The sequence below is a fragment of the Nocardia callitridis genome (assembly GCF_039543305.1).
Lineage (GTDB): Bacteria > Actinomycetota > Actinomycetes > Mycobacteriales > Mycobacteriaceae > Nocardia > Nocardia callitridis.
In genome coordinates, this window is the sequence record NZ_BAABJM010000002.1 from 1645975 (window position 1) to 1703645 (window position 57671).

The window sequence follows — 57671 nt, forward strand, 5'->3', positions numbered from 1 at the left end:
CCGACCGCGTCCATCTCCTGCGCGATATCGAGCGCCGAACGTGTCGGCGTCGCCTTGAACAGCAGATGCTCGAGAAAGTGCGCGGCACCGGCCACCGAGCGCCCCTCGTCGCGGGAACCGACCCCGACCCACACGCCGACCGACGCCGATCTGACTCCCGGCACGTATTCGGTGACCACGCGCAGGCCGCCGGGCAGGACCGTGCGCCGCACCCCGAGGTCGGCGCTGTCGCGCAGTTCACCCGCGCCGCGTTGATCGGCGGGTTCGGCACGCAGTTCGAGTGACGAACCCCTCTGCTCGCGGAGCAGAGGGGTTCGCGTCTTCTTTGTCGTCACAGAGACAAGTACTACTCGCTCACCGTGGCTGCCGCATCCACGGCGGCCTCGGTGGCGGCCGCCTCGGCGATCGGGTCCTCGGCGGGATCGGTCGCGTCCGCGGCCTCTTCCACCGGCACCAGCGAGATCTTGCCGCGGTTGTCGATGTCGGCGATCTCCACGCGCAGCTTGTCGCCGACGTTCACCACGTCCTCGACCTTCGCGACGCGCTTGCCGTTACCCAGCTTGGAGATGTGCACCAGGCCGTCGCGGCCGGGCAGCAGCGAGACGAACGCGCCGAAGGCGGTGGTCTTGACGACCGTGCCGAGGAAGCGCTCGCCGACCTTCGGCAGCTGCGGGTTGGCAATAGCGTTGATCAGGTCGATCGCCGCCTGCGCCGCAGGGCCGTTGGTCGCACCGACGTACACGGTGCCGTCATCCTCGATGGAGATGTTGGCGCCGGTGTCCTCGGTGATCTGGTTGATCATCTTGCCCTTGGGCCCGATGACCTCACCGATCTTGTCCACCGGGATCTTGATCGCGGTGACGCGCGGCGCGTACGGGCTCATCTCGTCCGGGCTGGTGATGGCCTCGGCCATCACGTCGAGGATCGTGGTGCGCGCGTCGTGCGCCTGGCTCAGCGCGCCGGCGAGCACCTGCGAGGGGATACCGTCGAGCTTGGTGTCCAACTGCAGCGCGGTGACGAACTGGTGGGTGCCGGCAACCTTGAAGTCCATGTCGCCGAAGGCATCCTCGGCGCCGAGGATGTCGGTGAGCGCGACGTAGCGGACCTCGTCCTCGCCCTTGTCGTTCTTCACGGTGTCCGAGACCAAGCCCATCGCGATACCCGCGACCGGCGCCTTCAGCGGCACACCGGCGTTGAGCAGCGACAGGGTGGACGCGCAGACCGAACCCATCGAGGTGGAACCGTTGGAGCTCAGCGCCTCCGAGACCTGACGGATGGCGTACGGGAACTCTTCCTGGCTCGGCAGCACGGGCAGCAGGGCCCGCTCGGCCAACGCGCCGTGGCCGATCTCGCGGCGCTTCGGCGAACCGACGCGGCCGGTCTCACCGGTCGAGTACGGCGGGAAGTTGTAGTGGTGCATGTAGCGCTTGCTGGTCTCGGGACCGAGCGAGTCGACCTGCTGGGCCATCTTTACCATGTCGAGGGTGGTGACGCCCATGATCTGGGTCTCGCCACGCTCGAACAGTGCCGAACCGTGCGCCCTCGGCACCACGGCCACCTCGGCCGACAGTGCGCGAATATCGGCGAGACCGCGGCCGTCGATACGGAAGCTGTCGGTCAGGATACGTTGGCGCACAAGCTTTTTGGTGACGGAGCGGAACGCGGCGCCCAGCTCCTTCTCGCGGCCGGTGAAGGTCTCACCGAGGCGCTCGAGCACGGCGGCCTTGACCTCGTCGATCTTCGACTCGCGCTCCTGCTTGTCGGCGATCGACAGTGCCTCGCCCAGCTCCGAGCTCGCGGTGCCCTCGACGGCCTCGTACACATCGGCCTCGTACGGCGGGAACAGCGGGAATTCGCCGGTCGGCTTGGCCGACAGCTCGGCGAGATCCTGCTGCGCCTTACACAGGCGCGCGATGAACGGCTTCGCGGCTTCCAGGCCCTCGGCGACGACGGCCTCGGTCGGCGCCTGCGCGCCACCCTCGACCAGCGCGACGACCTTCTCGGTGGCCTCGGCCTCGACCATCATGATGGCCACATCGCCGGACTCGACGACGCGACCCGCGACGACCATGTCGAACACGGCGTCCTCGATCTGCTCGACGGTCGGGAACGCGATCCACTGACCGTCGACCAACACCACGCGCACGCCGCCGACCGGGCCGGAGAACGGCAGACCGGCGATCTGGGTGGAGGCGGAGGCGGCGTTGATGGCCACCACGTCGTAGAGATCCTTGGGATCCAGGCTCAGCACGGTGACCACGACCTGGATCTCGTTGCGCAGGCCGTCGACGAACGACGGGCGCAGCGGACGGTCGATCAGGCGGCAGGTCAGGATCGCGTCGGTGGAGGGGCGGCCCTCACGACGGAAGAACGAACCGGGGATCCGGCCCGCCGCGTACATGCGCTCCTCGACGTCGACCGTGAGCGGGAAGAAGTCGAACTGGTCCTTGGGGTGCTTACCGGCGGATGTCGCCGACAGCAGCATGGTCTCGTCGTCGAGGTACGCGACGACAGCGCCGGCGGCCTGGCGGGCCAGCCGCCCGGTCTCGAAGCGGACGGTACGGGTGCCGTAGCTGCCGTTGTCGATCAGCGCGACGGATTCGAACACACCGGGCTCGACCTCGACGGCCGAGGACTTGCGTTCTGTGGTTTCTGTCATTCTCTGTTTTCAACCTCTCGTCTTCGTCGGATCCAGCGCCCGTTGGCGCGATCCGACTTGTCGTCGGCAAGACCGGATGAAGACGCGCGGCAGCCCTCGTGGCTGCGACACGCGCACCCGGCCGAACCCCCTTGGATTCGGCGACGCGGAGGCGGTCATCGATCGAAGCCCGCCGGTCGAACCGAAAGGCCACTACCGAAGACCGACGCCACGCGACGGGTACATACGGCCGTGCTAGTTGTCGGCGGTAACGCCGGGCGAATTCCGCCCCGTGCGCATCGTGCGCTTCAATAGCCGACGGCGCCGATTGTACGGGCACCCACCGACCGCCTCGCCCACCGGCTCACCGGCGTCGTGCCTCGTGTCGAATACGCGAGCCCGATCCACGCGGCGAGTCGGTGCCCACGGACAAACGAAACGCACACCTGCGGCGATCGCGTCGTGCGAGCCGAACAGATGTGCGTTTTGTTTCGTCGCGGGTGGTCGCCCGAGAATCAGCGACGCAGGCCGAGGCGCTCGATCAGCGAGCGGTAACGGTGGATGTCCTTGGCCGCCAGGTACTTCGACAGCCGACGACGGCGACCGATCAGCGCGAGCAGGCCGTGGCGGGTGTGGTGATCATGCTTGTGGACCTTGAGGTGCTCGGTCAGGTCCGAGATACGCTTGGTCAGCAGCGCGATCTGGGCCTCCGGGGAACCGGTGTCCTTCTCGTGCAGGCCGTACTCGGCGAGAATCGTCGACTTCTGCTCGGTGGTCAACGCCATGGGGCATCCACTCCTATTTCTCAGTCCCGCGCTCGAATGTCCGGATACCCGGATCGGGTGCCACCGCGGACCGCAGCAAACCCGAGGAGCCACCATACCGGACCAGGCGAATCGGACGCGAATCAGGCGGCAGCCGTGGCGCACGGCGCACCGTATTCGCTTACCTCGCGGGTAATTTACTCGCCTACCCGAACGTGCGAATCTTCCTCCCGTAGCAACGAATACGAGGGAGAACGAGATGCCGCACTTCGAAACCACCGATGGCACCGCACTGGCCTACGAGGATTACGGAACGGGCGCACCGGTCGTTTTCGTCGCGGGCTGGTCGCTGCATTCGGACATGTGGGAATACCAGGTTCCGTACTTTCTGGATCACGGATACCGCTGCGTGCTGCTGGACCGACGCGGGCACGGCAGGTCCGACCGCCCCACCACCGGATACGACGTGGACACCCGCGCCGACGACCTCGCGGCCTTGCTCGAGAAACTCGACCTGACCGAGGCCACCCTGGTCGGCCATTCGGGCGGCGGCGGCGAGATCGTCCGATATCTGGCCAGGCACGGTAGCGACCGGGTCGCCGGGGTCGCGCTCTTGGCGGCGGCACTGCCGATGCTGCGGCGCACCGATGACAACCCCGAAGGCATCCCCGCCGAATTCTGCGCGGCCACCCTGGCTCAACTCCGCATCGATCGCCCGAAATGGTTCGCCGACCGCGCGCAGGGCTACTTCGCCACCCACCTCGGTAATGCCGTATCGCAGGCGATCATCGACCACGAGATCCGCCGCTGCCTGGTGACCGCCCCGCACGCCGCACTCGCGGTACAGCAGGAGCTCTTCCACACCGATCACCGCGCCGACGTCGCCGCACTGCCCGTACCGGCGCTCATCGTGCACGGCACCGCCGACCAGTCCATTCCGCTCGAGACGACCAGCAGGCATACCGCGCGCCTGGCGCCCGAGAACACCTTCAAGGAGTACCCGACCGCGGGTCACGGGCTCTACATCACCCACGCCACGCAACTGAACGCGGATCTGCGCGAGTTCATCGAGCGATGACCGACACGGTCACGACTCGGCGGTGAGCACCTCGCGTACCTTCGCCACGTCACGATCCATCGTCTCGATCAACGCGTCCACCGAGTCGAAAGCCAGTTGGCCGCGCAGGTTTTCGACGAAATCGACCGCGACGTGCTGACCGTAGAGGTCGGCCTCGCCGTCGAGCACATACGCTTCGACGGTGCGGGCCCGGCCGGAGAAGGTGGGGTTGGTGCCGACCGAGATCGCGGCCATCGCACGGTCGCCGGGTGTCACGGTGCCGATGGTCGGGCCGGGGCCGAGCACGGTGAACCATCCCGCGTACACGCCGTCGGCGGGGATCGCGGCGAACATGGGCGGTGCGACGTTGGCGGTCGGAAATCCGAGTTCGCGCCCGCGCCCGTCGCCGTGCACGACCACGCCCTCCACCCGATGCGGCCGACCCAGCGCTTCGGCGGCCGCGGCCATATCGCCCGCGTCGACACAGGCGCGAATGTAGGTGGAGGAGAACGTGACCGCGTGCTCGCTGAGCAGCTTCACGCCGTCGACCTCGAAGCCGAAGCGGCGGCCGAGCTCGCGCATGGTGTCGATGGAACCCGCGGCCTTCTTGCCGAAGGTGAAGTTGTCGCCCACCACCACCTCGCGCACGTGGAGCCGTTCGACCAGCAGGTCGTGCACGTAGCGGCCGGGGGTGAGCTTCATGAACTCCTGGGTGAACGGCATCACGCAGAACACGTCGACGCCGAGTTCTTCGGCCAGTTCGGCCCGTCGAGTCAGGGTGGTGAGCTGTGCGGGGTGCGCGCCGGGTCGCACCACTTCCATGGGGTGCGGGTCGAAGGTCATCAGCACGGAGGGAACGCCGCGTGCCGCCGCCGCTTTCACCGCCCTGCTGATCAGCTGCGCATGGCCGCGGTGCACACCGTCGAATACACCGATCGTGACCACGCAGCGACCCCAGTCGGCCGGCACGTCTTCGAGGCTCCGCCATCTCTGCACATCGGAAAGCCTACGCAAATCGAGTGCCGAACAATATTCGGGCGGGCCGATCTCACACCGGTCCAGCACCACCCGGCACGCTGTCGACAATTCCGGCACACCCGTCCCGCGCGGCCCGAGCCCGCCGCCGAATCCGGGTGTCGACAGCAGCGGACCCGGGCACGGGAAGACTCGGTGCCGGAAGTGCCCAGGACACCCGAGCGAAAATCAGGCGGGTCCGACCACGGCCCGGTGTAGCACCGTCGAGCCGTTCGCCCCTGCACGGCTTCGGCCGGGAAGGCGCGAGGCGAGGCGAGCGCAATTCGGACCACGTGACTCGGGCGAGTCGTCACAGTCCGATATGGACCGTCTTCTCCTCGGTGTCGCCCTCGATGCCACTGCGGCCGAGCTCGCGCCCGATCCCGCTGGCGGCGCGTCCACCCCACGGCAGGCTCGGATCGGGGACGCCCCAACCATTCACCCACACGGTGCCGACCCGCAGGCGCTCGGTCACCGACACCGCCCGCGACAGGTCGCTGGTGTAAACCATCGCGTTGAGACCATATTTCGTGGCGTTGGCCAGCTGGACGGCCTCGTCGGTGGTCTTGAAGCTGATCACACTCGCGACCGGGCCGAAGATCTCTTCCTTCGCGATGGTGTGGTCGTTGGTGGTGCGGAAGACGGTGGGCTCGATGAAGTAGCCGGGACGGTCGAGCCGGCGGCCTCCGGCCAGTAACGTGGCGCCCTCGCCGCGGCCGATCTCGATGTAGCGCAGGATCTGTTCGGTCTGGCGCGCGTTCACGATGGCACCCATCGTGCTCATCGGCAGGAAGGGGTCGCCGATCGTGGCCTGTCGCGCGGCCTCGATGAGTCCTTCGGTGACCTGATCCACCACCGACTCGTGGGCGAGCACGCGGGTTCCCGCGGCGCAGACCTGTCCCTGGTGGTAGAAGTTTCCCATCGCGATCCACGGCATCGCCAGCTCGAGATCGGCGTCGTCGAACACCAATTGCGGTGCCTTACCACCCAATTCGAGGGTGACCTTGCGAAAGCTGTCCCCCGCCAGACTCTGGATCCCGCGCCCGACCCGGTAACTACCGGTGAAGGAGATCTTGTCGATACCGGGGTGTGCGGCCAGTGCCGCCCCCGCGACCGGCCCCAGACCGGGTACGACATTGAGCACACCGTCGGGCAGTCCGGCCTCGGCGAGCAATTCGGCCAGGCGCAACGTCGACAGTGCCGCGTCTTCGGCGGGTTTCACGACCGCCGAGCATCCGGCGGCCAGGGCGGGCGCGAGTTTCCACGCGGCGATGAGCACCGGGTTGTTCCACGGCAGGATCGCGCCGAGCACGCCGAGCGGTTGGCGGATGGTGTAGCCGAACCGACGTTGCGGTCCGAAATCCGGGAGCAGCGCGGTGGTTCCGGTGACCTTGTCGGCCCATCCGGCGAAGTGCCGGAAGGCCGCGGCGGCCGCGGGGATGTCGCCCTCGACCGAGTCGTGGAACAGCTTGCCCATCTCGACGGCTTCCAGCGCGGCGAGCGTCTGCGCATCGGCTTCGATGAGGTCGGCGGCGCGGGTGAGGATGCGTCCGCGTTCGGCTCCGCTCACGCGCGACCACGCACCGCCGTCCACCTGGCGGCGCGCGGCGCTCACCGCCTCGTCGACGTCTGCGGGTCCCGCGGCGGCGATGACCGAAACCCGTTGCTCGGTAGCGGGGTTGATCGATTCATAGGTGGCACCTTCGTGGGCGCGGCGATATTTTCCCCCGATTCGCAAGGTGGGATCGGGCAGCTGATAACGAAGGTCGGGGGTGGGCTCACTCATGGTCTCTCCGGTGGGGATCAGGCTCGGCGAATCGGCGACGCAACCCCGCCCAGGACGCGTCGTAATTCGGTTGACGGTGTGCGGCCGCGTACGCGAAGTCCGAAACCACCAGCGGCCAGCGGGTTTCGAACATCAGCGCCAGCGAATCGTTGATGCGCCGCGGCGCGAGCTCGGCGGCGCTCGCGGCCTCGAAGGTGTCGTTGTCCGGACCGTGCGCGGCCCACATGTTGTGCAGGCTCACCCCGCCGGGCAGGAACCCTTCGGCCTTCGAATCGTGCACGCCGCGCACGAGCCCCATCAGCTCGGTCATCACATTGCGGTGGAAATGCGGCGGACGGAAGGTGTGTTCGGCGACATTCCAGCGCGGCGGGAACACACAGAAGTCGACGTTCGCCTGGCCGGGGGTGTCCGAAGCGGAGGTGAGCACGGTGAAGATCGATGGGTCGGGATGGTCGAAGCGCACGGTGCCCATGGCGTTGAAGTGCGCGACGTCGAACTTGTATGCCGCGTGCGAGCCGTGCCAGGCCACCACGTCCAGGGGCGAGTGGTCGTACTCCGCCCACCAGAGCCCACCACCGAATTTCTGCACGACCTCGACCGGCCGCTGGAGATCCTCGTAGGCGGCGACGGGGTATCGGAAATGCCGTGCGGCGGCCAGGCCGTTGGCACCGATCGGACCGAGCTCGGGCAGCTCGAACGGGGTGCCGTAGTTCTCGCACAGGTAACCCGCCGCCACTTTGTCCAGCAGTTCCACCCGAAATCGCACCGCACGACCGATCACCGCGAATTCGCCGGGACCGACGAGCAGCTTGCCGAATTCGGTGTGCAGCAGGATTTGTCCGCGCTGCGGCACCAGCAGAAGCTCGCCGTCGGCGTCGGCGAAGTATCTGGTGTGCATCGAGCGCGTCGCGCGGTAGAGGTGGATCGCGACGCCTTGGCGTTGCAGTACGGACCCGTTGGCGGCGACCGTGTAGACGCTGTCGAGGAAGTCCCCTTCGGGCCAGTTGTCGGGAAGGGGATCCCACCGCAGTCGATTCGGGTCGGGCGCACCGTCCAGCGGCGCACTGCGAAAGGTGTTGTGCCGCAGCGGCACCAATGCGGGATGCTGCGCGGAAGGACGAATGCGGTACACCCAGCTGCGCCGGTTGGCGGCGCGCGGCTCGGTGAACGCGGTCGCCGACATCTGTTCGGCATACAGGCCGTTCGGCGCGCGTTGCGGCGAATTCTGGTCCGGCGGAAGCGCTCCCGCCACCGCCTCGGTGTGGTGTTCGTTGCCGAATCCAGTGAGATACTCCAGATCCGGTGCGGTATAGGTCATTTCAGTGCCACCAGTTCGTGCAGGGTGCTCCCGGTGCGACGGTCACTGCCCGCGTCGGTGTGCACCGTCAGCTCGAAGTCCGAACGGAATCGGAAGTAACCGGGGTGGCCGACGAATCGGTGCATCAGCGGTTTGATCAGCCGAGTGCGGACGAGGGGAATGTCGTCGAGCAGGTCGCGGGCGTCGATCACCGATTCGACGGTCAGGCGCAGGTCCAGCTGATCGGGAACGCACAGGTCGATGTGACTCGGATAGCAACGGCCCGCCGTCGCGTTGTAGACCGCGGGTCCTTCGGTGAGAACCGTTGTGCCGGTGGACAACAGGATCTCCTCGCCACGGGCCAGCATCACCGGCGCGATCCGCGCCGACCCGCACCCGCGCTGGGTGAGCACCACCGCGTACAACAACGAATAGTCCTCGACGTAGAGCCTGCCCCAGTGCCAGCGATCGATGATCTTGCGCATATCGCCCACACCCCAGTTGTGGTCGGCGTAGCCGCGCCCGGTGACCGTGATGACCTCGCCGTCGAGTTCGAGTCGCCCGGTGACCTTCGCGCGCGGCGCCCCGACGACCCAGCCGAAGGAATTCTTCGCGCCGAAGCGGGTCTCCCCCTGCCCCGGCATCCAACTGGGCGTCTCGTTCTCGAACCGCAGGTCGAAGCCGATACCGTCCTCGGCCAGGCGCAGGTGATGGACGGGAAGACCGTTGTCGGGGAACTCGGCGCGCGCGGTGTTGTCGCCGATCCGTACCGCACACGTTCGCGTCGAGAATTCGGTGTCGGATTCGGCGTAGCGGCGCGACACCTGACGACGGGTGCCGTCGGGCGCGTAGACGGTCAATTCCACCCACGGCTTGGCCGAGGGCAGGTCCTCCGGTCGCCGTTTGGTCAGGAACCCGACGACGATGTGACCGCTGTCGAGGTGGGCGTCGAAATACCAGTGCTCGAAGGCCAGTTTGCTGCTGGCGGCGTGTAATCCGTTGTGGTGCGGTCGCACAACGGTCAGTTCGCCGTCCTGGCGGCCGGGGCCGTTCCAGACCTCGGCGACGTCGAGGGTCTTCATGGTTGCTCCGATTCGATCGTGGTCGTTGCCGTGGCGGTGTTCACCAACAGCGGCGTTCAGCGACGCAGCGCGCCACTGGCGTCGAATTCCGCTTCCCTGCCACGCATTTGGGCGCGATACCAGTTCTCCCGATGCCGGAGCATCACCTTCTCGTGTACGCGTGCGAACGGCGGGAACAGTCGACGCGCGACCTCCGTGGCGGTGATCAACGGGAATCGGGCGAGCGGGAGCAAGATCCACGGAAAGGCGGGCGGCATCGTGTAGTGCCGCCTGGTGCCCGGCGCCATGTACATCGCGGAGTACACGGAGTTGATGCGGTAGTTGTAGATCTCGCGTATTCGAGTGAGTCCGCGGTGGCCGTCGCGAGGGGCGAACGCGGCGGGGTAGGACTCGATCAGTTCCTTGCCGTGGTCGCCCGCGTCGTAGGAGCGGGCGAGGATGGTCATGGCGAGCACGCGGAGCGCGTCCACCACCGTCTCCGGGTACCAGCGGGGACGAACGCCGAGCAGATGTCCCATGTACTTCTGAAAGTGCAGGAGCGCACGGATTTCTGAGGGGGTGGTCTGATAACCCAAGGCCCACAAGCCCAGTCCTGGCGTGACGCTGCCGCCGAGCAGGGTGAGCAATTGGTAGGTCTGGCTGATCGGCAGGCCCCACCGCTCGGTGTCCCATTCCGGATGTTCGCTCACGCGCGCACGCACCGACACGTGCATGACGCGCACCTTGAGCGCGGTCGCGCGCCCCGCCGATCCCGGTGTGAGCAACGCTCCGGGTTGGGACACGTCGATCCAGAATCTGGTGGTCTCCAGGAACCGACGCAGCGCGCTCGCGCCCGCGTAGCCCCCCGCCAGCGACAGCGGCGTCGCCACCGCGGCCTCGGTGTACATCTCCAGGGTTTCGGCACCGGCGAAGCTGAAAAGCATGGTGCCCCAGCGCCGCCAGATCGCCGCGCCTTGTTCCACGAGCTCCGGGCGCACCCAGTCGGGCACCGACTCGAATTCGGCGAACAGTGCGCGCATCGCTTCCGGCGCGTCCTGGACGGCCTCGATTCCGTCGGTCACCGCGATCTCGAGCAGTCGACGTCCCTCGGCGGCACCGGTCGGGCCGTGCATGACCTCGGCGACGAATCGTTCGGCCACGGGATCACCGGCGAACAAGTCTTCGCACAGCACGCGTGCCTGTTCGTCGGTCGGCAGCAGTTCCCCGCCGGTGATTCGCCGCACCCATCGCCGCGCGCGGGCCGCCGCGGGGGTTCGCCGTGCCTCCCAGTAGTGAAAGGCGGTGGGACACCGCGGCGGTCCCGTCGTCTCCTCCGATTTCGCTGTATTCACCGACACTGCCTCTCCTTGTGCGTGTTGGGTCCGTGCGGCCCGTCCGGCGGTCATCCGGTGAGCCCACGCTCATCGAGCCAGCCCAGCAGGCGGCGCACGAGGTCGGTCAGACCCTCGGGTTGGTCGACCAGGTAGTGGTTGAGATGAGCGAATTCGATGAGGGTGGCGTCGGGATCGCCACTGGCGGCGTGCATCTCGCGCGATTCGCTGACGAAGGCAGCTTGGTCGCCGCGCAGACACCCCACCAGGGTCGGCGCTGCGACGTTCGGGAGATCCGTGAGCGCGTCGGCATGCGTGGTACGCGTGCTCCACGTGCTCAACCAGTTTCGTGCGGTGACGAATCGAGCCAGGCCACCGGCGGCCGTGTTGGCCCTGGCCGGATCGCCGTACATGCTGCCGGGTTCCCGGTCGCTCGGATCTAGGGTGATGTCGATGAAGCGCGGGTCGGCGACGGTGCGGTGCACCACGAACGCCCGGTCGTCGCCGTCGCCGCGGGCGAGTTGTTCGCGCGCGAAACGGTCGATACGTTCGGTCCTGCGGCGTTGTGCGCGCCGGTATTCGGTGACCCACGCCGGGTCCAAGGGGACCCGGCGGTCCTTGTCGTAGAGATCGAGCAGGGAATCGGTGCCGTAGGGGTCGTTCTCTTCGAGGACGGAAGGGTCGATCCAGTGCTCGAGCACCCTGGCACGGCCGGGATGCGCGCCGACGAGCAGGAGTCCGTCTGCGGGCGTGAGCCCGTCGAGTTCGACCGGGTCGCCGGTGGGAGTCGTTGTCACCGAATGGTTTTCGGCCTGCGCCTGGTAAAATGACGCCAAGGGTCCTCCGCCACTGAAGCCGAGGAGTACCACGCGCTCGAAGTCGTGGTGCGCACGCAGCCAGCGCACGCCCGCCCCGAGGTCTTGTGCCGCCCGCTCCATCAGCAACGCGGCCTCGTTTCCGGTGTATCGGGTGTTCATCCCCATGATCGCGATGCCCTGTTCGGCGAACGCGCGCAGCAGGAAGTGCGAGAGGAAGTTGGAGGCGGGATGCGCCATGAGCAGCGCGACCCGCTTCGAGTGGTTCGACGGCAGCACCAGATTGGCGTGCAGCGTCGGGTAGTGACGACTCAGACCCGAGTGCATCTCCACCTTGCCGTCGGTGGCGGGGCGGTACGGGATTCGTTGGAAGTGTTCTTCGGCGGCGAATTTCGCGGCTGACAACAGCGGCCTCCTCTGCGCGACCATCGGTGCGATCGGGGGTCGCAACGCATGTCCATACTTTATAGTACGTAAATACGGTACTTAAAAGTATGGAATTGAGGACAGGTATGGCCGACGACCGCGAGGACGCCCCGTCCGCACCCACGGCACCCGACCACACAGGACCCCGCACCCGATCCACACGCACGCTGCGCACCGCGGCCGCCGGAGTGCTTGTCCTGGCCCTGCTGGCGACGGCAAGCACGCTGTGGTTCGGGCATCGCGAGGCCGAACACGGCCGCGCCGACCGCGCCGCCTTCCTCGACGCCGCACGCAAGACCGTGCTCGACCTGACCACGATCTCCACCGAGCACGTCGACGACGATGCCGCCCGCATCATGGACGGCGCGACCGGCCCATTCGCCGAGGACTTCAAGACCAGAACCTCGACATTCACCTCCGTGGTCCGACAGGCGCACGTCTCGACGGTCGGCACGATCACCGAGGCGGGGATCGAATCGCTCGGCGCCGACGAGGCGAAGGTGCTCGTCGCCGCCAGCTCAAAGGTCACCAATGACGCGGGCGCCCAACAACAGCCGCGCATCTGGCGCCTACGCCTGACCATGCAACGCGTCGAGGGCCGCATCCTCGCCTCGAACGTGGACTTCGTGCCATGAGCGCGGGTGATGACGCGGTGCCGGACGCGCGGCCCGCCACCGACCTCACGCAGCCTGGAAACCGGTGGCGCCTGCTCGCGGTAGGTGTCGTGGTCCTCGCGTTGATCGCCACGACGGCGACGCTGGCGGTGTTCCGTCACACCGACACCCAGACAGCGCACGCCTATGCCGACGCCGCGTCCGCCGCGCGCGACGCCACAGCCGCGATCCTGTCCTACCGGCCCGACACGGTGGCCGACGATCTTGCCGAGGCGCGCACCCACCTCACCGGTGAATTCGCCACCTACTTCGACCGATTGGGCACCGAGGTGGTGCTACCCGCGGCACGGCAACGCCACATGAGCACCACCGCCACCGTGAGCGCCACCTCCGTGGTCTCCGCCACCGACGACCACGCCGTCGCCCTCGTCTTCGCCAACCAATCCACCACAGCCGACGACCTCCCCCAGCCGAAGACGTTGTCGAGCAGCTTGCGTGTGGAACTGCGCAAGGTCGACGGCACCTGGCTGGTCAGCAAGTTCGACCCGGTCTGATCCGGGAACCCGCTCGCCGGACACGGGCCGCGGGCAGCTAACGATATTCCGGCACAACCGGAACGAGACGGCGGCATGCACGGTCTCGTCCCTGTCGGCCGCACACCTGACGAGCCGCCGGAACGTGGATCACGGCGCAGGCGCGAGCAGGTTCGCCAATGTCGGTGTCTCGGTAGCGTCGGCACCCGCCAATTCTCCTACGGCGTAGCGATTTCCATCTCTGCCGACGTAGGTCCCGCCGATGGTGTCGTAGGTGGCGATACCGGCTGCCGGGTGCGTGTCGGCCGGGTCGCTCGCTGCCGGGTGCGTCGAGGCCGGAGGGGTTTCGGGGGGCGGCGACGGCTCGTCGGCGCCGGAAGGGTTGCGGCACAGCTGTACGGTCGGTGCGCGGCGACCGGGGAATTCGAGGCACGGGAGGTTGCGTGCGCCGCGCAGGGAGCGCGGATCATCCGGTGACACTTTGCAATAGAGGTCATTCGGCGTCTCCACAGTGTCGGTATCGGCCGGTGATCTGCGTTGTTCCGGTGGCAGGAAGCCTTCGATGCACGGCGGCGGATCGCTGAGCTGGTTGGCGAAGAAGGTGTTCTGCCCAGGGTCGTCGGTATTCGGCAGGCCCGCCGATTGCGAGGCGGCGATCAGCGGCGGGTACAGCACCAGAATCTGTTCCAGGGCCGGGTTGTAGACGGCCGCAACCTGTTCCACCGTGACCAGGTTCGAGAGCAACAGCGGCAAAGTCGGACGCAGCCGCGTGAACAACGCGGTCACCTCTTCGGCGGCGGGCGCGGCCTGCGCCAGTACGCCACGCAAGTGCGGATCGGCGGCGCGTAACCGGTCGGTGAGTGCCGCCACCGACGAGGTCCACTCGCGAATCGAGTCACCGGTGGTGGTCTGGGTGTCCAGCAGCGGACCCGCCTCGTCGATCAGCGTGGCGGCCCGATCGCGCACCTCGTCGGCGGCATCCGCGAGCTGCCCGAGCGCGGTGACCAGCGCCCGCAACTGCGGCGCGAGACCGGCCACGGCGGTGGCACTTTCGTCGATCACCGTGCGGAGATCGTCGGTGCCGACGGCCGTGAGACTCGCCTCGATCCGGTCGAGGATCGGACCGACCTCCTCGGACGTCGACGCGCGCTCCCGAGGGATGACCGCGCCGTCGGAGAGAAAAGGACCACCGGCACCGCGCGGCACCAGATCCACGTATTGCTCACCGACAGCCGACATTCCGCGCACGGCGGCGTCGAGATCGACTGGCACACGGGTCGAGGAGTCCAGCGCCAGAGTCGCCTCGGCGCCGTCGTCGATGGAGCGCAATGCGGTCACCGTTCCGATGGTGACACCCCGATAGGTGACTCCAGCACTGGTGTAGAGCCCGCCACCATCGGGCAGTCGCACGACGACGGTGTAGCGGCCGATCCCCGCACGCTGTGGCAGCTGCGCGAATTGGATGCCGACGACCGTCAACGAGACGGCAGCCACCACCGCGAATACGCACAGGCGCCGCACCGGAAGACGACTGTGCGCCAGTCTGTTCCGAACGCGGGTAAGCCAACCGGCCGCACGTTTGATTGGCCGATTCATCGTGGTCCCTCCGGCACGGGCGCGACAGGCGGGTTCAGCAGATCGGGCAACGGCATCGGTCCAGCACGGGCCGGACCAGGATCGGTGTGCCCGAGTATGCCCTCCAAGCCGGTGAGCATTCCTTGCAGCGGTGTACCGAGGAGCAGGGCCTCGTCGAGCGTGCTCAGGGTGAGGTCCAACGTCACCTCACCATTGGCGTAGTCGCCGCGCACGGCGTTGGCGTAGGTGTCGATCGGGAAGGGGTAGGTGAGCAGGTACCGGGTGGAATCGGTGAGTGCCGAACCGGAATCCGCGAGTGCCGCGAGTGCCGGCTGTAGGTCACGCAATTCGGCGCCGAGGTCGGCGGCGGTCGCGCCGACCAGCCGGTCGGCGGTGGCACCGAGGTCGCCGAGGCTGGTCAGCGCGTGGGTGAGGTCTGCGCGGCGATCACGCAGGACGGTCAGAGCGGGTTCGAGCCGGTCGAGCGCGTCACCGATCTCGTCGCGGTGCACGGCCAATCGCGCGCTCATCGCGTCGACCTCGGTAATCGCGGCGACGATGTCGTCGCGCTGTCCGTCGAGTCCCCGCAGCAGGGTGTCGAGGTGGTCGAGCAGTACGCGCACGGCATCCTCGCGACCGGACAATGCCGCGTTGAGTTCCGCGCCGATATCGCGGATCTGGGCCAACCCACCTCCGCTGAGCACCAACGACACCGAGGACAGGGTTTGTTCGGTGGTCGGGAACTGACCGGCGCGAGCGAGCGGGATCAGCGACCCCTCGTGTAACCGCCCCTCGGCAGGCTCGGTGGCCGGCGCGGCGAGCGCGATGTGGGTCGAGCCGAGCAGGCTGGTCTGACCGACCTTCGCGACCGCGTTCTCCGGCAATTCGACCTCGGCCACGAGACCCACGGTCACCAGTGCGTGTTGGTCGACGAGCGCGATATCGGTGACGGTGCCGACGGTGACGTCATCGACCAGTACCGGCGAATTGCGTTCGATGGTGGACACATCGGGCATCTCGATCCGCACCGAATACGCGCCGTCACCCCGGCCGACCGTGCCGGGCAAAGGCAGGGAGTTGAGCCCACGCCATCCGCACCCGCTCGCGACGAGCACCACCGATACCGCGAGCGATACCGCGGCGACCCGGCGTGCCACACCACACATACCGCTCATCGGGGACCTCCTGGGACCAATAACTGTTCGAGCAAACCCGGCGGTGCGGGTGGTGGCACACCCTCGCTCGGCGCAGGGTCGTCGGGGACGACGGCTGACTCTCGCGGCGACTGTTCCGGAATCAACCCCCGTTCGCTGTAGACGAGTTGACCAGGCAACGCACCGACACCTCGGGACGGGTTCGATTGCAGCGGCGGATAACTCGTGGACAACAGCCCCAACAGCGGGCCGAGATATTCCACGCAATGCCGCGCGCCCTGTTGCGCGTCGCTCTGCTCGGCGGCCGCGATCGCCGAGCACACGAAGTTCACCGGGTTCGCGAAGTTGCTCAGTGCGAGCGCGGAGACCACCGAGTTATGTGCGGGCTGGTAGATGTTCTGGAGATTGCCCAGCGCCGTCGGCGCCACATGCAGGATCTGCGCGATCCCGTCCCGTTGACGCGCGAGATCACCTGCGACAGTGGCGAGTCCGTCGGCGGTGGTGCCGACCCGGTCCCGGTTGTCGGCGACGAAGCGAGTCACCTGTCCCAGTGCGTCGTCGAGTCCGGCGAGTGCGGTGTCGAGGTCGTCGCGATTGTCGGCCAGCAATGAGGTCACCGAGGCCATCCGGTTATTGATCGCCACGATCCGCGTACCGCTGTGCGACAGTGCGGTGACGAACATCTGAAGATTGCTCACGATCGACACCAGATCGCCGCGTCCCTCCGCCAGGGTGCGCATCGCCGTCGACAGGTCGGCCAATGTCTGATGCAGGGACGGGCCCTGTCCTCGGAGGTTTTCCGCCGCCGTGTCCACCACACCGCCGAGTGGCCCCTGCGGCTCCTGCGGCGTCGGGCTCATGGCCGTGGCCACGCGTCGCAGTTGGTCTTTGATCTGGTCCCATTCCACCGGGATCGCGGTGCGACCGATCGGAATCGTCGCACCCGACTCGAGCCGTGGGCCCCCGGTGTACCCGGGCGCCAGCTGAATGAACCTGGCCGACACCAGGTTCGGCGACATGAGCACCGCGCGCGCCGCGGCCGGCACCTGCTGACCCGAGTCGACCCGAAAACGCACACGCACCTTGTCGCCCACGGGGTCGATCGCCTCGACGCTGCCGACCCGCACGCCCGCCACGCGCACCGAATCGCCGCGGTAAAGCCCGGTGGCGGAGGCGAATTCGGCGGTGAAGGTGTTGCTACGCACGCGTGGCGCCACCGTGTAGGAGGCGAGGGCGAGCACTCCGAGCGCGAGCAGCAACGCGAGCACTACCGTGCGCACCCGCCGTGCGGGGTGGGCAGCGTCGGCGGAATTCATCGGCCCTCCTGCACAACGGGTTCGCCCAGTGCCGCACGGATATACGGCTCGATGATCTGCCCTGGGATGAGATTCTGGATATACGAGCTGAAGAACGGTCCACTCGCCACGGCCTCACCCAGTTCGGTCATGTACGGCCCGAGCCGTCCGATGGCCTCGGCGATGTTGTCGCTGTTGCGGCGCAGAATGTCCAGTACACCGTCGACCTGCGCGAGGGTCGGCGCCAACCGTTGCTCGTTGTCGCGCACAAGACCGCCCAACTGGGTGGCGAGCGCGCTCACGTTCGCGAACAAGGTGCTCACCGCGTCGCGGCGGGCCTGCAGTTCGCCGAGCACGGTGTTCGCGTCGCGCACCAACGTGTCGAGTTGGCCACTGCGCTGAGCCAGCACATCCGTCACGCGCCGGGCGTGATCGAGCAGGTCGCGCAGGGACTGGTCGCGTTCGGCGACGGTCGCCGACAGCCGGCCCATGCCGTCGACGGCCGCGCGCACATCGTCCGGGGTGTCCTGCAAGGTTTCCGACAACACACGCATCGACCGGGTGAGTTGCTCGGTGTCGATCGCCCCCGTGGTGTCGGTGAGATCGCCGAGTGCGTCGGTGAGGTTGTAGGGCGAGGTGGTGTGTTCGACGTCGATGGTGTCGCCGGGCCGCAACGCGCGCTCGCCCGCCGGGTGCAGTCGCAACTGCTTGGCGCCGAGCACCGTGGCGGTGGCGATCTGCGCGGTCGAATCAGTACCGAGAGTGATCGATTCTTCGACGCTGAACCGCACCGCCACCCACTCCCCCGCCAACGCGATTCCCCGCACCCGACCGCAGTCGACTCCGGCCACCTCGACCGCGTCGCCCACCTCGAGTCCGCCGGTGTCGGTGAACAACGCGCGGTAGGTTCCGTCGTTGTTCAGCAACGGCAGGGTGTCGAGGTGTGTGGTCACCACCAACAGCAGTCCGATCAGCACCGTGCCGAGCACTCCGGCACGGAAAGTGTTTCGTTCCTTACGATCTCGCATCATTTCGGTGCACACCTGCCCGTCGTCTGACCGATCAGCGGCGTGCTGACCGCCGCACCGTCGGGTGCGTTGAGCCGCAGCCGCAGCCCGCACAGGTAGTAATTGAAGAAGTTGCCGTACGCGCCGAGCCGAGTGAGCGCGGCGTAGGTGTCCGGCAGTCGTCCCAGCACGCTGTCGAGGGTGTCGGCGCCGGAATTCAGTTGCGTTGCCGTGCGATCGAGTTCGTCGACGGTGCCCGCGATCGCGGGTCGATTGTCGGCCAAGAGCGTGGCGAGGCTGGCCGCTGAGCCGTCGATGTGCTCGATCGCGGTTCCCCACGCCGCGCTGTCGGCGGCCAGGCCGGTGGCGATCTGTTGCACCTTGTCCAGGGCGCCGGAGAATTCCGCGCGATGCTCGTCGAGCCCGGACATCACGGAGCGCAGGTTGGTGATCACCTGACCGATCAGCTGGTCGCGGTCGGCCAGGGTGCTTGTCAGGCTCGCCGCGTGCGCGAGCAGTGATCGCACCGTGCCACCCTGCCCCTGGAGGACGGCGATCAGTTCACCGGAGAGGTGATTGATCTGCTCGGGGTCGAGCCCGCGCAACAAGGGTTGGAAGCTGCCGATCAGCAGATCCATGTCCAATGCGGGCGAGGTGTGTTCGCGGTCGATGGTGTAGCCGGGTGCGACCGGACGCGAATCACCCGGCCCCGCATGTAGTTCCAGATAGCGATCGCCGACGAGGTTCTGATAACGCACCACCGCGCGAGTCGCCGAGGTCGGCCGATAGGTGTGATCCAGTTCGAGCGCGACCCTCGCCCCGAACGCCGGTGTGATCCGCACCGAAGTGACACGCCCGACCTCCACCCCGGCGACCCGGACGATATCGTCCGCGCGCAGTCCGGAGGCATCGGTGAATTCGGCGTGATAATCGGTGCGGTCATCGAAGCGGAGATCGCCGAACACGACCACGAGACCGCACAGCACCAACAGCATGCTGACGACGAAGGCGCCCGTTTTGACGACAGTCGATGTCGCGATCATCGCGGCGCTCCTGGACTCGGGAACAACAGGTTCAGGATCGAACCGGGCACCAGGCGCGGACCACCGGTGTCGCCCTCGAAGGGAAAAGCCCCGATGTCGGCGACGACGAACGGCGTGGGTACCTCACTCAGCGTCACCTCGGGCAACGCACCGCAGCGTGGCCCTCCGGTGGCGCCGACGACGGGCAGGTTGTCGGGGTAGGTGTAGGGATCGGTGCCCAGCAGCAAGGTCGAACGAAGCAGCATGCTCGAACCATTACCGCCGGTCACCGGTTCGGCGAGGCGCCGCGCGCGATCAGCACCTTGCAGGAAGCAGGTGAGCACCGGTGCGTAGCGGCCGAGCAGGTCGGTAGTCGGACGCAGCAGGCCGATCGCCGAGGTGAGGGGTTCGCCGTTGGTGGTGAGGATGTCGTTGCCGGTATCGGCCATGCCGATGAGCGAAAGCAACGTTCGATCGAACCCATCGCCCTGTGCCACCAGGGTGTCGGCTGTGGTGGCGGCATTGGTGAGCCCGGCGGCGAGATCGTCGGCGGCATCGGCGTAGATGGACGCGGTCTCCGCCGTCGCACGCAGATCGTGGCGCAAGGCTGGCAGTCGTGGATTCAGTTGGGCCAACACCGCATTGGTGTCATCGATGGCTCGACCCAGGTCCGCACCGTTGCCGCGCAACGCCGCGGCGATCGCCGACAGTGTGGCGTCGAGTTTCTCCGGCGCGATCGCGGAGAGCAGTTGGGTGAGTGACTCGAATACCGAGTCGATTTCGACGGTCACCGCGGACGCGCCGATCACCGTGCCGGGCGCGATCGACCGGCCCACGCCACGGGCCGTTCCTCGCGGGTCGGTGAGAGTCAGGTACTTCTCGCCGAAAACGGTGGTGGACTTGATCTCCGCGCCCACCCCCGCGGGTACCGAGGCCACACCGTCGTGGGTCAGCCGCGCGGTCACCACCGCGCCCGCACGCGCGTCGTGCGAGATCGCGCTCACCCGCCCGACCTCGACCCCGTGATATTTCACCAACGCACCGACCCGCATCGCCAACCCGGCCCTACCCGACTCGACGGCGATCTCCACCGAATCACGGAACGAGCCACGGTAGGCGTGGTAGGTGAGCACCGCCGCACCAGCGACAGCGGCGACCAGGGCCAACGCCGCCACTTTGCGCACGACACCGAGTGCGGTCATGTCGATCACCCCGCCAAATGCAGTTGTCGGGCACTGCCATACAGCGCGAGGGAGATCAACAACGTCACTGTGACAACGCAGATCAGCGACAGCCGCACCGCACGGCCCGTGGCAAGTCCGACGCCCGCCGGACCACCCGTGGTGTGGTAGCCGTAATACGAGTGAATCAGCATGACCACCACCGCCATCGCCAGTGCCTGCGCGAACGACCACAGCACGTCGGAGGGATTGAGGAAGGTCGCGAAGTAGTGGTCGTACACCCCGGCCGACTGGCCGAGCACCAGCACGGTGGTGATCCGGCTGGCGAGAAACGCGGCAACCACCCCGAGCGCATACAGCGGAATCACCACGATGACGGCCGCCGTCAGCCGCGTGCCGACCAGGTAGGGCACCGACCGAATGGCCATGGCGTCGAGCGCGTCGATTTCCTCGCTGATCCGCATCGCGCCCAGCTCTGCCGTGGTACCCGCACCGATGGTGGCGGCCAACCCGACTCCCGCGGTGACCGGTGCGACCACCCGCACGTTCACATACGCCGACAGGAACCCGGTGAAGGCTTCGACGCCGATATCGCCGAGGGAGTCGTAGCCCTGGATGGCGACGGTGGCGCCCGCGAAGAAGGTCAGCAACCCCATGATCACCACGCTGCCGCCCACCATCGCGAGCAGCCCTGTCCCCAGGCTGATCTCGGAGATCAGCCGCAGTGTCTCACGCGGATACGAGCGCACCGCCTTGCCGGTCGAGGCCACCGAACGCACGGCGAACAGCACCTGCGCACCCACCTCGTCGATGCTGCGCAGCACACCCGACCATCGGCGCCGCAGCACATCGAGCCGGTCGATCCCGATCACGACGGCCCACTGACGGCGAGGCCGACCGAGGTCAGCACGGTGTTGGCGACGAACAAGGCCACCGCGGCGAAGACCACGGTCTCGTTCACCGCGCTGCCGACGCTCTTGGGTCCGCCGCGCACCGAAAGTCCACGGTGGCACGCGATCATGCCCGCGATCGCCCCCGAGACCGCGGCTTTGACCTCCGAGAGCACGACCTCCGGCAACCCCACCAACAGGGTGACGCTGGAGGCATAGGCTCCCGGCGAAACATCTTGCAGATACACCGAAAAGAAGAATCCGCCCACCACCCCGATCGCGCACACCGCACCGTTGAGCAGCAGCGCGACCACCGTCGAGGCCAGCACCCTCGGCAGCACCAGTCGGTGCACCGGGTCGATACCGAGCACCTCGATCGCGTCGATCTCCTCCCGAATCACCCTGGCGCCCAGGTCCGAAGCCATCGCGGTGGCCCCGGCACCCGCCACGACCAACACGGTGACCAGCGGGCCGATCTGCGTGATCGCACCGAGTCCGGCACCGGCACCGGCCAAATCGCTCGCCCCGATCTCGCCGAGCAGCGAGTTCAGCGTGAACACCACCAGCACGGTGAACGGCAGCGACATCAAGACCGTCGGTACCAGCGCCACCCGCGCGAGGAACCAGCACTGTTCGAGAAACTCCGACCAGGGGAAACGGCGGCGCACCAGCGCCCTACCGGTGTCGAGACCGAGGAGGTAGAACTGCCCCACGGCACTGGTGGCCGCGTAGGCGCCCGCTGCGGCCTTACGCACACCCCGAGCGCTGACCGTCGCTTGGTATCGGTGCGGCACATCATGTTCCGAATCCGCACTGGCCGAGGTGCGCGGTTCTTCCGGTTCCGGCGCCATCACGGCACCGTTCGGTAACGCAGCATCATGTCGTGGTCCTCGTGGTCGAGCAGATGGCAGTGCCAGATATAGCCGCGCAGCTCGTCCTCGCCCGCCGCGTGCGCGTGCCCGGCATGGGCGGTATGGGTCGCCGCGACATCGTGGCTTCGCGGAAACGGTGCGTCGGGGTCGAAGCCGAGTTCCTCGGCGGTCGGGAAGCGCACGATGACGCGGGTGACCGTTCCCCCGTCGACGCGCACCGTGTCCTTCCACCCCGCCTCCCATGGCGCGGGCGGGCGCATCGGCCCGGCGAGAAAGCCCTCCGCCGACGGCGTCCACTTGACGCCGACCTCGGGTTGCGGGTTGGCCAGCTGATAGTCGATGGTGCGCAACGGTGTTCGCCCCAGAATCCGGAAGGTCACCAGGTGGATATGGATCGGATGCGGGTCCGGGGTGATGTTGACGATGTTCCACTGCTCGACGGTTCCCTGCCGGGGCAGCTCGATCTGCGGATCGGTGAAATGCAGGTTGTTCAGCGTCATGATCGCGGGCGGGTTACGCAGTTCATACGGCTGACTGACGGTGACGTCGCGCACGACCGTGGGCTGCGCGAGCGGTGGCAGCACCTCGGGTAGCCCTCGCCCACCACGCAACCGCTCGGGTATCGGCCCGTCGAACCCGCGCCGGTCGGCGACAAGGAACCGACACAGCAACGGCATCGCCACCGCGCCGAGGATCGCCGCCTGGAACACCGGGCGCTCGTCGTTGCGCAACTCCACCGTGTCCCCGGGGGCGAGATCGGCGAAGTCGATCAGGACGTCCAGCCGCTCCCCCGGCGCGAGCCGCACCCGCGTCACCGCCACCGGCGCGTCGAGCAGACCGTGGTCGGTGCCGATCACCCAGAACCGCATGCGGTTGCCGAAGAACAGGTTCCACACGCTGAACGAGGCCGCGTTCAGCAACCGGAACCGGTAACAGCCGCGCGCGACGGTCAGCTGCGGCCACACCTTCCCGTTGACCACACCGCGGTCACCGACGGCACCGCCTTCCCACGCGCCCTCCGGCACGATCGGCGTCGACCGCAGACTCTGCTGTCCCCGCGCGTCGAAGATCTTCTCCTGCAACACCAGTGGAACTTCGAAATCGCCCGCGGGCAAGCCGATCGGATTGTCCGGTTCACCGGTATCGAATTCGTCGCGCAGCAGCATCATTCCGGCCAGTCCCGCACCGACGTTCGCGCGGGTGATACCCATGGCGTGGTCGTGGTACCAGAGCGTGCCCGCGTCCTGATTCAGCGGAAAGTCGTGGTCGAGGTGTTGTCCAGGAAAAACGAGCTGCTCGGGGTGCCCATCGCTGTGCGGCGGGGTGACACCACCGTGCAGATGTAGCGCGCAGGGCGGTGCGGTGCGGTAGGTGTCGCCGACGCCGTGCAGCGTGGTGTCCAGGTCCGCGGCGAACGGGTGCCCGGTGAGCCGATTGGTGAAGCGCACCCGCAGCCGATCACCAACGCGGTGCTCGAAGGTCGGACCGAGATAGGGCAGGTCGCCGTATCCGAAGGCCGGGACCTCGGGCAGGTCTCGGTGAAAGCGGTGCACCGTGCTCACCGCGGTCAGCTCCTGATCACCGGTGACGAACGGCAGGCGGGGCAGTTCATCGACGAACGGCGCCATCGGAGGTGAGTGAAACAGCAAGGGGCTCGGCATTTCCCGCGGCTGTGCCGACGCGAAAGCCGGGCGGGCCAACGCTGCCGCGACGCCACCGGCCACGCCGTACAGCCAGGCCCTTCGACCAAGGGGTTGCTTCATCCGCGTACCTCTCCGGAGGGCTGCGCAACCCACTCGATGCACAACCATACCTATTGGTATAGTCGACGGTACCCAAATGAATGGTGATCTCGTGTGGATATTCGTCAGATGGCTTCCGGTGCGAAGAACCGGTGAATCCCTCGCCTACGATCGAGTGGTGAATCCGACCGAACACCGACCGCGCCGATGACGGCCGAACCCACCCCTGACCCCAGCACGCGACGCTCGAAAAAGGCCGAGGCGCAACGACGTCCGCGTAAAGCGCCACGCCTGTCGTATGACGACTGGGTGGACGGCGCGCTGGCATTGCTCGCGCGCGAAGGGGTCACCGCGATCAAGATCCCGCGACTGTGCCAGGAACTCGGCGTCACCAAGGGCAGCTTCTACTGGCACTTCGACACGATCGAAGAGCTCATGAGCGCGATGGCCGACCGGTGGAGCACCGTGCAGGCCGAGGCCGTCCGCGCCATCGCCGACATCGAAACCATTCCGGTGGATCAGCGGCTGGAACAGATGACGATCAACCTGGTCGACCAGCGCACCTGGGCGCTGGAGGCCAGCATGCGCGAATGGGCGCGCACCGACCCGAAGGTCGCCGAGGCAGTACTCGCCCTCGATCACCGCGTCTTCGCCACCATCCACCAAGCCATGCTCGAACTCGGTTTCGACGAGACCCAGGCCCGGCTACGCTCCGGCGCCGTCGTCTACCTCGGCATCGGCCTCATCCACGGCCGCGACAGCTTCCCCACCCCCACCCCGTCGGAGGCGCACGCGGTGATCGACCTGCTCACTAGGACCTGATTCGCGGCAGCAGCCGATACCCGCCCATATCGACCAGGGCGCTGGTACTCCCCGGACCGAGCACAGGGGTCGGCGGTAAGCGAATGCGTCAACCAGCTCGTACTGGAACTGATCACGGAGGCCCGCGGCTCATCGACCTTCGCCGAGGCATTACGCGAAGCGGTGCCGCGCGACCACCAGGACACTGTCGCGGCGAGCCGTCGACCGCGGCGATGCCCCTTCGGATCTGGACGAGGAGCTGGCCATCGACCTCATCATCGCACCGATAGCGGTCCGCGTGCTGCTGTCCGAAGGCTCGATCGACGACGCCTAGCTGGCTCGGCTCACCCGCACGCTCACCGCCACGGCCCAGCCGAGAGCCGTCGCGGCGGTGATATCCACGCGAAGAACGGGTGCTCGAGCGATGTCCGACTGTGTGATTCCGGGGTGCGATGCCTAAGCTCGAAGGTGTGCCCGGTAAACGAGACATCGCGACCCGACGCGAGCTGACCGACGTGGCGATGCCGGACGAATCCATCGACGGCGCGGAGACGGTCGCACCGGTACTCACCTCGGTGGCGCAGGACTACCTGAAGGTCATCTGGACCACCCAGGAGTGGTCGCAGGAGAAAGTATCCACCAAATTGCTCGCCGAACGGATCGGAGTCTCGGCCTCGACCGTATCCGAGGCGGTCCGCAAGCTCGCCGACCAAGGCTTGGTGGAACACGCGCGCTACGGAGCGATCACGCTCACCGAAGACGGCCGCCGCGCCGCCATCGCGATGGTGCGCCGACACCGGCTGATCGAGACATTCCTCGTCAACGAACTCGGCTACGGCTGGGACGAGGTGCACGACGAAGCCGAGGTGCTCGAGCACGCGGTCTCGGAACTGCTCATGGCCCGCATCGACGCCAAACTCGGCTTCCCCGACCGCGACCCGCACGGCGACCCGATCCCCTCGGTCGATGGCGCGGTCCCGACCCCACCGGCCCGACAACTCAGCGACTTCCAGGCAGGCGAATCCGGCCGCGTCGCCCGCATCTCCGACGCCGACCCCGACATGCTGCGCTACTTCGACACCGTAGGCATCTCCCTCGACACCGCCATCGCGGTCGTCGAACGCCGAGACTTCGCTGGCACCATCGCTATTCGCATCGGTGCCGCCGAGGCGGCGACAGACCTGGGGAGCCCCGCGGCCGAGGCCATTTGGCTGATCAGCGGCTGAGCGCCTGGGGCGTACAAGATCACCAGGACGGTGTGGTGCTTTTTTGGGGGAAGGGTCCCGGGGTGTCCTGGTGATCTTGGTGTACTCGAGGGCTGCCGCTTGCCCGGTGGCTTGTCAGTGGGTCTCGGCGGGGGTGAGGTTCGCCAGTTCTGCTGCGCGGTGGGCGATTGCGGTGCCGAGGTCTGTGGTCGTCGATTTACCGCCGAGGTCGGGGGTGCGGATCTTGCCCTCGGCGAGGACCTCGCTGACGGCGCGGTCTACGGCGGCTGCGGCGGCGGTCTCGCCCAACTGTTCCAGCAGCATCGCGCCCGCCAGGATCTGGGCGACGGGGTTGGCGATGCCCTGACCCGCGATGTCGGGGGCGCTGCCGTGGACGGCCTCGAACATCGACGGGCCGGTGCGTTCAGGATTCACGTTGCCGGAGGGAGCGAGTCCCAGTCCGCCGGTGACGGCGGCGGCGAGGTCGGAGAGGATGTCGCCGAACAGGTTCGAGCCGACGATCACATCGAGGCGATCGGGGTGCAAGACGATCTCGGCGGCCAAGGCGTCGACGTGCATCTGACGGGTCTGCACCTGCGGGTACTCCGTCGCGATGCGCTCGAACACGCTGTCCCAGTAAGGCATCGAGTGGATCAGGCCGTTGGACTTGGTGGCCGAGCACAACCGGCCGCCCCGCTCGGCGGCGCGTTCGAAGGCGAAACGGATGATCCGCTCGCAGCCGACCCTGGTGAACACCGACTCCTGCAAGACGAACTCGTCGGGTCGGCCAGGATTGTGCGTACCGCCGATCTCGGAGTATTCACCCTCCGAGTTCTCCCGCACGATCAGGATGTCCAGGTCCTCTGCGGTCCGGTCGCGCAGCGCCGAGGTGGTGCCGGGCAACAGCCGCACCGGACGCAGGTTGACGTACTGGCTGAACGCGCGGCGCAACGGAATCAGCAGACCCCACAGCGAAACATGGTCGGGCACACCGGGAAAGCCGACGGCGCCGAGCAGGATCGAGTCGAAACCCGCCAACTGCTCGGGGCCGTCGGCGGGCATCATCGCCCCGGTGCGCAGGTATCCCTCACAGGACCAATCGAATTCGGTCCACTCGATCCCCGGCAACACCGCGTCGAGCACTCGAACGGCCTCGACGGTGACGTCGACGCCGATGCCGTCGCCGGGGATGGTCGCGATGCGGTACTGGCTCACAGTTTCACTCCGATGTACTTGGTCTCCAGGAACTCATCAATACCGGTCGTCCCGCCCTCGCGGCCGAGACCGGACTCCTTCACACCACCGAACGGCGCCGCAGGGTTCGAAACAACACCCTGATTCAGCCCGACCATACCGGTGTCCAGCGCCTCGCTGACCCGAAGACCGCGACGCAGGCTCTCGGTGAACACATAGCTGACCAGGCCGTACGGCGTGTCGTTGGCGCGCGCGATCGCCTCCTCCTCGGTGTCGAACGCGGCGAGCGCGGCGACCGGGCCGAAGATCTCGGTGTGGCACAGGTCGGCGTCGTCGGGCACATCGGTGAGCACGGTCGCCGGGTAGAAGTTGCCGGGGCCGTCCACCGCCTCGCCGCCGAGTCGCACCGCGGCACCCCGCTGCTTGGCGTCGGCGACCAGGTCGACCACCTTGGCCACCGCGCCCGCATCGATCAGCGGCCCGACCACGACATCGTCTTCGGTACCCCGTCCCATCGGCAGCGCCGCGAGACGCGTGGCCAACTTATCGGCGAACGCGTCGAACACGCTGCGCTGCACCAGGATACGGTTCGCCGCCGTGCACGCCTGACCGATATTGCGCATTTTCGCCGCGAGCGCACCCTCGACCGCCGCGTCCAGGTCGGCATCGTCGAACACCAGGAACGGCGCGTTGCCACCCAGTTCCATCGAGGTGCGCATCACCGTCTTGGCGCACTGTTCGAGCAGTCGCTTGCCGACCGCGGTGGATCCGGTGAACGACAGCTTGCGCGAACGACTGTCGAGAATCATCGGCTCGGTCAACGCACCGGGGTCGGAGGTGGTGAGCACATTGACCACACCGCTGGGCACACCGACCCGGTCGAGGATGTCGGCCAACGCGAGCATCGACAGCGGCGTCTGCTCGGCGGGTTTCACCACGCAGGTACACCCGGCGGCCAGCGCGGGTCCGATCTTGCGGGTACCCATCGCCATCGGGAAGTTCCACGGCGTGATCAGCAGACTCGGCCCCACCGGCTGCTTGGTCACCAGGAAGCGCGATCCACCGGCGGGGGCCGCCATGTAGCCGCCGTCCAGCCGCACCGCTTCCTCGGCGAACCAGCGGAAGAACTCGGCGGCGTAGGCGATCTCACCGCGGGCCTCGGTCAGCGGCTTGCCCATCTCCAGGGTCATGATCAGCGCCAGCCGCTCGGTGTCGTCGAGCAAGGCACGGTGGGCGCGCATGAGGATGTCGCTTCGCTCCCGCGCCGGGGTCGCCGCCCATCCGGCCTGCGCGTCGCTGGCCGCGGTCAACGCGTCGAGGCCGTCCTGCGCCTTCGCGTCCGCGACATCGGCGAGCAATTGCCCGGTCGACGGGTCGACGACCGGTAGCGTCGCCTCCGTCGTCCGCCACTGTCCCGCGATGAACAGGCCGGTCGGCACCGTCGCTATCGCGGCACGCTCCTGCGGCCGCAGAGTGTTCTCGGTAAGCATCGGCGAAGGGCCCCTTTCCGGTTGGCACGCGCGATTTTCACACGGGGGTCGCAGCGATGACAGTGCTGCCCATTGCTGCGACCCGTGCCGCCATGTTATGCATATTGTCAACAATCCTACAACCGACAATCCTCGGTAGAACTCCACCGTGGACTGCCACCACTGCCCACTCTCCACCACTTCCCCGTGAGGCGGACCCCATGACCGAGCTTTCCCCCGCGCTGAAACAAGCCACCCCGGTGATCGTCGATCACGGTGCGGGCTGCTATCTGTACGGCACCGACGACCGCCGCTACCTCGATTTCACCGCGGGCATCGGTGTCACCAGCACCGGGCATTGCCACCCGCACGTGGTCGAGGCGGCGCAAGCGCAGGTCGCCAGCCTGATCCACGGGCAGTACACCACCGTCATGCACCGTCCGATGCAGCAGCTCATCGAGCGCCTCGGCACCGTGCTGCCCGAGGGCCTCGATTCGCTGTTCTTCGCCAATTCGGGCAGCGAGGCGATCGAGGCGGCGCTGCGTCTGGCACGCCAGGCCACCGGTCGCCCCAACGTCGTGGTCTTTCACGGCGGCTTCCACGGCCGCACCGTCGCCACCGCGACCATGACCACCTCGGGCACCCGTTTCTCCGCCGGATTCAGCCCGCTCATGGGTGGCGTGCATGTGGCACCATTCCCCACCGCCTACCGCTACGGCTGGTCGGAGGAAGAGGCCACCGCCTTCGCGCTGCGTGAACTCGACTACCTGTTCGCCACCGTCACCTCCCCCGCCGAGACCGCCGCGTTCGTCGTGGAGCCGATGCTCGGCGAGGGCGGCTACATTCCGGGCAACACCGCGTTCTTCCACGGCCTGCGCGAACGCGCCGACCGGCACGGCATCCTGCTCGTCATCGACGAGATTCAGACCGGCTTCGGCCGGACCGGAAAGTTCTTCGGCCACCAGCACTTCGACGTGCGCCCCGATATCATCACCATTGCCAAGGGCCTGGCCAGCGGCTTTCCGATCTCCGGCATCGCGGCCTCGCAGGAGCTGATGAGCAAGGCGTGGCCGGGTTCGCAGGGCGGCACCTACGGTGGCAACGCGGTGTCCTGCGCGGCGGCCGTGGCCACACTCGAGGTCATCCAGTCCGAAGGCTTGGTCGAGAACGCGGCGGTGCGCGGTGCCCAGTTGCTCGCGGGGGCGAAGGCCGCCGCGACCAAGGCGATCGGTGACGTGCGCGGCCTCGGCCTGCTCGTCGGCTCCGAATTCACCACAGCCACCGGCGAACCCGATTCCGCGACCGCCGCCGCAGCGCAGAAGCTCGCGGCCGAGAAGGGGCTGCTGCTGCTCACCTGCGGCGCCTACATGAACGTGGTGCGGATGATCCCGCCACTGATCGTGACCGAGGCCCAGATCAATGACGCTCTGGCGATCTGGTCGGAAGTTCTCGCCGAGGTCTGAACCCGGCCCAAGCAGAAAGCAGGTCAGATGGCCCGCTACATCACCATCACGCTCACCAAATCCGGCGTCAGTTGTCGAGCCCGGCTGCTCGACGAGGAAGCCCCCGGCACCTGCGGCGCGGTATGGGACGCCCTGCCGCAGGAGGCCGACGCCTTCCACGCCAAGTACGCGCGCAACGAGCTGTACACGCTGGTCCCGAGGATCAGCGCGGCCCCGCACCGGGAAAACCCCACGGTGACACCGATTCCCGGCGATGTCTGCCTGTTCGACTTCGAGGCATGGGAGATCGGTAACCCCGCGTACGGCTACGCCGAGGGCTCGGCCGCACAGCACGATCAGGGTGCGACCGATCTCGCGATCTTCTACGGCCGCAACAACCTGCTGATCAACGGCGATCAGGGGTGGGTGCCCGGCAATGTCTTCGCCACCATCGAAGATGGTCTCGCCGATATCGCCGCGGCGTGCAACGCGCTGTGGATCGATGGTGTCCGTGGCGAGACGCTCGCCTTCGCGCGCGCATGATCGCGCGGTAATCGACTCCTCGCGCACACGTAATCGGCGCCGGACCCGAATGTCGGGTCCGGCGCCGATTACGTGTGCCGAGTCAGGACGTGAGGGCGGCCTCGACGTACCTCGCCACGGCGAGTACCAGATCGTCGGAGTGGCGCGGACCCACGATCTGCAATCCGACCGGAAGTCCCGCTTCGGTATTGCCCACCGGGATGCTGATCGAGGGCTGCTGGGTGAGGTTGAACGGGTAGGTGAACGGCGTCCACTGCGACCAACTGTCGAACCCACTGCCCGGCGGCACATCGTGACCCGCCTCGAACGCGGGAATCGGCATCGTGGGGGTGATCAACACGTCGTACCCGGTATGGAAGGTGCCCATCGCGATACCGACCTCGGCGGCCACCGCGCGCGCATCGAGGTAATCGACCGCGCTCACCGTTTCGCCACGCTCCCAGACCGCGCGTAGTCCGGGGTCCACCTTGTCGCGAGAACCCTCGGGGAACTTCGCGAGCATGGCCGCCGCGCCCGCAGCCCACATCACCTCGAACGCCTCGCGCGGGTCCGCGAAGCCGGGATCGGTGGCCACGACCCGCAATTCGGCGTCGGCCAGGGTACGCATCGCACCGTCGACGATCGCCGCGACCTCAGGGTCGACATCGACGTAACCCAAGGTCGGCGAGTACGCGACGGTGAGTCCGCGTACATCGCGCAACATCTGGCCACGGAAGGTGGCGATAGTCGGCGCGAGCGCGGTGGGGTCGCGCGGGTCGGGCAGCGACAGGATGTCCATCAGCAGCGCGGTGTCCTCGACCGTGCGGGTCATCGGGCCCGCGTGCGCGAGCGGCCCGAACGGGCTCGCCGGATACAGCGGAACCCTGCCGTGCGTCGGCTTGAAACCGACGATGCCGCAGAACGAGGCGGGAATGCGAATACTGCCACCGCCGTCGGTGCCCACCGACACCGGACCCATGCCGCCCGCGACCGCGGCGGCACTGCCGCCGGAGGAACCACCCGCGGTCTTCGACGGGTCGACCGGGTTGCGGGTAATGCCGGTCAGCGGACTGTCGGTGACGGCCTTCCACGCGATTTCCGGCGTGGTCGTCTTACCGAGGAACACCATGCCGTCGTCGCGCAGACGCGCCGGAACCGGGCTGTCCACCGTCCACGGACCGTTGGGGTCGACGGCGGTCGAGCCGCGCATGGTCGGCCAGTCCTCGGTGAGGAAGATGTCCTTGATCGATACCGGCACCCCGTCGAGCAGGCCGCGCGCGTGGCCGGAATGCCAGCGTGCCTCGGAATCCTTGGCCTGCACCAGCGCCCGATCGGAATCCACCAGGCAGTAGGCGTTCACCGCGTCGTTGCGCTCGTCGATGGCCGCGAGGATCGCCTCGGTGGCCTCGACCGGCGACAGCGCGCCCGCGGCGTACGCCGAGACCAGCTGCACAGCGGTCATCGACGCGGGTTCGGTGGGAATGTTGATATCGGGGTAGCTCATAGCTGGCTCCTTCAGCCGGGCACGTACCCCAGCTCCTTGTCGACCACGTTGTTCAGCGGTCGGCCGGCGGTCCAATGGTCGAAATTCTCGGTGAACGCGGCGACGATCTCGGTCCTCCACCCGGTGAAGTCGCCCGAATTGTGTGGTGTGATGCGCACATTCGGCAGATCCCAGAGCGGATGCCCGTCGGGTAACGGCTCGGGGTCGACTACGTCGAGTGCCGCTCCCGCGATCGAGCCACTGTCGAGCGCGCGCACCAAGGCGTCGGTATCCACGAGTTCCCCTCGCCCGACATTCACAAACCTGGCGTGCGGTTTCATCGCGGCGAACGCGGCAGCGTCGAACATGTTACTGGTCTCGGGCGTGAGCGGAGCGATGGCGACGACGTAGTCGGCCGAGGGCAGTTCGGCATAGAGATCGGTACCGACGGTGCCGAAGTCCGGGTCGTCCAGGCGCTCACGCCTGCCGAGTCCGCGCACGTTCATGCCCGCGGCGCGCAACAACCTGGCGACGGCGCGGCCGATCGAGCCGGTCCCGACGACCAACGCGTTCGTTCCCGCGACCCGCTCGGACTCGCGGTGGTGCCAGTGATGGCTCCGTTGCAGGTCCAATGAGCCGGACAGATCCTTCGCGAAGGCCAGAATCTGGCCGAGCACGTATTCGGCGATGGGAGTATCGAAGACGCCGCGCGTATTGGTCACCACCACATCGCTGGCGCACAGTTCGGGAAACATCACCGGATCGACACCGGTCGACCCCATGTGTAACCAGCTGAGTCGGTCGGCCGCGTGCCACGCGCCGGGGACGGCGTCGGACTGGAAGTCGTAGACGAATAAGATATCCGCACTCCGCAATGCAGCAGCTAGCCCGGACGCCTCGGTGTATCGGACTTCGGCCCGGACGGCCATTCCGGCCGTGAGATCGGCGTCGGGCGCGCTACCACCGTGCAGGACGGTGACAATTGGGCCCTGTTCCACATTGACACAGTAAGATCACATCGTATGATTGTCAACAATCCGATCGTGTTCGGAGGACAGGCGGCTGGACGCGAGAGGGGCCGTAAGTGGAACTCAGTTTCCCGGATATCGAGGGTCCCGTCGCACAACGCGGCATCGGGATCATCGCCCCGTTCGATCTCGCACTCGAACGGGAATTGTGGCGTTGGGCGCCACTGGAGGTAAGCCTGCATCTGGCCCGAACCCCCTACGAGCCCGTCCCGGTCTCGATGGCGATGGCGGAATTGGTCTCCAATCCCGCTCACCTCACCGCCGCGACCCGAGATGTGCTGCACGTCGAGCCAGAAGTTGTTGCCTACCTGTGCAATTCAGGCAGCTTCATCAAGGGACTCGCCTATGAACGATCACTGGGCGACATCATCCGCGCCGCGGGCGCACAGGACGCGGTCACTACCTCGGGGGCACTGGTCGAGGCGATACAACATCTCAATATCAGCAGGATGTCGGTGATCACCCCCTACGACGAGATACTCACCGGCAAGCTGCACGACTTCCTCGACGAGGCGGGCTGCACCGTGGTGCGGTCCAATCACCTCGGGCTCGGCGGCGGTATCTGGAAGGTCAACTACCGCACCATCGCCGAGCGCATCGCCGCGGCCGACGACCCCACGGCCGAAGCCGTCTTCGTCAGCTGCACCAATCTGCCCACCTACGACATCATCGAGCCACTCGAACAAGCGCTCGGCAAACCCGTGCTCACCGCCAACCAGCTCACCATGTGGGCCTGCCTCGGCCGGATGAAGCTGCCAACGATGGGGCCGGGAAAGTGGCTACTGGACGTCTTCTGAGCGAAAGAGCAGACACATGAACGCAATGAACGCACCCACCGTCGGCTTCATCTACCCCGACCACGCGGCCGAGGACGATTACCCGCGCGCCGAGGCGACGCTCGGCGTGCGGCTTCCCGTCGCCCACATCTACGGCACCGACCTGCACGCGGTCCCGGAACTGCTCGACCTGGGCAGCCCGGAAAAGCTGGCACACGGCGCCGAACTGCTCGCGCCGCATCGACCAGCCGGAATTGTCTGGGCATGCACCTCCGGCAGTTTCGTCTACGGCCCCGACGGCGCACGCGAACAGGTCGAGGCGCTCGCCGCGGCCGCGGGCGTTCCCGCCACGAGCACCAGCTTCGCGTTCGTCGATGCCGCGCACGCGCTCGGCGTGCGCAAGGTCGCGGTCGCGGCCAGCTACCCCGACGACGTCGCGCGATTGTTCGTCGAGTTCCTGGCCGCCGCCGACATCGAGGTGGTCTCGATGCGCAGCTCCGGCATCGACACCGCCGCCGAGGTCGGCACCCTCACCCCCGCCCAGGTGCGCGAACTGGCACTGGCCAACGACCACCCCGACGCAGAGGCATTGCTGATTCCCGACACCGCCATGCACACCCTGGAGGTACTGCCCGAATTGGAAACCGCGTTGGGCAAGCCGGTACTCACCGCCAACCAGGTCACCATCTGGGCGGGACTGCGGTTGGTCGGCGCCGAGCCGGTGAGTGCGGAACTGGGCACACTGTTGCGCGAAAGGCATTCCTATGTCGGTGATTGAGTTCGAGCCGGTGAACCGGCAGTCGACGGCGGAGATGATCGCCGACCGACTACGCGAGGCGATCATGCGCGGCACCCTGGAACCGGGCGACCAACTCGGCGAAGCCGATCTGGCCGCACGATTCGAGGTATCGCGCGGCCCGGTGCGCGAGGCGATGCAGCGCCTGGTCTCCGAGGGATTGCTGCACAGCATCCGCAACCGCGGCATCTTCGTCATCGACCTCACCGTCGACGACGTGGTCGATATCTACCGTGCCAGAACCGCGATCGAATCCGGCGCGCTCGAACTGATACTCGACGGTCGACGCGACCACACACACGAAGCGCTCGGCCCGAGCATCGCCGAGATGACCACGCACGCCGCGACCGGTGACGCCGCAGGGGTGTCCGACGCCGATCAGGCGTTCCACGAAGCACTCGTGGACAGTGCGGGCAGCCCCCGGCTGGTGCGGGCCGCCCGCACGCTGCTGATCGAGACCCGCATGTGCCTCGGCGCCTTGCAGACCACCTACCCCGAACTCGGCGAACAGGTCCGCGAGCACGTCGAGCTGCGCGAGGCGATCGGCTCCGGCCCCGCCGAACGCGCGCGCACGCTGCTGGCCGAGCACATGGCGGACGCGGTGAGTCGACTACGTGGGCGAGTCAGCGAGCCGAGCACGCCGGTCTGAGAAGTCCCGTCCGTCTTCGGGTTCAGGCGACCTTCTCCTTTCCGCCGACCTTTGCCGCCGACCTGTCATCGGCGAGCGAGAAATACACCAGCGGCAAGCCGCGAGCACGAGCTGGGACCAGGTGTGGCCGCCCTGGGAAGACCCTGTGCCGCACCGCCGCTACGAGAATCGATGAACGGCGCGCGGCGCGAAGCCCTACAACGCCGTAGCTGAGGAAAACGCCCCGGCGAATCGGCTGAAGCGACCGACGCCGAACCTCGCCGAATGTGTGTCGGATAACACCGCGTTGCCAAGCGTCGACACTGTGCGCCCTGGGAAATGTGACGCGAATACAGGTTTCGGGCGTAGCGCTGACCGACCCTGCGCGTACCCGCTCGCCGTCGATTGCTCGGCACCTACATCCGCTCGCAGATATGCGCGATCAGCGTCGAGGCACTGCCATCGATACGCTGCGGGCCGCTTCGTCCCAGATGACCAGCCGCGCGACGACCCTCAAAGATTGGCGGGGCGAACGACCATCACCGAGGACGCGCGTTTGCCCTTCTCCTGAAGCAGAGCGATCGCGCGCCCGTCCGGATCGATGGCGGCATAGACACCGGTGCGGCCGATCGGTTCCAGCCAGCGCCCGTTGCGTAGATCGTCGGCCTGCGCCGCATCGATATCGCGATGCGCGAACGCGGTACGCACCGCCGCATCGATATTCAGGCTCAACGGCGGCTCGTCCCGATCACACGCCGTCGCCACTTCTTCCAGGGTGCGGGCATGGTCGAGGGTGAACGGGCCGACGACGGTGCGGCGCAACACCGTCAGGTGCCCACCTACCTCCAGCGCGGCGCCGAGGTCGCGCGCCAGAGCGCGCACATAGGTGCCCGACGAGCACTCCACGGCCACATCCAGATCGACGAATTCCGATTCGGGAACGTCGCGACGCGCCAGCACCTCGAAGCGCGACACGGTCACCGGACGCGCCGCCAACCGCACGTCCTCCCCCGCGCGATGCCGCGCGTAGGCCCGCTGACCGTCGACCTTGATCGCGCTCACCGTCGCGGGCACCTGGGCGATATCGCCGGTGAGTTTCTCGACCTGCGCGGCGATCTCGGGGTCGGCGAGGTGGCGCGCCGACACGGTCGACAGCACCTCCCCCTCGGCGTCATCGGTGCTGGTGGCCCGGCCGAGTCGAATGGTCGCGGTATAGGACTTGCCGGTCAAGGTGAGCAGGCCGAGTAGCTTGGTGGCGCGACCGACACCGAGCACCAGCACACCCGTCGCCATCGGATCCAAGGTGCCCGCGTGCCCGATCTTCTTGGTATGCAGCAATTTACGACAACTGGCAACCACATCGTGACTGGTCGAACCGCTGTCCTTGTCGACGATCAGCAACCCGCCGAACTCGTCCATCAGGTGTGCGCGATCGCGGTGAGGATGAATCCGTCGCTCACCTGCCACCGGCCGTCGAAGGAGGTCAACGGAATATTGCCGTCGTCGGTGTTCCCCGGTACCAGCAAGTGGCTGCGGAACGTCCCCGCCCCGCAGCCGCCACCTCGGTGCTCGATCTCGAAGGTGATGTGCGCGTCCTCGAAACCCAACCAGCGCGACGTCAGCGGGAACCACGCCTTGTAGGTGGCCTCTTTCGCGCAAAACAGCAAGCGATCGAGATACAGGTCGGAATCCGTGGTACGCAACCACTCCCGTTCCTTCGGCAAGCTCACCGAGTCGAGCACACCCTCGGGCAGTGCTTCGTGCGGCTCGGCATCGATACCAACCGAGCGGTACTGCATCTTGTGTCCGAGCGCCGCGGCACGGTAGCCGTCGCAGTGGGTGAGGCTCCCCACGATGCCGCGCGGCCAGACCGGTGCGCCCCGCTCCCCCTTGCCGATCGCGACCGGCTTCTCACCGAGCTGCTCCAACGCCAGACGCGCACAATGACGCGCCCCGATGAAATCGCGGCGCCGCTTCTCCACCGACTTCGCGATCAGCGCCTCCTCGGCCGGGTGCGCCCGGAGGTCCTCGGGATAGGCCAACAGTTCGGCGGACGCGACAGCCGAAGGCAGAATGTTCTCGATCATCGCCGACCAGCTTAGCGAGCCGACCTCGAGGGCCCGCCGACGCCGTTGGCCAGGGAGCTCACACGCCGCGGCGCCGTTCGGCGCGCTCGCGCATCTTCGTCGCCGCTTCCTCCATCTCCGGCGTCACCGTGAAGTGCCCGCCGAACGAATTCAGCGCCCCCGGCGGGTATTCCGGGGTCGGGAGGATCTGGCGCAGCAGTTTGTCCGGCAACCCGCGCCGCTGCCACTCCCTCGGGTAGCCGAGGGATACCTCCTCGAAGCGCACGCCGTCGTAGTAGGTGGTGCGCGGAATGTGCAGATGTCCGTATACCGAGCAGATCACGTTGTACTTGGTGTGCCAGTCGGCGGTGAGTTCGGTGCCGCACCACAGCGCGAACTCCGGATAGAACAACACATCGGTGGGTTGGCGAACCATCGGGAAGTGATTGATCATCACCAGCGGTGTCCCCGGTGCCAGCGCGTTCAGCCTACGTTCGGTGGCCTGCACCCTGGCGTGGCACCAGGCGTCCCTGGTCAGGTACGGCTCAGGCGAGAGCAGGAATTCGTCGGTCGCCACGACGTTACGGTCGCGCGCCACCGCGAGTCCCTGCGCCTTGGTGGTGGTGCCCGCGGGCAAGAACGAATAGTCGTACAGCAGAAACAGCGGCGCCAGGGTCACCCGACCGCCGTACTGCTCCGAACCGGCACCGGTCCAGACCGGGAACGGGTCCTCGGGAGTGATCACCCCGAGGTCGCGACACAACGCCACCAGGTGCTCGTAGCGCGCGGCGCCGGACAACTGCACCGGATCCTTGACCGTGGTCCACAACTCGTGGTTACCCGGCACCCAGATCACGTTGGCGAATCGACTGCGCAGCAGCTTCAGCGCCCAACGAATGTCATCGGTCTTCTCCGACACATCACCGGCCACGATCAACCAGTCCTCAGGAGAATCCGGCACGATCTGCTCGACCACCGGACGATTCCCCTGGTGCCCGACATGAATGTCGCTGACCGCCATCAACTTGGGTATCACCCGCTCCACCTTGGCACAACTCGGTCCGCGACGCTCCAGCGCGGGTACACACGCCCAGCCACCAGCCTGGATCAAGATCATCAGGACGCCGAGACGTCACCGTCGGCAAATAACACCCCCAAGTCCTGGTGATCGAGATTGGGGGGTGGGTGGGTGGGCGTTCAGCGTGGTACTTCGGCGCCGACGCGCGCCCAGGTACCCGAGGTCGTTCGCCAGCCTACGGCGACCAGGCGCAGCAACATGAAAGCGACGAGGCCGGACCAGATTCCGGCGATCCCCCAGTCGAACACCAACGACAACCAGATGGCGGGCAGGAATCCGAGCAGAGCCGCGCCGAGGGTGGTGGTGCGCAGGTACGCGGCGTCGCCCGCGCCGAGCAGCACGCCGTCGAGGGCGAAGACGATGCCCGCCACCGGGATCAGGACGACGAAGAACCACCACACGACATGAGTGCGCTCCAGCACCGCGGCGTCGTCGGTGAACAACGCGGGCACCAGGGTGACACCAGCGGCGAAGCAGGCGGCCAGAACCAGCGAGAAGATCTCCGACCAGCGGGTGACCCGCCGCGCCAGGCCGCGCGCACCGGCGGCGTCCCCACCACCGAGCGCAGCGCCGACCAAGGTCTGTGCGGCGATCGCCAGCGAATCCAGTGCCAGCGCAAGGAAATTCCACAGCTGCAACACCAACTGGTGCGCCGCCACCGACGCGGCACCGAATCGCGAAGCGACGGCCGCGGCCGAGACGAAACAGGCCTGGAAGGCGAAGCTGCGGGCGATCAGATCGCGCCCCAGCACCAGCTGCGCACGCATCACCGTCCAGTGCGGCGCCAGCGAAACCCGTTCGCGCACCAACGTATTCACGAACAACCCGGCCATCGCCGCCTGACCCGCGACATTCGCCACCGCCGATCCCGGCAGCCCCATCCGCGGCGCACCGAACAATCCATGCACGAGCAACGGACACAGCACACCCGAAATAGCCAGTCCGACAAGCACATACACCAGCGGCCTGCGCGTCTGCTGCAACCCGCGCAGCCACCCATTGCCCGCCATCGACAACAGAATCAACGGAATACCGAACAGGGCGATCCGCACCCACCCCAACGCCTGCTCGGCGATGTCGCCACCACCGGAGATCGCCGAGGTCAACGGCACCGCGAAAATCTGGGTCAGCAGCAGAATCAGCGCGCCGATCGCGATCGCGATCCAACTCGCCTGCACCCCTTCGGCCATCGCGCCACGCTCATCACCCGCACCGTGCCGCCGCGCCGCACGTGCCGTCGTGCCGTAGGACAGGAACGTCAACTGCGAGCTGGTCTGCGCCAAGATCAATCCACCGACCGCGAGCCCGGCCAATGCCAACGCACCCAACCGACCCACCACCGCGAGGTCGAACAACAGGTAGATCGGCTCGGCTACCAGCACACCGAGAGTCGGCAGCGCCAAACCCAGAATGCGGCGCGGACCGGCCTGCGCCGCGCGATCAGCCGCCGAAACCGACACCTCGGACGCACTCCCCTGCGCACTCGTCACCGCGACCCACACTCATCCGAGCGCGGCGACCAACGCCGCGACGATCTCAGCTTCCGCGCCGTAGGCGGTGTACCCGGCGGCGAAACGATGCCCGCCACCACCGAGCCCGGTCGCGACCTCCGACACGTCGACACCATCCGCCGCACCGGGACCGCTGTCACGCGAGCGCAACGACACCATCCACCGGTCGGCGTCGAGCCGAGATTGCTTGAACACGGCCGCGATTCCCGCCTCGGAGGTGGTGCGCACGATGTCGACGACGCTTTCCACCTCCTCCGCCCCGACCTCGGCCATGTCCTCGAGCCGCACCAACGCGTAGACCAGCCCGATGCCGTCGTGCGCATCCGGCACCAACCTGGCCGTCGACAACACCCGGGCCAACATCCGCAACCATCCGAACGGATGTGTGTCCAGCAGCACCCGCGCGATCTCCGCGCCGTCGATCCCGGTCGCGAGCAGCCGTTCGGCCAGCTCGTGCGTGCCGGGCCGCACCCAGCGGAACAACCCGGTGTCGGTGACCAGCCCCGCATACAGGCAGTGCGCGACCTCGGCGTCGATCTGCTCACCCCAGGCGTCCAACAGATCCGCGAGCACACTGGTCGTCGACACCGCGGTGGCGTCGATCAGATTGATCGTGCCGAACCTCGTGTTCGACTGGTGATGGTCGATCACCAAAGTTTCCGGCGCACCGGCCATTCGGTCGCGCAACGCACCCAACCGGCCCGCGCTGCCACAATCGACGGCGACCACGAGATCCGCCCGCTCGGGGACATCGGCGGGCCCCACCAGCAGCGAAGCCCCCGGCAACGACCGCATCGTGACCGGCAACTCGGCGGGCTCGGCGAACGACACCCGTACCGATACCCCGCGCCGACGCAACACCAGCGCGAGCGCGAGACCGCTACCGATGGTGTCGGCGTCCGGCTGCACATGGCACAGCACCGTCACCGAGCGCGCGGCCGTCAACGCCGCGACGGCCGTCTCGAAATCGGCCGTGTTCCTTGTTGTCGTCATCGACTACCGCGGATCAACACCACGTGCTTCATCATCTACCGCATGTCACTCGTCGTCGCGTTCGGCCTTGTACGGGTCGGCTTCCCCGGCGTGCGTGGCGTTGGCCGCGGCCTTGGCCACCGCGTCGTCCGCGGCACGCGCCTTGGCCAGCAGGTCTTCCATCTCCCGCGCGACATCAGGCACCTTGTCCAGCACGAAGCTCAGGGTCGGCGTGAACTTCACGCCCGTGCCAGCGCCCACCTTGGAACGCAGCACACCCCGCGCCTTTTCCAGACCCGCGGCGGCCTCGTGATAATCCGGTTCCACGTCGAGGGTTTCACCCATCACCGTGTAGTACACCGTCGCCTCGCGCAGGTCACCCGTGACCTTCGCGTCGGTGATGGTCACGAAACGCAGCCGCGGATCTTTCACCTCGTGTTCGATCGCGCTCGCGACGATCGAGGAAATCCGCTTGGCGAGTCGGCGTGCCCTGGCTTGATCTACCATGGCCGTTTCCTCCTCACTAACCCTTGTCCAGCTGTCAGTCCTCGGGTCCGAAAACCCGGCGGCGCACCGCCAGCAACTGTAACTCCGGACGCGCGGCGACGTGCCGCTCGCATTTGTCCAGCACCTCGGTCAGGTGATCCATTCCCGCACTGACCATGGCTACACCGAGCAACGACCGACGAAACCGGTCGTGCTCACCGCCCTCGGTGGTGCTCACACCGAAGCGCTGCAATTCGGCCAGAATCGGCCGGATCACCGAACGCTTCTCCTTGAGCGAATGCACATCACCGAGTAGCAGGTCGAACTCCAGTGCACCTACGTACACCCATACACCTCTTTGTGGATCCTTTTGTACGGAAAATCGACGACTACTGACCACACCGGGCCAGCCAGCATTGCTACCGACGAACCGGTGCGCGAGCCAGTGACCTAGCTCGCGCACCGCAGCGGTGGGTCGAGGTCAGTCGCGCGGCTTCTCGCGCAACTCGTAGGCCTCGATGATGTCGCCTTCCTTGATGTCGGAGTAGGTGACGGTCATACCGCATTCGAAGCCCTCGCGGACCTCGGTCGCGTCGTCCTTCTCCCGCTTCAGTGAGGAAATCGACATCGTCTCGGCGATCACTGTGTTGTCACGCAACAGGCGAGCCCTGGCATTACGCCGGACCAGACCCGAAGTGACCATGCAACCGGCGATATTGCCGACCTTCGACGAACGGAAGATGGCCCTGATCTCGGCGCGGCCGAGATCCACCTCTTCGTAGATCGGCTTGAGCATGCCCTTGAGGGCCTTCTCGATCTCGTCGATGGCCTGGTAGATCACCGAGTAGTACCGGATGTCCACGCCTTCGCGATTGGCCAGCTCGGTGGCCTTGCCCTCGGCCCTGACGTTGAACCCGATGATGATCGCGTTCGACGCCGACGCCAGGTTGACGTTGGTCTCGGTGACACCACCGACACCGCGGTCGATCACCCGCAGGCGCACCTCGTCGTCGATCTGAATACCGAGCAGCGCCTCTTCGAGGGCCTCGACGGTACCCGAGTTGTCGCCCTTGAGGATCAGGTTCAGCTCGCTGGTTTCCTTCAGCGCGGCATCCAGATCTTCCAGGCTGATCCGCTTGCGGCTGCGCGCGGCCAGTGCGTTGCGCTTGCGCGCATTGCGCCGGTCGGCGATCTGGCGAGCGATCCTGTCCTCGTCGACGACGAGCAGGTTGTCACCCGCGCCAGGCACCGACGTGAAGCCGATGACCTGGACCGGACGCGACGGCAACGCCGCGTGTACGTCCTCGCCGTGCTCGTCGACCATGCGCCGCACACGTCCGTAAGCATCGCCGGCGACGATCGAGTCACCGACCCGCAGGGTGCCGCGCTGGATCAGCACGGTCGCCACCGGGCCACGGCCGCGGTCGAGGTGCGCCTCGATGGCGACACCCTGTGCATCCATCTCCGGGTTGGCCCGCAGGTCCAACGCCGCGTCGGCCGTCAGCACCACGGCCTCGAGCAACGCGTCGATGTTGAGGTTCTGCCGAGCGGAAATGTCGACGAACATCGTCTCGCCACCGTACTCCTCGGAGACCAGGCCGTATTCGGTGAGCTGCTGACGAACCTTCTGCGGGTTCGCGCCCTCCTTGTCGATCTTGTTGACCGCCACCACGATCGGCACTTCGGCCGCCTGCGCGTGGTTGATCGCCTCCACCGTCTGCGGCATGACGCCGTCGTCGGCGGCGACCACCAGGATCGCGATGTCGGTGGCCTTCGCACCGCGGGCACGCATGGCGGTGAACGCCTCGTGACCAGGGGTGTCGATGAAGGTGATCAGACGCTCGTTCTCACCGAGGGTGGTGAGTACCTGGTAGGCACCGATGTGCTGGGTGATGCCACCGGCCTCGCCCTCGCGGACGTTCGCCTTGCGGATCGTGTCCAACAAGCGGGTCTTACCGTGGTCGACGTGACCCATGACGGTCACCACCGGAGGACGGGCTTCGAGATCGGATTCGTCGCCGACATCCTCGCCGTAGGTGAGGTCGAAGCTTTGCAGCAGCTCGCGATCCTCGTCTTCGGGGCTGACCACGTGCACGACGTAGTTCATCTCGCCGCCGAGCAGCTCGAGCGTCTCGTCGTTCACCGACTGGGTCGCGGTGACCATCTCGCCGAGATTGAACAGCGCCTGCACGAGCGCGGCCGGGTTCGCGTCGATCTTCTCCGCGAAGTCCGACAGCGAAGCACCGCGGGCGAGCCGGATGATCTCGCCGTTACCGCGCGGCAGCCGCACGCCGCCGACGGCGGGAGCCTGCATCGAGTCGTACTCTTGCCGCTTCTGCCGCTTCGACTTACGACCACGACGCGGGGCGCCACCGGGACGACCGAACGCGCCAGCGGCACCGCCGCGGCCACCGGGACCACCGGGACGACCGCCGCCGGGACGACCACGGAAACCACCGGGAGCACCCGTGGGAGCGCCACCACCGGCACCGCCACCGGGACCACCGCGGTAGCCACCGCCACCACCACCGGGACGACCGCCACCACCGGGGCCACCGCCGGGACGACCGGGACGACCGCCGCCGGGACCACCGGTACCGCCGGGGCGTGCCGCACGCGAAGGCATCGCGCCGGGATTCGGACGGGGCGGCATCGAGCCGGGGCTCGGCCGAGGACCGCCGCCTGGCCTCGGGCTACCGCCTGGGCCGGCCGCGGGACGTGCACCCTGCGCGGGACCGGGACGAGGACCGCCCTGGGCCGGGCCGGGACGAGGACCGCCACCCTGCGCGGGGCCGGGACGGGGACCGCCTTGACCTGGGGCAGGACGCGGAGCCGGACGCTCGGGCGCCGAGGAGTACGGGTTGTTGCCCACACGCGGCGTCTTCGGGCCGGGACGCGGTCCCGAACCACCAGGACGCGGTGCACCCTGCGCGGGCGCGCCGGGACGCTGCTGTTGCTGCGCGGGACGCTGCTGCTGCCCGGGACGCGGAGCACCCGGCGTCGGCCGCGCGGGGCTCGGAGCTGAACTGGCAGCAGGTGATTCGGCCGAAGTGGCCGACGCCGCTGGCGCCGACTGTTCCGGTTCCGGCGCCTTGGGCGCAGGACCGGGACGGGCCGCGGGGCCCGGCTTCACCGAAGGGGTCTCGCCGGTCCGCGGCGGTGTGGTTGTCGGCGTCGAATCCGCGGCCGGAGTCTCCGTCGACTCCCGTGTCACCGGCGCGGAAGGACGGGGGCCGGGACGCGGGCCGCCGTTGCCCGAAGGCTTGGCGCCGGGACGCGGCGAAGGGCCGGGACGGGCGCTGGTTTTGCTGCTGCCGTTTCCGGGAGCGGACTTCGTGCTGACCGATTCACGCAGCCGACGCGCGACGGGTGCTTCCACCGTCGAGGACGCCGACTTCACGAACTCGCCCTGCTCCTTGAGCTTCGCGAGTAGTTCCTTGCTCGTGACACCGAGTTCTTTGGCCAACTCGTGCACGCGGGCCTTGCCTGCCACTGCTCTCCTCACTGAGAGGTCGAGCAGCACCGCCGTTGAGGAAACGGGGGCCCGCACGACCTCGGGTTATCTCCGATGGACGTTCATCGCTGGTACTTCACGGTGTGCTCATGAGTGCTCGTGCCTGTTCTCGAGGTAATGCTCCAGGGCTGAGATATCCAGATGTCCGGACACTCGTAGTGCTTTGCCGAATGCTCGGCGCCGTTCTGCCGTGCTCAGACAAGACGAAAGGGGGTGCAACCAGGCACCCCTCCCGGAAAGTCTGTGCCGCGGATCAGGAACGATCGCGACGACCAGGGAACCATCTGCACCGTCTCCGGCTGTGTGCTCCCGTGCCACGATCCGCAACAGATCGACGGCCAACTCGCGCTTTCGACATCCGATACACGTTCGCACCGGAGCCGCGCGGCGCGTACTCGTCGTAGACGCCGGGTGCTGCTCGTCGGTGCGTTCGGGCAAAGAATCCGAAGACTCGGGCTGAACCTCAGACCACTCTACCGCTGCCGAGGGTCGAACACCGAACCGCGTCCCTGTCGAAGTTACGAACATGTCATCCCGAACGCCCGATTCGGGAGGCGGACCCGGCTCCCCGCGACCGGAATCGGCCCGTTCGGCGGGGGTCAACTCCGGTTCGCCTCGGTCTCGACCGAGTCATCGATATCCGGTGCGGCATCGCTGCGAATGTCGATCCGCCACCCGGTCAGACGCGCGGCCAACCGGGCGTTCTGACCCTCCTTGCCGATGGCGAGCGAAAGCTGGAAATCCGGCACGACCACGCGGGCGGCACGGGCATCCGGATCGACGACGGTCACCGACACCACCTTCGACGGCGACAACGCGTTGCCGACGAACGTCGCGGGGTCTTCGGCGTAATCGATGATGTCGATCTTCTCGCCCGCCAGCTCGCTCATCACATTGCGCACCCGCTGACCCATCGGCCCGATACACGCGCCCTTGGCGTTGACGCCCGCCACGGTGCTGTGCACCGCGATCTTGGAACGGTGGCCCGCCTCCCGAGCCACCGCGACGATCTCCACCGAACCGTCGGCGATCTCGGGAACCTCGAGGGCGAACAGTCGTCGCACCAGATTCGGGTGCGTGCGCGAGAGCGTGATCTGCGGACCGCGCGGACCGCGCGAGACACCGACGACGTAGCACTTGATCCGATCGCCGTGCTCGTAGGTCTCGCCGGGCACCTGCTCCGCGGCGGGTACCAGCCCTTCGGCCCCGTTGGCCTCGCTGCCGATGCGTACCACCACGGTGCCACGCGCGTTGGCGCGCGAGTCACGTTGCACCACACCGCCGACGATGTCGCCTTCATGGGTGGAGAACTCCCCGAAGGACTTCTCGTTCTCCGCGTCACGCAGCCGCTGCAACACGACCTGGCGCGCGGTGGTCGCCGCGATCCTGCCGAACCCCTCCGGGGTGTCGTCCCATTCGGAGATCGTGTTGCCGTCCGCGTCGACCTCGCGGGCCATCACCCGGACCACGCCGGTCTTCTGGTTGATGTCGATGCGCGCGTTGGGCTCGTGACCGTCGGTGTGCCGGTAGGCGGTCAGCAGCGCGGACTCGATCGCGGAGATCACGGTCTCGATCGAGAGACCCTTGTCGGTGACGATCGCGCGGAGGGCTTCGATTTCGATATTCATTCCACGATCCCTTCGGTCGAATCGGTTGCTGGTACTGAGGTGTTCGGTCGTGCGGGAGCCGAATCATCGACCGCCACAGGTTCTTCGGTGCCGGGACCGGGTCGGCCGGGTGCCACGCCCCCGGCCAGCTCGAGTTCGCGGCCGCTGGGCGGAGAGAACTCCACCTGGACGACCGCCTCGGCGATGTCGGCCAGCGGTATCGGCACCCGATGCGGGTTGCGTTTGCCGCCGAGGACCAGCGCCACCGTCTCGCCGTCCAGCGCGCCCACCCTCGCTTCGAAGGACACGCCGTCGACGCCGGGCACGGTCGCGCCCTCGCGCAGGCGAACGAGTACCTTGCGACCGCGCGCCCGCTGCCAATGCCGCGCGGCGGTCAACGGACGGTCGACGCCGGGGGTGGAGACCTCTAGCAGGTACGGCGTCTCGCCGAACTCGTCGGCCTCGTCGAGAAATTCCGAGAGCTGCCTGCTCAGCGCCGCGAGGGTGTCCAGGTCGGAGCCGCCGTCGCTGTCCACGATCACCTGAACCTTGACCGACTGCGCGCCGAACTCGTCGTCGTCACTGCTCGCCTTCGACCCCTTGGACCCCTTCGACCCCTTGGCCGTGATCTCGACGCCCTCGAGGTCGAATCCTCGTCCTTCGACGAGTCCAGCAACGAGCTGGCTCACCCTCTCCTCTGTCGGCTGCGGCATGGGCGACTCCTGGTTCAGTTGTAACGGTGACGGCGGCGGGCGGGGGAACGCGCGACAGAGCAAATATCTCTGAGCAAATTTCTCTGACGGAAGCTCTAGCGTAACGCGCCAAGGGAGTGTAATGGACCGCCGGAGGACCGGAGCGCGCACCACTGGCGGTCAGTCACCGAGCATCTCATGGGGTCTGGCACGATGGTCGAGTGCCAATCCGCCTGCCTGCCCGGTCTCCTCGAGGGCACTCACCCGGCGTTGCCGCCGATCCGCTGGATTCACGCTGGTCGAGGCTGGATCGTCGGGCCGCGCTGCGCCTCACCGGTGGTGCGACGATCGGCGTGCTCGCCCTCGGCACGGCGGTCGGTTGCGCCGCCGACGACACCGTGCACGACCCCGATCCACTTGCGGCACAAGAAATCCTGGCCCGCGCCGACGCGGATGCCGCGACCGCGGCGATCACCCTCGAACCGCAGCGGCACGCCGCGTTGAACGCGATCGCCACCGAGCGCACCGCACACGCCGACGCGCTGAAGGCCGAGATCGACCGTGTGATCGGCGTTTACGGCGACGGAACAACTCCCGTGCACCGCACGCGGACCGCCACAGCACCCGGCGCTGCACCGAATCCCGGTGCGACACAAGCATCCTCACCCGCACCCGACCAGCCGCCGAGCCTCGCGGCGGTGCGGGCGCGCCTGACCGAATCACAGCGGTCGGCGGCCGACCTCGCCGCGGGGCAGTCCGGTTACCGCGCCGGACTATTGGCCTCGATCAGCGCGGCCTGCGCCGCAGAGGCAGGAGTACTGCTCGCGTGACCGATGCCGAACGCACCGCCCTCCTGGACGCCTTACGCGCCGAGTACAGCGCCGTCTATGCCTACGGCGTCATCGCGGCCTACGCCTCCCCCGAACGCGTGCGCGTGGTCGCCGAGCACACCGCCGCGCACCGCGCCCGCCGCGACAGCACCGCCGAGGCCCTGGCCGCCGCCGGTATCACCGTCCCCCCGTCGGACGCCGCCTACACCACACCGTTCCCGGTGGACGATCCCATCCCAGCAGCCCGCCTGGCCGTCACTGTGGAGACCGACACCGCAACCGCGTGGCGCGCGGTAGTGGAACGCGCCGACACCGCACCCACCCGCCGCACGGCCACCGACGCCCTCACCGAAGCGGCCGTCCGACTTGCCACCTGGCAGTCAATCCTCGGCACCGCTCCCGCCACCACCCCTTTTCCCGGCGGCGAGTAGCTCGCGCTCCCGCTGGGAGCGGGGCCGGGGTAATGCGCTGGAGCAGCCTGTAGCGCGTAGATACACGGACAAACCACGGGGGTACGCGAGCAGCCCGACGGGCGCGGGGTACGCGAAGCGACCCGCGAAACTGCGGCGCGGCGAGTTACGCAGTGTGGGGTGACACGCGCAGCCGAATCACGAAGTCGCGGTGTGGCATACGGAGTCCATACCAACGCAGCGCGGGGTGATACGCGGGGGCGAGGAACTCCTCGCTGTGTTTATTGGCGGCTGGCGCCGCGTGGTTCGCGGCCCTGAGTCTCGCTGTTGAGTACCCGTTTCTTGCTCCTGCGTCGCCTACGAAACGGGCACTCAACAGCGAGACGGCCGCGAACTTACCGTACCGGTCTCGCTGCGCTCGGAACACGTGTTCAGGCAGCTCGTAGGGAGGGGCGAGTTGGGTACAGGCGGTGGCGGTTTCACCGGGCAGCCGAGGCGCGCGCCTACGAAACCGGACACCCGCGCAGCGAGACGACCACGAACTAACCGCACCAGTCTCGCTGCGCTCGGAACACGTGTTCAGGCAGCTCGTAGGAAGGGCTGAGTCGGGTACAAGCGGTGACGGTTTCACCGGGCAGCCGAGGCGCGCGCCTACGAAACCGGACACCCGCGCAGCGAGACGGCCGCGAACTTGCCGTGCCGGTCTCGCTGCGCTCGGAACACGTGTTCGGGCGGCTCGTGGGGAGGGTTGAGTCGGGTACGGGAGGTGGCGGTTTCACCGGTCTACGGGATCGGGTGCCTCCGAGATCAGCGGGACATAGCGGTGCGCTTTGGCGGTGTTGGCGCCGTGGTGTCCTGATGACGGGGTGGGTAATGGGGGTGGAGGCTTGGGTTTGGTTAGGGGCGGATTCGGGTGATTAGGGCTTGTGCGGCGGTTTCGGCGGGGAGGTCTTCGGTGGCGCCGGTGAAGCGGTCGCGCAGTTCGACCTTGCCTTCGGCCCAGCCTCGGCCGATTACCAGTACCAGGGGTACGCCCAGGAGTTCCGCGTCCTTGAATTTGACGCCGGGTGAGGCGGTGCGGTCGTCGAGGAGTACTTCCAAGCCCTGGGAATCCAGGGTGGCGGCGACCTGTTCGGCGCCCGCGCGCGCGGCCGCGTCCTTGTTGGCGATGACGACGTGCACGTCGAAGGGGGCGACGTCGGCGGGCCAGCGCAGGCCCTTGTCGTCGTGCAGTTGTTCGGCGAGTACGGCGACCATGCGGGAGATGCCGATGCCGTAGGAACCCATGGTGACGCGCACCGGCTTGCCGTTTTCGCCGAGTACGTCGATCTCGAACACATCGGCGTACTTGCGGCCGAGCTGGAAGATGTGGCCGATCTCGATGCCGCGCGCGGACACCAGCGTCCCGTGGCCGTCGGGTGAGGGGTCACCGTCACGGACTTCGGCGGCCTCGATGGTGCCGTCGGGGGTGAAGTCACGTCCGGCGACGAGGCCGACGACGTGCTGCCCCGAGCTGTCGGCCCCGGTGATCCACGCGGTACCTGTGGCGACTCTGGGGTCGACGAGGTAGCGAACACCGTTGGCCTGCAACGACTTCGGTCCGATGTAACCCTTGACCAAGAAGGGGTTCTCGGCGAAATCGGCCTCGGTGAGCAGCTCGACCTCTGCCGGTTCGACGGAGGCGCCGAGCCGTTTGTCATCGACCTCGCGGTCGCCGGGGATGCCTACGCCGAGAATCTCGGTTTTGCCGTCGGGGTGGCGCAGCTTCACCATGACGTTCTTCAACGTGTCGGCGGCGGTGACAGCGCGCCCGAACTGTTCGGCGATCCCCGCGCCGTTGGCCCACTCGACCAGGGTGGCGATGGTGGGGGTGGCGGGGGTGTCGTGCACGACGGCCGCGGGCTTGTCGTCGACGGACTGCGGCGCGGGCGCCGGGGTGACCACGGCTTCCACATTGGCCGCGTACCCGGATTCCAGGCTGCGCACGTAGGTGTCCTCACCGACCGGGCTCTCGGCGAGAAATTCCTCCGAGGCGCTGCCGCCCATGGCACCCGAGGTAGCCGCGACGATCACGTAACGGATGCCGAGGCGCTCGAGGATGCGCTGGTAGGCGGCGCGGTGCGCGGCGTAGCTCGCTTCGAGGCCCGCGTCGTCGAGGTCGAAGGAGTAGGAGTCCTTCATCACGAACTCACGGCCACGCAGGATGCCCGCACGCGGACGTTCCTCGTCGCGGTACTTGGTCTGCACCTGATACAGCGTGACGGGTAGGTCTTTGTAGGAGCTGTATTCCGACTTGACGGTGAGCGCGAACAGTTCTTCGTGGGTGGGACCGAGCAGCATGTCGGCGCCCTTGCGGTCCTTGATACGGAACAGGCTGTCGCCGTATTCGGTCCAGCGGTTGGACGCTTCGTAGGGTTCACGGGGCAGCAATGCGGGCAGCAGGATCTCCTGGCCCCCGATCGCGTTCATCTCCGCGCGCACCACGTCCTCGACCCGTCGTAAGACCCGCAGTCCCAGCGGTAGCCACGAGTACACCCCCGGCGCGATACGGCGCACATACCCGGCGCGCACGAGCAGCTTGTGGCTCGGCACCTCGGCGTCGGCGGGGTCGTCTCGAAGGGTACGAACGAACAATCGGGAGAGGCGGGTGATCACGGAAGCACAGGGTAGTCGCTGGCCGTACGCTGATCACAACGCATTACCGTATTCCTTCGTGCTGGTCGTGCTTCCTCCCTCCGAAACCAAGTCCGATGGCGGCAGTGGCGCTGCGCTGCACCTGGATTCACTGGCGATGCCGCAACTCACCGGTGTGCGTGCGCATCTGATCGAGCAGGTGGTGCGGTTGGCGGGCGACCGGGAAGGTTCCCGGACCGCACTCGGCCTCGGTAAGGGCGCCGACGCGGAGATCGCCCGCAACGCGACCTTGCGCACCTCCCCCACCCGTCCCGCACTGGAGCGCTATACGGGCGTGCTGTACGACGCGCTGGCGGCGCACGCGTTCACCAAGACGCAACGGGCGAAGGCCGACGCCAGGCTCGCCATCGGCTCCGCGTTGTTCGGCGCGGTCCGCGCGCGCGACCCCATCCCCGCCTACCGCTTGTCGGGCGGCTCGAAACTTCCCGGCCTGCCGACACTTTCGGCGTTGTGGCGCGACGCGCTCGCCCCCGCACTGCATGCCGAGGCGGCGGGTGAACTGGTGGTGGACCTGCGCTCCGGCATCTACCAGCAGTTGGGTCGAGTCCCCGACGCGATCACGGCGACCGTGCTCACCGAGCAGCCGGACGGGTCACGCAAGGTCGTGAGCCATTTCAACAAGCACCACAAGGGTCTGCTCGCCCGCGCACTGGTGCTCACCCGCGCCGAGCCCGCCGATATTCGCGGGATCGCCAAGATCGCGAACACGGCGGGTTTGCGTACCGAGATCGCCGCCCCCACCGAATTGCTCGTATTGACCTCGTGAACCGGAATGCGGTGGCCGCCACGGATGTTCCATCCGAACGTGACCACAACAGCTGAGCTATCCGAAGAACTGAAGAACTACATCGATGAGAACCGGGTGTTCGCCACCGCGGCCACGATCGGCCCGGACGGGCAGCCGCATCTGACGGTCATCTGGTTACTCCGCGACGGCGAGGATCTGCTGTACTCCACCACCACCAACCGTCAGCAGGGCAAGAACCTCGCCAGGGATCCCCGCATCTCGATTGTGGTCAACCCGCCGGAAAATCCGTACGTCTACGCCGAGGTTCGCGGGACGGCCACCCTCACCCCCGACCCGGAACTCACACTGGGCAATCAGCTTTCGATCAAGTACACGGGTAAGCCCTACGCCGAGTTCAACCCCGATTCGGTGAACGACGGGCCGAGGATCATCGTCCGGATCACGCCCACCAAGGTCACGGGCCGGCTGTAACCGCACCGACCACGCGGCACGGCCCGGCGGATTCGCGCCCGGGCCGTTTCGCCGAATGCTCGTGCGAGCCGCACGGGCTCATACCTGCTGCGCCTCGTCCTGCGCGCTCTGCGCCTGCGCCAACTCGCGTGGCGTGAACCGCAGTGTGACCGCGACGATTCCGGCGAGGAAAGCCAGCAACGCGCACATGAAGAACACCAGCGTGTACCCGCTGCCGAGCGCGTCGAGTTCGGGCAACGTCATGTCCTCGGCCTTGCCGGTGCGTCCGCCCAACGACAGCGTCCTGGTCGCGGCGATGGGGGTGAGGAGGCCGATGGCGACGGGTGTCGCCAGGTTCATGAACATTTGGCCCACCGCCGAGAGGGGCCCGATGTTGTCGGCGGGTACGCCGACCAGAACGCACAGCGGGGCGAGCACCATGGCCATGCCGACGCCGAAGCCGATGATGATCAGCAACGGCAACAGCGTCGTCCAGTACGACACGTCGCGGCCCATCGTCGACCCGAACAGCAACCCGATCCCGAGTACGACGGCGGCCCCGAGCAGCAACCAGCGGGGCGCGATGTGCATCGCCGCCTTGGACGCCGCCGCACCACCGATACCGATACCGATGGTAAACGGGATTCCGGCGACACCGGCGTGCAACGGGCTGTAGCCCACCACGTTCTGGAGGAATTGTGCGACGAAGAACGTCATAGCGCCGAGCACGCCACCGGAGAGGAAGATCAGCACGAAGGTGGCGACCCGGTCGCGGCTGTCGAACAGCGACAACGGCAACAGCGGGTCCTCGACCTGTCGTTCCAACACGATGAACGCCACCAACAGCGCGACACCCGCGACAACGGAGCCGATGATCAGCGGGTTACCCCACCCCATCTCGGGCCCCTCGGTCGCGCCGAAAACGATGGCCGCGCAGGCCAGGGTGCCCAGGATCGCGCCGCGCACATCGAGTCCGACTCGCTCGTGCTCGGTGTCCTTCAGGGTGTAGACCGCACCGAGGACGATCAGCGCACCGATCGGAACATTGATCAAAAAGATCCAGCGCCACGACGCTTCGGTCAACGCTCCGCCGACCACCAAGCCGCCGACCGACCCGATGCCGACCATCGACCCGACGACCGCGATCGCCTGATTGCGCGCTTTGCCCGGCGCGAAAGTCGTTGCCACCAGCGCGAACGCCGTCGGAGCCGCGATAGCGGCGCCCGCACCCTGCAGGGCGCGCGCGCCGAGCAACATGCCTTCGTTCTGCGCGAGCCCGCACAGCAGCGAGGCGAAGGTGAACACGGCGACGCCGCCGATGAGCATGCGTTTGCGCCCGAAAACGTCACCGAGACGTCCACCGAGCAACATGAGCCCGGCGAAAGTGAGTCCGTAAGCGGTCACCGTCCACGCGCTGCCCGCACTGGTCAGTCCCATCTCGGCCTGCAATCGAGGCAGGGCGAAAATCACCACGGTGCCGTCGAGCACGACCATCAACTGGAGCCCACTCAGGACCAGGATGGGTAGCCCGAAGGCCCGCTGCGTGACCCGAGACTGCCTCGTCGCAGCGGAATCTTGTAACACGGGGAGTGACTGTAATTGAACTGTCCCCTGTCACAGCCGGGGTCGCGAACACCTGCGACCAGGTCACTGCGGCAGCATCGACTTATTGTGACACCGCACCGAATCCGGGCAGCGCGAAGTCCGCGGTGGGCCCGATCACCACGATCGCGGGCGGTCGAATGTCCTCGGCACGCACCCGCCGCGCGACGGTCGCGAGGTCCGCGCGCAGCACCCGCTGGGTGCGGAGCGTGCCTTCCTGAACGACGGTGACGGGGGTGTCGGTGGCGCGACCGCCGTCGATCAGCGCGGTCGCGAATTGTTCGATGCGCTCCACCGCCATCATGAGTACGAGCGTCCCGCGCAGCTTGGCCAGCGCGGGCCAGTCGACCAGCGAATCCGGGTGATCGGGCGCGACGTGCCCACTGACCACCACGAATTCGTGGGTGACGCCGCGATGGGTAACCGGGATTCCGGCCGCCGACGGCACGGCGATCGGACTGGTGATGCCGGGGACCACGGTGACGGGAACACCGGCGTCGACACACGCCTGCACCTCTTCGTAGCCGCGGCCGAACACGAACGGATCGCCGCCTTTGAGCCGAACCACGAACTTGCCCGCCTTGGCGCCCTCGACGAGGGCGAGGTTGATCGCCTCCTGCGCCATCGACCGTCCGTAGGGGATCTTGGCGGCGTCGATCACTTCCACGTCGGGCCCGAGTTCGGCGAGCAGTTCCGCTGGCGCGAGCCGATCGGCGACCACCAGGTTCGCGCGTGCGAGCAGGCGTCTGCCGCGCACCGTGATCAGGTCGGGGTCGCCGGGTCCGCCGCCGACCAGCGCGACACCCGGCGCCACCGGGATCGAATCATCGCCGACCACACCGGATTGCAGTGCCTCGAGCAGCGCATTGCGCACGGCCGCCGAGCGTCGATGTTCGCCGCCCGCGAGCACACCGAGGGTGAGTCCGTCGTGTCGCGCGGTCGCCGGGGTCACCGCGGTACCGAGCCGGGCGATGTCGGCACGCACACAGAACACCCTGCGCCGCGTGGCTTCCTCCACCACCGCGGCATTGGTGTCGGGTTCGTCGGTGCAGGCGATCGCGTACCAGACGTCGTCGAGGTCGGCGTCGGTGTATTCCCGCAGGACGAGGCTGAGCTGCCCCGCAGTGGCCATCGCTTCGACGGCGGGGGTCACGGTGCGGCTCACCACGTGTACGTCGGCACCCGAGGCGATCAACAGCCCGAGCCGACGCTGGGCGACCGACCCACCCCCGACCACCAGCACCTTACGTCCGACGAGATCGAGCCCGACCAGGTAGTTCGGATCCCCGGCCTGCTGTTCTTGCGCGGTGTTCGAGGTATTCGGCACAAGGTTCGAGCCTACGGGGCGCGCAAGCGGGAGCGGTATCCGACCGGCCGGTGGGCCGTTCCCGGGTGGTTGACGACCGGACGCGCCGGCGATCTCGGGTTGCGAGGTGTGCGACACGCGCGTTCGGGTGCGGGATCAGGTTTGCGGTGGGGCGAGTGAAGTGCCTGTGCGGTGGGGGTTCGGGGGGACGATTCGGGGAGTGACACCGGGATTGGCGGCATGGGGGTGGCGGTTGCTGTTTCTATACTCGTGCGTATGAATCGATGGGGTCGGAGTGTTCGAATCATGGTTGCGGCAGCGGCATTGGCGTGCGTGCCCGCGACATTCGGGGTAGCGCAGGCTGATCCGGCACCCTATGTGCCGACGGCCGGGATCGAGTCGAAGTATTTCGCGGACGGGCCGTCCGCGGTCACCGAGCGGCTCGGCATCGGTTGCTGTGACGCGACCGGCGCCAGATACGACCTCTGGTATCCCAGCGATCTGGAGTCCGGCCCCGGTCGCCACCCGATCATCCTGTGGGGCAACGGGAGCAATGCCGTACCGAGTCAGTACACACATCTGCTGCGACACCTGGCCTCGTGGGGTTTCGTCGTGATCGCCACGGAGAACAAGAACACCGGCAGCGGCGCCGAGATTCGGCAGTCGCTGGAGTTCCTGCTCGGCCGCGAGCAAGACCCGTCGAGTGTGTTCCACGGCAAGCTCGATCGCGGGGCGGTCGGCGCGATGGGGCATTCCCAGGGCGCGACGGGTGCGGTCAACGCGCTGCGGGATTCCGGCGGCGCGATAAAAACGGCTGTGCCGCTGGAACTTCCCTCGCAGGCACTGTGTTCCTCCGGCGGCACCTGCCCCGACACCCGACAGCTCACTACCGGTTCGTTGTTTCTGGTCAACGGCTCACGGGACGGGATATCACCGTCGAATCAGCTGCTGCCATGGCAGGTAGTCGGCCTGCACTCCAATCGCGCCTACTACGAGGCGACCCCACCGCAGGTGCCGAAGGTGTGGGCCACCTACAACGGCGCCGACCACAACGACCCGCAGGGCCAACCGGATTGCGGCGCCGCCTCCAACCCCTGCGGCGTCGGCGTCTTCGGTTACCTCGGCTACCCGACCGCGTGGCTGCGCGCACAGCTCACCGGCGACCCCGAGGCCCGCTCCGCGTTCCGCTCCGGTGGCGAACTGTTCGCACCGAGCCCCAACTGGAGCAATCAGGTCAGCACCCTGTGGGGCTGACCCCCGATCACCGTCGGCACCGGACCGGGCGCGGCTGATCGCGGGCAAGCCCGCTCAGCCGCCGAAGTTCGGCACGTCCTGAACCCAGTGGAAGGCAGGGCCTTTCAGCGGGAAGGTGCGCACGTCCACGTGCTCCAGGGTGACCACCGCTTGCGCTCCGTCGAGGTCGCCATCGAGGGTGAGCTGGTCGGGTCTCGGCTGGGTGAAGCGGAACTCGCCGAGCCTGATGGGCGCGGCATCGGGTGTGGTGGGCTGGCTCGACAGGGTCAGTGTTTTCGCTTCGCTGTCGACGGCGGCGACGGCCGGTTCGAAAGACCCGTTCATGTGCTGAATCGTCGTGCCCGACTTGTCGAATATCACGCGCTGCCAACGGTTCTCGTCGGTGGTCAGGGGCGCTACCTGCACGCCGTCGACGGTGTAGTCCCGCACCGCCCAGATCCCGTAGAGCGGTGGCTCGGGCATACCCCCGCCCCACTCGTCCCAGGCCTGCCCATCCAGCCATGCCGCTGAGGCAACCACCCAGATTCCCAACGCCACCTGCACACTCGCCGCGATTCGATTGGCCCTGCGCGAGCCGAACAACGGTTGCTGGGTGGCGGGTTCGGAGTGCCGTTCGAGCACGAGCACATCGGCCAGCCGCTTGGCCTGCGGCGCCAGCAGCACCAGGCTGAGCAACACGAGGTGGAACGAGTGGATCTTCACCGGAACGTCGAAGGTCATATTGAGCACGAACACCTGCAACATGGCGACCAGGCTCAGCATCGATCCCAACGTCGCGGTCCTCGGCAGGAACAGCAGCAACCCACCGAGCACCTCGGCGGCGCCGAGCAGGATTTCGTACACCGGTGAACTGCCGACTTGGCTCCACAGCACGCCCGCCGGTGCCATGGACCCGAACGGTGCGAGCAGGGTCGTCAGCGCGGGTTCCGGCATTTGCGAGGGAATCACCTTCGCGATGCCGTAGTGGATCATCTGACCGGCCAACCCCAGCCGGACGACGAGCAGAAACCACGGAAACAAGACCGTGTATTCG

Annotated in this window: 52 protein-coding genes and 1 pseudogene (2 of these 53 only partly in view); 16 read left to right on the forward strand and 37 right to left on the reverse strand. The window is 67.4% G+C overall.

All coding sequences use genetic code 11. The annotated features are described in order from the left end of the window. The 3 genes from ABEA50_RS16310 to rpsO form a co-directional block, all read right to left on the reverse strand. On the reverse strand, positions 1-275 hold the 5' portion of the coding sequence (locus tag ABEA50_RS16310) for a M16 family metallopeptidase (protein ID WP_425577653.1). The gene continues 1069 nt to the left of window position 1, outside the view; only the first 275 of its 1344 coding nucleotides appear in the window; it begins with the start codon at positions 273-275; its stop codon lies beyond the left edge, outside the window. A 71-nt stretch (positions 276-346) separates the two neighbouring features. Next, complete coding sequence (locus tag ABEA50_RS16315) at positions 347-2659, reverse strand: polyribonucleotide nucleotidyltransferase (protein WP_345496232.1); 2313 nt, start codon at positions 2657-2659, stop codon at positions 347-349. Between the two features lie 494 nt (positions 2660-3153). Next, a complete protein-coding gene (gene rpsO, locus ABEA50_RS16320) occupies positions 3154-3423 on the reverse strand; it encodes a 30S ribosomal protein S15 (protein WP_345496233.1) in 270 nt (89 codons plus the stop codon). Positions 3424-3661: 238 nt separating this feature from the next. Here rpsO and ABEA50_RS16325 point away from each other — a divergent pair, with 238 nt between their 5' ends. Continuing rightward, complete coding sequence (locus tag ABEA50_RS16325) at positions 3662-4480, forward strand: alpha/beta fold hydrolase (protein WP_345496234.1); 819 nt, start codon at positions 3662-3664, stop codon at positions 4478-4480. 9 nt (positions 4481-4489) lie between these two features. Here the strand turns inward: ABEA50_RS16325 and ABEA50_RS16330 are convergent, their stop codons facing one another. From ABEA50_RS16330 to ABEA50_RS16355, 6 genes are all read right to left on the reverse strand, one after another. Next, complete coding sequence (locus tag ABEA50_RS16330; protein ID WP_345496236.1) at positions 4490-5455, reverse strand: bifunctional riboflavin kinase/FAD synthetase; 966 nt, start codon at positions 5453-5455, stop codon at positions 4490-4492. A 328-nt stretch (positions 5456-5783) separates the two neighbouring features. Beyond that, positions 5784-7259 carry an aldehyde dehydrogenase family protein gene (locus ABEA50_RS16335; RefSeq protein ID WP_345496237.1) on the reverse strand — a complete coding sequence of 492 codons (1476 nt, stop codon included), beginning with the start codon at positions 7257-7259 and terminating at the stop codon, positions 5784-5786. Beyond that, the gene (hmgA, locus tag ABEA50_RS16340; RefSeq protein ID WP_345496238.1) at positions 7252-8577 is read right to left on the reverse strand and encodes a homogentisate 1,2-dioxygenase; all 1326 of its coding nucleotides are present in this window, start codon (positions 8575-8577) and stop codon (positions 7252-7254) included. The genes ABEA50_RS16335 and hmgA overlap by 8 nt, the downstream gene beginning before the upstream one ends. Then, on the reverse strand, positions 8574-9638 hold the full coding sequence (locus ABEA50_RS16345; RefSeq protein ID WP_345496239.1) for a lipocalin-like domain-containing protein: 1065 nt from the start codon (positions 9636-9638) through the stop codon (positions 8574-8576). The genes hmgA and ABEA50_RS16345 overlap by 4 nt, the downstream gene beginning before the upstream one ends. A 56-nt stretch (positions 9639-9694) precedes the next feature. Then, on the reverse strand, positions 9695-10969 hold the full coding sequence (locus tag ABEA50_RS16350) for an oxygenase MpaB family protein (protein WP_345496240.1): 1275 nt from the start codon (positions 10967-10969) through the stop codon (positions 9695-9697). A 50-nt stretch (positions 10970-11019) separates the two neighbouring features. Next, positions 11020-12168, reverse strand: a complete 1149-nt coding sequence (locus ABEA50_RS16355) for an alpha/beta hydrolase (RefSeq protein ID WP_345496241.1) — start codon at positions 12166-12168, stop codon at positions 11020-11022. Positions 12169-12257: 89 nt separating this feature from the next. On the opposite strand from ABEA50_RS16355, the gene ABEA50_RS16360 reads away from it, so the two are divergent. Both ABEA50_RS16360 and ABEA50_RS16365 read left to right on the forward strand, forming a co-directional pair. Beyond that, positions 12258-12824 (forward strand): hypothetical protein, encoded by a 567-nt coding sequence (locus tag ABEA50_RS16360; protein ID WP_345496242.1) that lies wholly within the window; start codon positions 12258-12260, stop codon positions 12822-12824. Further along, entirely contained in the window at positions 12821-13357 is a 537-nt protein-coding gene (locus tag ABEA50_RS16365) for a hypothetical protein (protein ID WP_345496243.1), read from the forward strand. Before ABEA50_RS16360 ends, ABEA50_RS16365 begins: the two co-directional genes overlap by 4 nt. 129 nt (positions 13358-13486) lie before the next feature. On the opposite strand, the gene ABEA50_RS16370 is transcribed toward ABEA50_RS16365, so the two are convergent. The 9 genes from ABEA50_RS16370 to ABEA50_RS16410 all read right to left on the reverse strand — a co-directional run bounded on the left by ABEA50_RS16370 (position 13487) and on the right by ABEA50_RS16410 (position 24095). Continuing rightward, positions 13487-14857: an MCE family protein gene (locus ABEA50_RS16370; RefSeq protein ID WP_345496244.1), complete on the reverse strand. Its 1371-nt coding sequence runs from the start codon at positions 14855-14857 to the stop codon at positions 13487-13489. A gap of 71 nt (positions 14858-14928) precedes the next feature. Then, positions 14929-16086, reverse strand: a complete 1158-nt coding sequence (locus ABEA50_RS16375) for an MCE family protein (RefSeq protein WP_345496245.1) — start codon at positions 16084-16086, stop codon at positions 14929-14931. Continuing rightward, complete coding sequence (locus tag ABEA50_RS16380; RefSeq protein ID WP_345496246.1) at positions 16083-17381, reverse strand: MCE family protein; 1299 nt, start codon at positions 17379-17381, stop codon at positions 16083-16085. The genes ABEA50_RS16375 and ABEA50_RS16380 overlap by 4 nt, the downstream gene beginning before the upstream one ends. Beyond that, on the reverse strand, positions 17378-18391 hold the full coding sequence (locus ABEA50_RS16385) for an MCE family protein (RefSeq protein WP_345496247.1): 1014 nt from the start codon (positions 18389-18391) through the stop codon (positions 17378-17380). The genes ABEA50_RS16380 and ABEA50_RS16385 overlap by 4 nt, the downstream gene beginning before the upstream one ends. Continuing rightward, positions 18388-19410 (reverse strand): MCE family protein, encoded by a 1023-nt coding sequence (locus tag ABEA50_RS16390; protein ID WP_345496248.1) that lies wholly within the window; start codon positions 19408-19410, stop codon positions 18388-18390. The genes ABEA50_RS16385 and ABEA50_RS16390 overlap by 4 nt, the downstream gene beginning before the upstream one ends. Beyond that, positions 19407-20591: an MCE family protein gene (locus ABEA50_RS16395; RefSeq protein ID WP_345496249.1), complete on the reverse strand. Its 1185-nt coding sequence runs from the start codon at positions 20589-20591 to the stop codon at positions 19407-19409. The genes ABEA50_RS16390 and ABEA50_RS16395 overlap by 4 nt, the downstream gene beginning before the upstream one ends. A gap of 5 nt (positions 20592-20596) precedes the next feature. After that, the gene (locus ABEA50_RS16400) at positions 20597-21442 is read right to left on the reverse strand and encodes an MlaE family ABC transporter permease (protein WP_345496250.1); all 846 of its coding nucleotides are present in this window, start codon (positions 21440-21442) and stop codon (positions 20597-20599) included. Then, on the reverse strand, positions 21439-22311 hold the full coding sequence (locus ABEA50_RS16405) for an MlaE family ABC transporter permease (RefSeq protein WP_345496251.1): 873 nt from the start codon (positions 22309-22311) through the stop codon (positions 21439-21441). The genes ABEA50_RS16400 and ABEA50_RS16405 overlap by 4 nt, the downstream gene beginning before the upstream one ends. Then, positions 22311-24095, reverse strand: coding sequence for a multicopper oxidase family protein (locus ABEA50_RS16410; RefSeq protein ID WP_345496252.1), 1785 nt, complete (start codon positions 24093-24095; stop codon positions 22311-22313). The genes ABEA50_RS16405 and ABEA50_RS16410 overlap by 1 nt, the downstream gene beginning before the upstream one ends. A 186-nt stretch (positions 24096-24281) precedes the next feature. Between ABEA50_RS16410 and ABEA50_RS16415 the strand changes: the two genes are divergently transcribed. From ABEA50_RS16415 to ABEA50_RS16420, 3 genes and pseudogenes are all read left to right on the forward strand, one after another. Beyond that, positions 24282-24896 carry a TetR/AcrR family transcriptional regulator gene (locus ABEA50_RS16415; protein WP_345496253.1) on the forward strand — a complete coding sequence of 205 codons (615 nt, stop codon included), beginning with the start codon at positions 24282-24284 and terminating at the stop codon, positions 24894-24896. A gap of 133 nt (positions 24897-25029) precedes the next feature. Next, positions 25030-25209 (forward strand): annotated as a pseudogene (locus ABEA50_RS30965) (TetR/AcrR family transcriptional regulator C-terminal ligand-binding domain-containing protein); the annotation flags it as partial. A 187-nt stretch (positions 25210-25396) separates the two neighbouring features. Continuing rightward, a complete protein-coding gene (locus ABEA50_RS16420) occupies positions 25397-26101 on the forward strand; it encodes a metal-dependent transcriptional regulator (RefSeq protein WP_345496601.1) in 705 nt (234 codons plus the stop codon). A gap of 114 nt (positions 26102-26215) precedes the next feature. Here the strand turns inward: ABEA50_RS16420 and ABEA50_RS16425 are convergent, their stop codons facing one another. After that, complete coding sequence (locus ABEA50_RS16425) at positions 26216-27295, reverse strand: tartrate dehydrogenase (RefSeq protein ID WP_345496254.1); 1080 nt, start codon at positions 27293-27295, stop codon at positions 26216-26218. Then, on the reverse strand, positions 27292-28764 hold the full coding sequence (locus ABEA50_RS16430; protein WP_345496255.1) for an NAD-dependent succinate-semialdehyde dehydrogenase: 1473 nt from the start codon (positions 28762-28764) through the stop codon (positions 27292-27294). The genes ABEA50_RS16425 and ABEA50_RS16430 overlap by 4 nt, the downstream gene beginning before the upstream one ends. Positions 28765-28964: 200 nt before the next feature. Here ABEA50_RS16430 and ABEA50_RS16435 point away from each other — a divergent pair, with 200 nt between their 5' ends. Further along, entirely contained in the window at positions 28965-30206 is a 1242-nt protein-coding gene (locus ABEA50_RS16435; RefSeq protein ID WP_345496256.1) for an aspartate aminotransferase family protein, read from the forward strand. Positions 30207-30233: 27 nt separating this feature from the next. After that, the gene (locus ABEA50_RS16440; RefSeq protein ID WP_345496257.1) at positions 30234-30728 is read left to right on the forward strand and encodes a DUF3830 family protein; all 495 of its coding nucleotides are present in this window, start codon (positions 30234-30236) and stop codon (positions 30726-30728) included. Positions 30729-30810: 82 nt separating this feature from the next. Here the strand turns inward: ABEA50_RS16440 and ABEA50_RS16445 are convergent, their stop codons facing one another. Both ABEA50_RS16445 and ABEA50_RS16450 read right to left on the reverse strand, forming a co-directional pair. Then, complete coding sequence (locus tag ABEA50_RS16445) at positions 30811-32196, reverse strand: amidase (RefSeq protein ID WP_345496604.1); 1386 nt, start codon at positions 32194-32196, stop codon at positions 30811-30813. A 26-nt stretch (positions 32197-32222) separates the two neighbouring features. Further along, positions 32223-33188 carry a D-2-hydroxyacid dehydrogenase gene (locus ABEA50_RS16450; protein WP_345496258.1) on the reverse strand — a complete coding sequence of 322 codons (966 nt, stop codon included), beginning with the start codon at positions 33186-33188 and terminating at the stop codon, positions 32223-32225. Positions 33189-33274: 86 nt separating this feature from the next. Here ABEA50_RS16450 and ABEA50_RS16455 point away from each other — a divergent pair, with 86 nt between their 5' ends. From ABEA50_RS16455 to ABEA50_RS16465, 3 genes are read left to right on the forward strand one after another with little or no spacing between them, the layout of a single operon-like run. Next, positions 33275-34015, forward strand: coding sequence for a maleate cis-trans isomerase family protein (locus ABEA50_RS16455; RefSeq protein WP_345496259.1), 741 nt, complete (start codon positions 33275-33277; stop codon positions 34013-34015). A gap of 25 nt (positions 34016-34040) precedes the next feature. Next, positions 34041-34772 (forward strand): maleate cis-trans isomerase family protein, encoded by a 732-nt coding sequence (locus tag ABEA50_RS16460; protein WP_345496605.1) that lies wholly within the window; start codon positions 34041-34043, stop codon positions 34770-34772. Beyond that, complete coding sequence (locus tag ABEA50_RS16465; protein WP_345496261.1) at positions 34759-35439, forward strand: GntR family transcriptional regulator; 681 nt, start codon at positions 34759-34761, stop codon at positions 35437-35439. The genes ABEA50_RS16460 and ABEA50_RS16465 overlap by 14 nt, the downstream gene beginning before the upstream one ends. 492 nt (positions 35440-35931) lie before the next feature. Here the strand turns inward: ABEA50_RS16465 and truB are convergent, their stop codons facing one another. From truB to rimP, 11 genes are all read right to left on the reverse strand, one after another. After that, entirely contained in the window at positions 35932-36837 is a 906-nt protein-coding gene (gene truB / locus ABEA50_RS16470; RefSeq protein ID WP_345496262.1) for a tRNA pseudouridine(55) synthase TruB, read from the reverse strand. Further along, a complete protein-coding gene (gene npt, locus ABEA50_RS16475) occupies positions 36837-37505 on the reverse strand; it encodes a 4'-phosphopantetheinyl transferase Npt (protein WP_345496263.1) in 669 nt (222 codons plus the stop codon). The genes truB and npt overlap by 1 nt, the downstream gene beginning before the upstream one ends. 58 nt (positions 37506-37563) lie before the next feature. Beyond that, entirely contained in the window at positions 37564-38520 is a 957-nt protein-coding gene (locus ABEA50_RS16480) for a metallophosphoesterase family protein (protein WP_345496606.1), read from the reverse strand. A 161-nt stretch (positions 38521-38681) separates the two neighbouring features. Then, the gene (locus ABEA50_RS16485) at positions 38682-40052 is read right to left on the reverse strand and encodes an MATE family efflux transporter (protein ID WP_425577619.1); all 1371 of its coding nucleotides are present in this window, start codon (positions 40050-40052) and stop codon (positions 38682-38684) included. A gap of 12 nt (positions 40053-40064) precedes the next feature. Further along, complete coding sequence (locus tag ABEA50_RS16490; protein WP_345496264.1) at positions 40065-41066, reverse strand: DHH family phosphoesterase; 1002 nt, start codon at positions 41064-41066, stop codon at positions 40065-40067. Positions 41067-41111: 45 nt separating this feature from the next. Further along, positions 41112-41552: a 30S ribosome-binding factor RbfA gene (gene rbfA, locus ABEA50_RS16495; RefSeq protein WP_345496265.1), complete on the reverse strand. Its 441-nt coding sequence runs from the start codon at positions 41550-41552 to the stop codon at positions 41112-41114. Between the two features lie 34 nt (positions 41553-41586). Beyond that, complete coding sequence (locus tag ABEA50_RS16500) at positions 41587-41877, reverse strand: DUF503 domain-containing protein (RefSeq protein WP_345496266.1); 291 nt, start codon at positions 41875-41877, stop codon at positions 41587-41589. 135 nt (positions 41878-42012) lie between these two features. Next, positions 42013-45024 (reverse strand): translation initiation factor IF-2, encoded by a 3012-nt coding sequence (infB, locus tag ABEA50_RS16505; protein ID WP_345496267.1) that lies wholly within the window; start codon positions 45022-45024, stop codon positions 42013-42015. A gap of 108 nt (positions 45025-45132) precedes the next feature. Then, positions 45133-45420, reverse strand: a complete 288-nt coding sequence (locus tag ABEA50_RS16510) for a YlxR family protein (protein WP_425577620.1) — start codon at positions 45418-45420, stop codon at positions 45133-45135. A gap of 224 nt (positions 45421-45644) precedes the next feature. Beyond that, on the reverse strand, positions 45645-46673 hold the full coding sequence (gene nusA / locus ABEA50_RS16515) for a transcription termination factor NusA (RefSeq protein WP_345496269.1): 1029 nt from the start codon (positions 46671-46673) through the stop codon (positions 45645-45647). Next, complete coding sequence (gene rimP / locus ABEA50_RS16520) at positions 46670-47365, reverse strand: ribosome maturation factor RimP (RefSeq protein WP_345496270.1); 696 nt, start codon at positions 47363-47365, stop codon at positions 46670-46672. The genes nusA and rimP overlap by 4 nt, the downstream gene beginning before the upstream one ends. A 200-nt stretch (positions 47366-47565) precedes the next feature. Between rimP and ABEA50_RS16525 the strand changes: the two genes are divergently transcribed. Then, on the forward strand, positions 47566-48174 hold the full coding sequence (locus tag ABEA50_RS16525) for a hypothetical protein (protein ID WP_345496271.1): 609 nt from the start codon (positions 47566-47568) through the stop codon (positions 48172-48174). After that, positions 48171-48605 carry a ferritin-like domain-containing protein gene (locus ABEA50_RS16530; protein WP_345496272.1) on the forward strand — a complete coding sequence of 145 codons (435 nt, stop codon included), beginning with the start codon at positions 48171-48173 and terminating at the stop codon, positions 48603-48605. Before ABEA50_RS16525 ends, ABEA50_RS16530 begins: the two co-directional genes overlap by 4 nt. An 876-nt stretch (positions 48606-49481) precedes the next feature. Here ABEA50_RS16530 and ABEA50_RS16535 read toward each other — a convergent pair. Beyond that, complete coding sequence (locus tag ABEA50_RS16535; RefSeq protein WP_345496274.1) at positions 49482-51239, reverse strand: proline--tRNA ligase; 1758 nt, start codon at positions 51237-51239, stop codon at positions 49482-49484. 58 nt (positions 51240-51297) lie between these two features. Here ABEA50_RS16535 and yaaA point away from each other — a divergent pair, with 58 nt between their 5' ends. Beyond that, entirely contained in the window at positions 51298-52044 is a 747-nt protein-coding gene (yaaA, locus tag ABEA50_RS16540; protein ID WP_345496608.1) for a peroxide stress protein YaaA, read from the forward strand. A 39-nt stretch (positions 52045-52083) separates the two neighbouring features. Beyond that, positions 52084-52497 carry a PPOX class F420-dependent oxidoreductase gene (locus ABEA50_RS16545; protein WP_345496275.1) on the forward strand — a complete coding sequence of 138 codons (414 nt, stop codon included), beginning with the start codon at positions 52084-52086 and terminating at the stop codon, positions 52495-52497. Positions 52498-52575: 78 nt separating this feature from the next. Here ABEA50_RS16545 and ABEA50_RS16550 read toward each other — a convergent pair whose 3' ends face one another. Continuing rightward, positions 52576-54060: an MFS transporter gene (locus ABEA50_RS16550; protein ID WP_345496276.1), complete on the reverse strand. Its 1485-nt coding sequence runs from the start codon at positions 54058-54060 to the stop codon at positions 52576-52578. An 82-nt stretch (positions 54061-54142) separates the two neighbouring features. Continuing rightward, the gene (cobA, locus tag ABEA50_RS16555; RefSeq protein WP_345496277.1) at positions 54143-55405 is read right to left on the reverse strand and encodes a uroporphyrinogen-III C-methyltransferase; all 1263 of its coding nucleotides are present in this window, start codon (positions 55403-55405) and stop codon (positions 54143-54145) included. Between the two features lie 285 nt (positions 55406-55690). Between cobA and ABEA50_RS16560 the strand changes: the two genes are divergently transcribed. Continuing rightward, the gene (locus tag ABEA50_RS16560) at positions 55691-56638 is read left to right on the forward strand and encodes a poly(ethylene terephthalate) hydrolase family protein (protein WP_345496278.1); all 948 of its coding nucleotides are present in this window, start codon (positions 55691-55693) and stop codon (positions 56636-56638) included. Positions 56639-56692: 54 nt separating this feature from the next. On the opposite strand, the gene ABEA50_RS16565 is transcribed toward ABEA50_RS16560, so the two are convergent. Then, positions 56693-57671, reverse strand: partial view of a DoxX family protein gene (locus tag ABEA50_RS16565; protein WP_345496279.1) — the 3' portion only. The gene runs 386 nt beyond the window's last position; only the last 979 of its 1365 coding nucleotides appear in the window; the start codon falls outside the window, past its right edge; its stop codon occupies positions 56693-56695.

Bases quoted from the DNA above. Each gene is read 5' to 3' on its own strand.
- ABEA50_RS16315 (WP_345496232.1), bottom strand. From the start codon at position 2,659: ATGACAGAAACCACAGAACGCAAGTCCTCGGCCGTCGAGGTCGAGCCC.
- rpsO (WP_345496233.1), bottom strand. From the start codon at position 3,423: ATGGCGTTGACCACCGAGCAGAAGTCGACGATTCTCGCCGAGTACGGC.
- ABEA50_RS16325 (WP_345496234.1), top strand. From the start codon at position 3,662: ATGCCGCACTTCGAAACCACCGATGGCACCGCACTGGCCTACGAGGAT.
- ABEA50_RS16335 (WP_345496237.1), bottom strand. From the start codon at position 7,259: ATGAGTGAGCCCACCCCCGACCTTCGTTATCAGCTGCCCGATCCCACC.
- hmgA (WP_345496238.1), bottom strand. From the start codon at position 8,577: ATGACCTATACCGCACCGGATCTGGAGTATCTCACTGGATTCGGCAAC.
- ABEA50_RS16345 (WP_345496239.1), bottom strand. From the start codon at position 9,638: ATGAAGACCCTCGACGTCGCCGAGGTCTGGAACGGCCCCGGCCGCCAG.
- ABEA50_RS16360 (WP_345496242.1), top strand. From the start codon at position 12,258: ATGGAATTGAGGACAGGTATGGCCGACGACCGCGAGGACGCCCCGTCC.
- ABEA50_RS16365 (WP_345496243.1), top strand. From the start codon at position 12,821: ATGAGCGCGGGTGATGACGCGGTGCCGGACGCGCGGCCCGCCACCGAC.
- ABEA50_RS16375 (WP_345496245.1), bottom strand. From the start codon at position 16,086: ATGAGCGGTATGTGTGGTGTGGCACGCCGGGTCGCCGCGGTATCGCTC.
- ABEA50_RS16380 (WP_345496246.1), bottom strand. From the start codon at position 17,381: ATGAATTCCGCCGACGCTGCCCACCCCGCACGGCGGGTGCGCACGGTA.
- ABEA50_RS16385 (WP_345496247.1), bottom strand. From the start codon at position 18,391: ATGATGCGAGATCGTAAGGAACGAAACACTTTCCGTGCCGGAGTGCTC.
- ABEA50_RS16390 (WP_345496248.1), bottom strand. From the start codon at position 19,410: ATGATCGCGACATCGACTGTCGTCAAAACGGGCGCCTTCGTCGTCAGC.
- ABEA50_RS16395 (WP_345496249.1), bottom strand. From the start codon at position 20,591: ATGACCGCACTCGGTGTCGTGCGCAAAGTGGCGGCGTTGGCCCTGGTC.
- ABEA50_RS16405 (WP_345496251.1), bottom strand. From the start codon at position 22,311: ATGGCGCCGGAACCGGAAGAACCGCGCACCTCGGCCAGTGCGGATTCG.
- ABEA50_RS16410 (WP_345496252.1), bottom strand. From the start codon at position 24,095: ATGAAGCAACCCCTTGGTCGAAGGGCCTGGCTGTACGGCGTGGCCGGT.
- ABEA50_RS16415 (WP_345496253.1), top strand. From the start codon at position 24,282: ATGACGGCCGAACCCACCCCTGACCCCAGCACGCGACGCTCGAAAAAG.
- ABEA50_RS16420 (WP_345496601.1), top strand. From the start codon at position 25,397: ATGCCGGACGAATCCATCGACGGCGCGGAGACGGTCGCACCGGTACTC.
- ABEA50_RS16430 (WP_345496255.1), bottom strand. From the start codon at position 28,764: ATGCTTACCGAGAACACTCTGCGGCCGCAGGAGCGTGCCGCGATAGCG.
- ABEA50_RS16435 (WP_345496256.1), top strand. From the start codon at position 28,965: ATGACCGAGCTTTCCCCCGCGCTGAAACAAGCCACCCCGGTGATCGTC.
- ABEA50_RS16440 (WP_345496257.1), top strand. From the start codon at position 30,234: ATGGCCCGCTACATCACCATCACGCTCACCAAATCCGGCGTCAGTTGT.
- ABEA50_RS16460 (WP_345496605.1), top strand. From the start codon at position 34,041: ATGAACGCACCCACCGTCGGCTTCATCTACCCCGACCACGCGGCCGAG.
- ABEA50_RS16465 (WP_345496261.1), top strand. From the start codon at position 34,759: ATGTCGGTGATTGAGTTCGAGCCGGTGAACCGGCAGTCGACGGCGGAG.
- truB (WP_345496262.1), bottom strand. From the start codon at position 36,837: ATGGACGAGTTCGGCGGGTTGCTGATCGTCGACAAGGACAGCGGTTCG.
- npt (WP_345496263.1), bottom strand. From the start codon at position 37,505: ATGATCGAGAACATTCTGCCTTCGGCTGTCGCGTCCGCCGAACTGTTG.
- ABEA50_RS16490 (WP_345496264.1), bottom strand. From the start codon at position 41,066: ATGACGACAACAAGGAACACGGCCGATTTCGAGACGGCCGTCGCGGCG.
- rbfA (WP_345496265.1), bottom strand. From the start codon at position 41,552: ATGGTAGATCAAGCCAGGGCACGCCGACTCGCCAAGCGGATTTCCTCG.
- nusA (WP_345496269.1), bottom strand. From the start codon at position 46,673: ATGAATATCGAAATCGAAGCCCTCCGCGCGATCGTCACCGACAAGGGT.
- rimP (WP_345496270.1), bottom strand. From the start codon at position 47,365: ATGCCGCAGCCGACAGAGGAGAGGGTGAGCCAGCTCGTTGCTGGACTC.
- ABEA50_RS16560 (WP_345496278.1), top strand. From the start codon at position 55,691: ATGGTTGCGGCAGCGGCATTGGCGTGCGTGCCCGCGACATTCGGGGTA.